Raw genomic sequence first — 55,260 nt, forward strand, 5'->3', positions numbered from 1 at the left:
TGACGAAGCGGAGCAACTCCTTGTAGACGCGCTCGCCGACCCTGCGGTCGACGAACTTCGGGGTCCAGCCGGGGGCACCGCCCGTCACCGCGCTCATGATCTCGTCGTCGTGCAGGATCAGCCAGTGCTGCGCCCGCGCGACGATCAGGTCGACGGCCCGCTTGTGGCCGCCGTCCGCGACGATCCTCTCCAGCATCTTCCCTATGCCCGGCGCGATCTCCTGGGCGTCCGCCCTACGGGTGATCGCCTCCCCCACCACCGCCTGGACGTCCGAGTCGCGCATGACCGTCAGGGCACCTCTCAGCGCCGCCGACAGCTCCGCCGTCACCCGGTCGGCGTGCTCGGGATCGGCCAGCCAGGCGCCGAGGCGGCTGCCGATGCCGACGGCACGCAGGCGCTGTCGTACGACGTCCTCGGAGAGGAAGTTCTCCCCGACGAACTCGCCCAGCGAGACCCCCAGCTGGTCCTTCTTGTTGGGGATGATCGCGGTGTGCGGGATGGGGATGCCCAGCGGGTGGCGGAACAGGGCCGTGACCGCGAACCAGTCGGCCAGCGCGCCGACCATGCCGGCCTCGGCGGCCGCGGCGACAAAGTTCGCCCAGTCGCCGGCGCCCTCGTTGGACGCCCACTTGGCGAGGACGTACACCAGCGCCACGAACAGCAGCATCCCGGTCGCGGTGATCTTCATCCGCCGTACGCCGCGCTGCTTCTCCACGTCGGCGGCGGTGAACGTCGTCATCGCACGTACGGCCGATACGGGGACGCCCCCGTTATCGGCGGCACCCGGCCGGGCATGCTGCCCTATGTCACGTGTTCCCGTTAGATCCGGATTCGTACGTTCCATCCGCTCCACCCGTCCAGTGATCCCCCGCACACATTGTCCCTTCCTGACCGACTCCTGGAACGAATCAAGAGTTCCCGGCGTCTGTCCGGTGGGGGGAGGTCGATGGCGAACTCCGGATGAACTCCGGCGGCCCAATGGGGGGTCCGTGCAACTCCCCTCTGCCTCATGACGCATCATGAGGTGATCACATCGGAGCCTCGGGCTCCCATCCGCCCGAGGAGACACGCACCGCATGACCAGGCGTAACGGTTATGCTCTGCTGGCCGCGATGATCGCTCTGATCGTCACACTTTCGGCCGCCATATACGTCGGATTCGCCTCTGACGAGGGCAGCGCCACCGGCAAGAGCGCCCCCGTCAAGGAAGGCGCCCCGCGGGGTCCCGCAGCTCCCGCCTCCACCGGCATCTGGGTCGGCGCATGGTCCGCCTCGCCGGTCGGCGCCGAGCCTGGCACCGAGGTCGCGGGCCTGGCGGGCAGCTCGGTCCGCAACGTCGTGCACACGAGTGTCGGCGGCAAGAGTGCCCGCATCACGCTGTCCAACCTCTACGGCCAGTCGGCCCTGACGATCACGCACGCGTCGATCGCCGTCGCCGCCGGCACCGGGACCGCGGCGGCCGTCGCGGACACCATGCGCAGGCTGACCTTCGGCGGCAACCCGACGGTCGTCATCCCGCCGGGGCAGCAGGTGCTCAGCGACGCCGTGCGCCTCGCGATCGCCGCGGACGCCGACGTCCTGGTCACCACCTACTCCCCCACCCCGTCGGGTCCGGTCACCTTCCACCCCCACGCACGCCAGACCAGCTACGTCGCCCAGGGCGACCTCACCGAGGACGCGACCGGCGTGGCGTACACCGGGCAGGTCGAGGCCTGGCGGTACCTGACCGCGCTGGACGTCCTCAGCAACGAGTCCGACGGCACCGTCGTGGTCTTCGGCGACTCGCTGACCGACGGCATCACGTCCACCGAGAACGCCAACCGCCGCTGGACGGACGTCCTGTCGCGCCGGCTGCGCACGGCGATCGCGGCCGGCGAGAGCGTGCCGCGCTACAGCGTCGTCAACCAGGGCATCAGCGGCAACCAGATCCTCGCCAGCGGCGCCGGGCGCCCCGCGGACAACCAGGCCGGCATCGGCCGGTTCAACCGCGACGTCCTCTCCCGTACGAACGTCAAGGTCGTCGTCATCGACCTCGGCGTCAACGACATCCTGCGCAACCCGAACCTCGCCGACCCCGACCGCATCCTCGACGGTCTGCGCGCCCTGGTCCGCCAGGCCCACGCCCGCGGTCTGAAGGTCATCGGCGCGACCCTGATGCCGTTCCAGGGCCACCGCGGCTACACGGACGCCCGCGAGAACGTACGTCAGCAGATCAACGCCGAGATCCGCGCGGGCCGCGTCTTCGACGCGGTGGCCGACTTCGACCAGGCGGTCCGGGACCCGTACAACCCCCGCAAGTTCCGCCCCGACTACGACTCCGGCGACCACCTCCACCCGAGTGACAAGGGCTACGAGCGGATGGCGGATTCCTTCGACCTGCAGGACTTGAAGGGCGCGGCACCGGCGGAGCTGTAGTGGTGCTGTAGGGGGCGGGCTTCGACGTACGCTCAGTCGTCGTCCCGCGCCCGCGCCCGCTTCCGATGCGGGTCATGTGCATGCCGCCACATGTCCCGATGGTCCTCCAGCATCTCCCGATGCGCCTCGTGCTGCTCGTCCCGAACCGAAGCCCGCAGCTCGCGGCGTTGCTCCCGCCGCTCCAGCCGCTCCCGCCGCCGCTCCTCCCGGAGCGCCTGCCGCTGCGCCCGTGTCGGCTTCCGCCGGACCTCGACGCCGCCCCAGACGGCGAGCCCGGTCACGATCACCCGAGGCGCTCCCGGATCCCCCGGCACGCTCTCCTCGCGTTCGTCGAAGCCGCCCATGATCCCGACACCGCGCACCACGACCTCGACGCCGGGCGGCACGATCACTTCCACCCCGCCCATGATCGCGATGCAGTTGATCACGATCTCCCGGTCGGCGAAGTTCGCCTCCCGCAGATCGATCTCCCCGCCCCCCATGAAGGCGACCCCGGTGAACCGCTTCGGCGCCGTCCACCGCCCCTTGCGCTGGAACCCGGACATCACGGCGACGCCCCACGTCGACGACCCCTCGCCGCCGACGATCCGGCCCGCCCAACTCCCGTCCGAGAGCTCGGCCTTCTTGACCATGTCGACCTTCGGAACGGCCACCGCGCCGACGGGCAGATCCCGGGTGATCGGCGCCAGTTCCCCGTACGTCCGCGCCTTGTAGGTGGCGTCGAGCCGTTCCTCGAACTCCTCCATGTCGAGACGTCCCTCCGCGAGGGCGTCCCGCAGGACCTCGGCGACTCGTTCACGATCGGCGTCGGAGGCGCGAAGCTCCGGGGCATCGTCGGTCATGTACAGCAGCCTACGAGCAACCCCGGCCCGGGGCTACGAGATCGCCTTCCCCGCGTTCCCCGCGTTCGCCGCCTTCTCGGCCTGCTCGGCGTACATCTTCGCGATCACGGCCTCGATGTCCGGCTCCCGCACCGACAGATCCACCAGCGGATACTCCGCCGCGATCCGCGCCACCAGCACCGCCGCCGACTCGGCCGCGGGAAACGCCAGCCACTGCCGCGGCCCCTCCACCTTCACCACCCGCGCGGGCGCCGCCTCGATCGGCGGGAGCTCGCGCTCCAGGTCGACCACCAGGGTGCGCTCGCTCTCCCCGACCTCGTGCAGGCCGACGAGCGGGCCGTCGTACATCAACCGCCCGTGGTCGATGACCATCACCCGTGAGCACAGCTGCTCGATGTCCTGGAGGTCGTGCGTGGTCAGCAGGACCGTCGTGCCGCGCTCGGTGTTCAACTCCCGCAGGAACTCCCGGACCTTCGCCTTGGAGATGACGTCGAGCCCGATCGTCGGCTCGTCCAGATACAGCACCTCGGGGTCGTGCAGCAGCGCCGCCGCGATGTCGCCGCGCATCCGCTGACCGAGGGAGAGCTGACGCACCGGGACGTCCAACAGCACGCCCAGGTCGAGGAGTTCGACGAGGCGGTCGAGGTTCTCGCGGTAACGGGCGTCCGGGATGCGGTACATGCGGTGCATCAGCTTGTACGAGTCGATCAGCGGCAGGTCCCACCACAGCGTGGTGCGCTGCCCGAACACCACCCCGATGCGGTGCGCGAGCCGGGTGCGCTCGCGGGACGGGTCGATGCCGGCCACACGGAGCCGGCCGCCGCTCGGGGTCAGGATCCCGGTCAGCATCTTGATCGTCGTCGACTTGCCGGCGCCGTTCGGCCCGATGTAGCCCACCATCTCGCCGCGCGCCACGGTGAAGGAGATCGAGTCGACGGCCCGCACCTGCCGCCGCTCCCGCTTCAGGAAACCGGTCTTCTTGCGTACGTCGAAGACCTTCTCGACACCGTCGAGTTCGATGAACGTGTCGTCCATGGCCTGCCCTCAGCTCCCCTAACTCCCCGTACTCCGATACGACCGCAGCCCCGCCCGCCACGCCAGTCCGGCCAGCGCACAGCACGCCGCCGCCACGAGCGGGGACATGAAGGCCGCCCATGAAGGAAGGCCGATCGGGTACGGCCGCCCCAACACGTAGGCGGCCGACACCCAGTTGACGAAGGCGAGCGGCAGCATGAACGTCACCCCGCGCACCAGGTCCTTGCCGAACACGGTCGGCGGATACTGCAACAGCGTGGTACCGCCGTACGTGAACGCGTTCTGCACCTCGGCGGCGTCCTGCGCGAAGATCTGGAAGGCCGCGCCCGCCACGAAAAGCGCCGAGAAGATCGCCGCGCCGCTGACCACCATCACCGGCACCAGCAGCACCTTCGGCGCGCTCCAGTCGACGTCGACCGAGACCAGCGCGTACCCGAGGACGACGGCGCCCTGCGTGATCCGGCCGAGGCGGCGCAGCGCGAAGTGGTCCGCGCCGACCTGGGCGAGCACCGGCGCGGGGCGCACGAGCAGGGTGTCGAACGAGCCGTCGCGGATCCGCCCGCCCAGGACGTCCATCGAGCCGAGCACAAGGTCGGCGATCCCGAACGCCGTCGCCGACAGCCCGTACAGGAAGGCGACTTCGGGCAGCGACCAGCCGCCCAGCGAGTCGACCTGCGAGAACATCAGCAGGATCGCCACGAAGTCCAGGGCGGTCACGACCAGGTTGCCGAACACGGTGACCACGAAGGAGGTGCGGTAGGTCATGCTGGACCGCACCCACATCCCGGCGATCAGCCCGTAGGCCCGCAGCCCCTCGGCGAGGGCGTGGCGCTCACCCACCCTGCACCACCACCCGCCGTGTCGCCGCCGACTGCAGCAGCCGCCCCGCCGCCAGCAGCACCACCGCCCACGCCGCCTGGAAGGCGAACGCCCCGAGCGGGTCCGTCTCGCCCATCAGCACATCCGCCGGCATCTGGATCTGCGCCGCCCAGGGCAGCACCAGCACGATGTCGCCGAACACGCCGGGGAAGGCGTTCAGGGGCAGCACCATGCCCGAGAAGAAGATGCCCGTGATCATCAGGGCCTGGTTGACGCCCATGCCGTCCATCAGCCAGAACACGCTCAGCGCCGCCAGATAGCGGATCGCGAAGCTGACGACCATCGCCAGCAGGAGCGCGACCAGACAGGCCGCCCAGGCGGAGGGCGCCGTCGGCAGTGCCATCGGGAAGAAGATCGCGCCGAACGCGAACGGGATCACGCCCCGCCCCAGCATCTGGAACAGCGCCCGCCCCATGTCGCCCGCCAGCCACCACAGTTGGAGATCGGCCGGCCGGTAGAGGTCGACGGCGATCTCACCGGTGCGGATGCGCTCCATCAGGTCCTTCTCGGCGCCGCCGCCCTGGATGGCCAGCGTCGCGTAGAGGCATTGCCCCAGCCACACATAGGTGACGGCCTGCGCCTGGTCGTACCCCCCTAGGTGGGGTTTCTCGTCCCACAGCGCCAGATAGGTGTAGACGAGGATCACGCCGAAGACGGTGTTGGTGAACACCCCGGCCGCGGTGGCCGCCCGATACGTCGCGTATCGTCTGAATCCGCCCGCCGCGACGGCCAAGTACAACCGCCCCGAGCCCACATCCACAGCCCTCCTCGCCCGCCCGGCACCGAAGCGCAGGAGCCTAGTGCGCGCGCGACGGGGGCTGCCAGCCAATTTCCGGGCCGGACGCACGGAACGCCCGGCGCGAGAGCCTGCTCACTTTCCGCGGACACGCGCCGGTTTCCGGGAACGGAACGCCTGGTGCGAGAGTCTTCAATGGGGGCGCAGTCAGGCGTACGAGGCGTACAGGAACGTACGACGCGAAACAGGAGTCCGTGCACGACATGAGCGACGAGCAGCAGCCGCCACAGCAACCGACCCGGAAGCCGGGGCGGCCGAAACGCACGGGCTGGCGACGGATCATCCCGACCTGGCGCACGGTGCTCGGCACCTTCGTCATCGGCGCACTGCTGCTCTTCGGCCTGTTCTTCCTCGGCTACTCCATGGTCAAGATCCCGCCGGCCAACGCGCTCGCCACGAAGCAGGCCAACGTCTATATGTACGCGGACGGTTCCGTGATCGCCCGCGACGGTCAGGTCAACCGGGAGAACGTCACCCTCGCGCAGATGTCCAAGGCCGCCCAGCACGCGATCCTGGCCGCCGAGGACCGCGACTTCTACACCGAGTCCGCCATCGACCCCAAGGCGATGCTGCGCGCCGCCTGGAACACGGCCACCGGCAAGGGCAAGCAGTCCGGTTCCACGATCACCCAGCAGTACGTGAAGAACTACTACCTGCGTCAGGACCAGACCGTCACCCGCAAGGTGAAGGAGTTCTTCATCGCCATCAAGCTGGACCGCGAGGTGACCAAGGACGAGATCCTCGAGGGCTACCTCAACACCAGCTTCTTCGGCCGCAACGCCTACGGCATCCAGGCCGCCGCCCAGGCCTACTACGGCGTGGACGCCAAGGACCTCGACCCGGCCCGCGCCGCCTATCTGGCCGCGCTGGTCAACGCGCCCAGCGAGTACGACGTCGTCGCCCACCCGGAGAACAAGGCCGCGGCGGTGTCCCGTTGGAACTACGTCCTCGACGGCATGGTCACGAAGGGCTGGCTGTCCGAGAGCAAGCGGGCGGGCATGAAGTTCCCGATGCCGAAGGAGGCCACGGGCTCCACCGGCCTGTCCGGGCAGCGCGGTTACATCGTGGGGATCGTCAAGGACTATCTGACCAAGAACAAGATCGTCAGCACGGAGGAACTCGAGGCCGGCGGCTACCGCGTCACCACCACCCTGCAGAAGGACAAGCAGAACGCCTTCGTCGACGCCGTCAACGACCAGCTGATGTCCAAGCTGGACAAGAAGAACAACAAGGTCGACACCTACGTCCGCGCGGGCGGCGCCTCCGTCGACCCGAAGACCGGCAAGGTCGTCGCGATGTACAACGGCATCGACTACGTGAAGCAGTACACCCCGAACGCCACCCGCCGGGACTTCCAGGTCGGCTCCACCTTCAAGCCGTTCGTGTTCACCTCGGCCGTGGAGAACGAGTCGACCACGCAGGACGGCCGCCAGATCACCCCGAACACGATCTACGACGGCACCAACAAGCGCCCCGTCCAGGGCTGGAGCGGCGGCAGCTACGACCCCGCGAACGAGGACGACGTCTCCTACGGCAACATCAACGTCCGTACGGCCACCGACAAGTCCGTCAACTCGGTGTACGCGCAGATGGCCGTCGATGTGGGTCCCGAAAAGGTGAAGGACACCGCGGTCGAGCTCGGCCTGCCGGCCGCGACCCCGGAGCTGTACCCGTCCCCGTCCATCGCGCTCGGCGTGGCCACCGCCAGCGTCCTCGACATGGCGGAGGCCTACGCGACGCTCGCCAACCACGGCAAGCACGGCACGTACACCATGATCGACAAGGTCACCAAGGACGGCGCCGACGTCATCGAGCTCCCGGCACGCAAGACCTCCCAGGTCGTCAGCCGCGAGGCCGCCGACACCACGACCTCCGTCCTGCAGAGCGTCGTCGACAACGGCACCGCCACCGCCGCCCAGGCCGCCGGCCGCCCGGCGGCGGGCAAGACCGGTACGGCGGAGGAGGACCAGGCCGCCTGGTTCGCCGGCTACACCCCCGAACTCGCCACCGTCGTCGCCGTCATGGGCCAGGACCCGGTCACCGCCAAGCACAAGTCGCTGTACGGCGCGATGGGCCTCGAGCGCATCAACGGCGGCGGCGCGCCCACCGACATCTGGGCCCAGTTCACCAAGGACGCCTTGAAGGGCAAGCCGGTCAGCGAATTCGACCTGGAACTCCAGCAGGGCGCCGAAGTACCCCAGTACCCGACGACCGACCCGACCCAGGGCGACCAGGACAACGGCGGCCAGGACAACGGCGGCACCACCGGGGACACCACCACCGGCGGCCAGGACACCGAGGGCCAGACCGGCGGTGAGACGCCGGGCCAGACGGACGGCGGCACGACGGGCGACACGACGACGGGCGGCACGACCGACGGGGGTACGACCACCGACGGCGGCACCACCGGCGACACCTCCACCGGCGGCACGACCGACGGAGGCACCACCACCGACGGCGGCACCACGGGCGACACCAGCACCGGGGGGACGGACACCGGCGGCAGTACGGCCGGCGACACCACGACCGGCGGTACGGACACCGGAGGCGGCGGAACGACGGGAGCCTTGGGCGGGCCGCAGAGCACGGCCCGCCGGGAGTGAGCGCCGGACCTGATCAGTGACCGCTGGTCGCCTTCAGCCCCACCACGGCGACCAGCAGCAGACAGACGAAGAAGATCCGCGCGGCGGTGACCGGCTCCCCCAGCACCACCATGCCGACCACCGCCGCGCCGGCCGCACCGATGCCCACCCACACGCCGTAGGCGGTACCGATGGGCAGGGACCTCGCGGCGTACGACAGCAGCAGCATGCTGGCGACGATTCCGGCGCCGGTGAAGAGGCTGGGGACGAGGCGGGTGAAGCCGTCGGTGTACTTCATGGCGATGGACCAGCCGATCTCGAGAAGACCGGCGACGACGAGCAGAACCCAGGCCATGACGAGCACCTTTCGCAAGACGGAAACCTGGCGGTGCGTCGTCTTTGCGTTCACCCGGTACGGCGCGTCTCGTCGGGATACCTGCAAAGGTAGCAAAAAGAACCACGAAAGGGCTGGTGACGTTGGCCACCAGCCCTTTCGAACCGTCGATTCAGAGGTACAGGCCGGTCGAGTCCTCCGACCCCTCGAACCGGTCGGCGGCCACGGCGTGCAGGTCGCGCTCGCGCATGAGCACGTACGCGACTCCGCGCACCTCGACCTCGGCGCGGTCCTCCGGGTCGTACAGGACCCGGTCGCCGGTCTCCACGGTCCGTACGTTCTGCCCCACCGCGACGACCTCGGCCCAGGCCAGCCGACGGCCGACGGCCGCGGTGGCGGGGATCAGGATGCCGCCACCGGAACGCCGCTCGCCCTCGCTGGTGTCCTGCCGCACGAGTACACGGTCGTGCAGCATCCGGATGGGCAGCTTGTCGTGGTGGGTGCTGTGCTCGTTTCTGTTGGCGCTCACGCCTTTGAACCTACCTGCCTTTGCCGCGTCCGTACGTCGCCGGGTCCGCCGTCGCTCAGCCCCTGCGGCGCCGGGTGCCGAGGGCCAGCAGCCCCACGAGACCCACGGCGACGAGCGCGACGGGCACGATCCGCTCCAGGCGGGGCGCGCCCTCCTCGTCGGTGAACCTGGCCTTGACATCGCTCACGGCCCGGTTGACCCCGACGTAGGCCCGTCCGAGCGTGTGGTCGATGTTCGAGACGACCTTGGCCTTGGCGTCGCCGACGATCGTCTTCGGGTGCACCCGCACCCCGATCTCGTCGAGCGTCTCGGCCAGCGCTGCGCGGCGGGCTTTGATGTCCGCCTCGATCTGCGCCGGTGTTCTGGTGTCCGACGTGTCCGCCACCGTACGGCCTCCGAAGTGAAGCTGATGCTGTTTGCGGACAGTCTGTCAGCTCCACGCCGGACCGCACTGTCAGGCTCCCCGGTTACGCTGGTCCGATGAGCGAGCGACTCCAGCCGGGGGACGTGGCCCCCGCCTTCACCCTGCCCGACGCCGACGGCAACGACGTGTCCCTGTCGGACCACAAGGGCCGCAAGGTCATCGTGTACTTCTACCCGGCCGCCCTGACGCCCGGCTGCACCAAGCAGGCCTGCGACTTCACGGACAACCTGGAGCTGCTGGCCGGCGCCGGGTACGACGTGATCGGCGTCTCCCCCGACAAGCCGGAGAAGCTCGCCAAGTTCCGCGACCAGGAGTCCCTGAAGGTCACGCTGGTGGCCGACCCGGAGAAGTCCGTCACCGAGGCCTACGGCGCCTACGGCGAGAAGAAGAACTACGGCAAGACGTACATGGGCGTCATCCGCTCCACGATCGTCGTGGACGAGGAGGGCAAGGTCGAGCGGGCGCTGTACAACGTGCGGGCGACCGGCCACGTGGCGAAGATCATCAAGGATCTGGGCATCTGACCACCCGGCCCGGCCAGTAGCATGGCCGGGCAAGGTCCCGCGGCCGTGGTGGAATTGGCAGTCACGCTGGGTTTAGGTCCCAGTGGGGTAACACCCGTGAGGGTTCGAGTCCCTCCGGCCGCACCATTCAGTGCTTACCGCTCGCTGCTCACTGCGCGAGCAGTTCACGTACGACCGGCACCAGCGCCCGGAACGCCTTGCCCCGGTGGCTGATGGCGTTCTTCTCCTCGGGGCTCAGCTCTGCGCAGGTCCGACTCTCGCCCTCCGGCTGGAGGATGGGGTCGTACCCGAAGCCGTTCGTACCCACCGGCGTGTGCCTCAGGCTGCCCCTCAGCTGCCCCTCGACCACCCGCTCCGTCCCGTCCGGCAGGGCGAGTGCCGCCGCGCAGGCGAAGTGGGCGCCCCGGTGGGCGTCGTCGATGTCGCCGAGCTGGGCCAGCAGCAGTTCCAGGTTGGCCTTGTCGTCGCCGTGCCGGCCGGCCCAGCGGGCGGAGAAGATGCCGGGGGCGCCGTTCAGGACGTCGACGCACAGCCCCGAGTCGTCGGCGACCGCCGGGAGGCCCGTGGCCTGCGCCAGCGCATGGGCCTTCAACAGGGCGTTCTCGGCGAAGGTGACGCCGGTTTCCTTGACGTCGGGAATGTCCGGGTAGGCATCCGCGCCGACGAGGTCGTGGTGCAGCCCTGCGTCGGCGAGGATCGCGCGAAGCTCGGTGATCTTCCCGGCGTTACGGGTGGCGAGGATGAGACGGGTCATGGGCACCAGTATCCCGTGGGCCTCTTGACGCCCTGACGGCCGCGCCCCTGAAAGGGGCGCGGGGAACTGCGCGACCAGCCACGGCGAAACCCGCAGCCGGCCACCTCAGAACCCGGCAGACGGGACGCCCCCGCCCAGCCAGCGCAGCGTTACGGCGTGCAGACCTTGGTCAGCTCACCGGCCGCAGCCGTCACCGGGCTGATGTCCGGGGTCTCGTCACCGTTCTTCACCGCGTCACGGACGTTGGTGACGGCCTGCTGGAGGTCGTCCACGGCCTTGTTGACGTCGGTGTTGTCCGTCTTGTCGCCGATCTTGTCGAGGTTCTTGTCGATGGAGTTCAAGGACTCCTCGAGCTGCGTCGGGTCGTTCGCGGCGCTCTCCACGGCCTGCTGGAGTTCGGTGACGCTGTCGGCGATGGCGTCGGCCGTCTGGACACAGTCCAGCGCCTTGTTGACGGCGTCGCAGCCGGTGGTCAGCCCGGCCGTCAGCCCGACTGCCGCAACGGCTGCGGCGGCTATGGCGATACGGCTTCGGCGGCGTCGGCTCGTGGCCATGGTTGACGTTCCCTCCCTGCTCCCAGGGCTCGCAGGGCCCCCGTTGGTCACTGGCCGGGCGTACAGCGGTGTGCCGTACGCCCGTACCCCTAGTGACGCCGGAAAAGGCTGCGCGGTTGCCCGGAGCTGCGGCTCTTCTTGGTGCGTCCTTTACTTTTCGAGGACGGTATCAAGTGCCTTGCGCTGCAGTTCCGCCAGCTCTCCACAACCGGAAACCGCAAGGTCCAGCAGGGCGTTGAGCTCCTCGCGGGCGAAGGGCTCGGCCTCGGCGGTGCCCTGGACCTCGACGAAGCGGCCGTCGCCGGTGCAGACGACGTTCATGTCGGTGTCGGCCTTCACGTCCTCCTCGTAGCAGAGGTCGAGCAGCGGTACGCCGCCGACGATGCCGACCGAGACGGCGCTGACCGTGCCGGTGAGCGGCTTGCGGCCGGGCTTGATCAGCTTCTTGCCCTGGGCCCAGGAGACGGCGTCGGCGAGGGCGACATAGGCGCCGGTGATGGCCGCGGTACGCGTGCCGCCGTCGGCCTGGAGGACGTCGCAGTCGAGGACGATCGTGTTCTCGCCGAGCGCCTTGTAGTCGATGACCGCGCGCAGGGAACGGCCGATGAGGCGGCTGATCTCGTGCGTACGTCCGCCGATCTTGCCCCTGACGGACTCGCGGTCGCCGCGGGTGTTGGTGGCGCGCGGCAGCATGGCGTACTCCGCGGTGACCCAGCCCTCGCCGCTGCCCTTGCGCCAGCGCGGGACGCCTTCGGTGAAGGAGGCGGTGCACAGGACCTTCGTGTCGCCGAAGGAGACGAGGACGGAGCCCTCTGCGTGCTTGCTCCAGGCGCGTTCGATGGTGACCGGGCGGAGCTGTCCGGGGGTGCGGCCGTCGATTCGAGGAACTGAGGAGGTAGCTGCCATGGCGTGAGCCTAGCCGCACATACGGAGGGGGCCCCTCCCGCGGTGGGAAGGGGCCCTCAGGGGCTGAAGCCCGGGACGATCCCCCGGCTTCACATCATGTCTTCGATCTCCGCCGCGATCGGGTCGGCGTCGGTGCCGATGACGACCTGGATGGCGGTGCCCATCTTCACGACGCCGTGGGCGCCGGCGGCCTTCAGGGCGGTCTCGTCGACCAGCGCGGGGTCGCTGACCTCGGTGCGGAGTCGGGTGATGCAGCCCTCGATCTCCTCGATGTTGTCGATGCCACCGAGCCCGGCGACGATCTTCTCAGCCTTGCTGGCCATTTCGGTCTCCTCACGCACTGTTGGCCCAACTTCACGAGCGGGTGCGTCGCACGTACCGAAGGATGACGTCACAGCAACCCAATCGTCGGTAACTGGTCTACACCACGTGACAGGCGGTCGCCAACCCATGAGTGCCGAGACCGAGACCTCGCCCGCACACCGGCGGTGGCAGGCGGCGTTCCAGGGCCTGCAGAAGATGGGCCGCAGCCTTCAGCTTCCCATCGCCGTCCTGCCGGCCGCGGGCATCCTCAACCGCCTCGGCCAGCCGGATGTGTTCGGGGACGAGGGGCTCGGCTGGGACAACGTCTCGAAGGTGATGGACGGCGCGGGCGGCGCGCTGCTCGACGGCTCACTCGGACTGCCGTTGCTGTTCTGCGTCGGCGTCGCCATCGGCATGGCGAAGAAGTCGGACGGCTCGACGGCGCTCGCGGCGGTGGCGGGGTTCCTCGTCTACTACAACGTGCTGCGCGAGTTCCCGGAGGACTGCCCGGACGGGACGGAGGAGGTCACCAACATCGGCTGCGCGGCGGCCGACGGGACGGTGAGCGCGTACGAGTACCAGAACCCGGGTGTTTTCGGCGGCATCGTCATCGGTCTGCTGGCGGCCTTCTTCTGGCAGCGCTACCACCGGACGAAACTGGTGGACTGGCTCGGCTTCTTCAACGGGCGGCGGCTCGTCCCGATCATCATGGCGTTCGTGGCGATCGTGTTCGCGGTGCTGTGCCTGTGGGTCTGGCCGCCGATCGGTGACGCACTGGAGAACTTCAGCGACTGGATGAGCGACCTGGGCGCCTGGGGCGCGGGCGTGTTCGGCATCGCCAACCGCGCACTGCTGGTCGTGGGCCTGCACCAGTTCCTCAACGTGCCCATCTGGTTCCAGTTCGGCAGCTACACCCAGCCCGACGGTGAGGTCGTGCACGGCGACATCAACATGTTCCTCGCGGGCGACCCGAACGCCGGCCAGTTCACCTCGGGCTTCTTCCCGATCATGATGTTCGCCCTGCCCGCGGCCGCCCTCGCCATCACGCACTGCGCCAGGCCGAGCCGCCGCAAAGAGGTGGGCGGCCTGATGCTGTCGGTGGCCCTGACGTCGTTCGTCACCGGCATCACGGAACCGATCGAGTACTCGTTCCTCTTCATCGCCCCGCTCCTGTACGCGGTGCACGCGCTGCTGACGGGTGTGTCGATGGCGGTGACATGGGGGCTGGGGGTCCACGACGGCTTCAGCTTCTCCGCCGGGCTGATCGACTACATCATCAACTGGAACCTGGCGACGAGACCCTGGGCGATCATTCCGATCGGCCTGTGCTTTGCGGCCCTCTATTACGTGATCTTCCGTTTCGCGATCACGAAGTTCGATCTCAAGACTCCAGGCAGGGAGCGGGAGGAAGAGGTCGAGGACGTCACAAAGGTCTGACCAAAGGTCCGAAGAATCAGGGCACTGCGCGTAGCACTCCGGTTGCGGAATTCACGGGTTCCTTATATCGGCCCCATCGTGCTACAACAGGTCTACACCACTGAGTGGTGTAGACCAGACGCCGCCGTCCCCTTCCTGTCCCCTGGCGGCGCCATGCCCTCCCCCAGCCTACGGCCGGGCGGACCCCCAGGAGGAACTTGTGACCACGGCCAGCGCCGCTCCCGCGGCCGACAAGAAAAAGGGCGCCGCTGCGATGGCTGTGATGCAGCGCATCGGCCGCAGTCTGATGCTGCCGGTGGCGGTGCTGCCCGCAGCCGCTCTCCTGGTCCGCTTCGGCAACACCGACATGCTGGGCGACCCGGAGTTCCCCGCCTTCATAACGAAGATCGCGAGCTTCATGGCGGCCGGCGGCAACGCGATCCTCGACAACATGGCGCTGCTGTTCGCCGTCGGCATCGCGATCGGCTTCGCGAAGAAGTCGGACGGCTCGACGGCGCTCGCGGCCGTCGTCGGCTACCTGGTCTTCAAGAACGTGCTCGCCACGTTCACCGACCCGAACCTGCCGCAGGTGGCGCAGGCCGTCGACGGCAAGGTCGTGATGGTCGACGCACCGGTGGACGCCAAGGTCCTCGGCGGCGTGGTGATGGGCATCGTCGTGGCCCTCCTCTACCAGCGCCTCTACCGCACCAAGCTCCCGGAGTGGGCGGGCTTCTTCGGCGGCCGTCGCCTGGTCCCGATCGTCTCCGCCTTCGCGGGCCTGGTCATCGGCATCGTCTTCGGTTACATCTGGCCGGTCCTCGGCACAGGCCTGCACAACTTCGGTGAGTGGCTGGTCGGTTCGGGTGCCGTCGGCGCCGGCATCTTCGGTGTCGCCAACCGTGCGCTGATCCCGATCGGCATGCACCACCTGCTGAACTCCTTCCCCTGGTTCCAGGCCGGCGAGTACCAGGGCAAGAGCGGCGACATCGCCCGGTTCCTGGCCGGCGACCCGAGCGCCGGCCAGTTCATGACCGGCTTCTTCCCGATCATGATGTTCGCGCTGCCGGCCGCGTGTCTCGCGATCGTCCACTGCGCCCGGCCCGAGCGGCGCAAGGTCGTCGGCGGCATGATGTTCTCCCTCGCGCTGACGTCGTTCTTCACCGGCGTGACCGAGCCCATCGAGTTCACCTTCATGTTCATCGCTCCGGTCCTGTACGCGATCCACGCAGTGCTGACGGGTGTGTCGATGGCCTTGACCTGGGCGCTCGGCATGAAGGACGGCTTCGGCTTCTCGGCCGGCGCGATCGACTTCGGCCTGAACCTGGGCATCGCGACCAACCCGTGGGGCCTGGCCCTGGTGGGCCTGTGCTTCGCCGCGGTCTACTACGTGGTCTTCCGGTTCGCGATCACCAAGTTCAACCTGCCGACGCCGGGCCGCGAGTCCGACGAGGAACTCGCCGAACTGCAGAAGGCGGAGGCCAAGTAGGCCGACGGCCCAGCAAGGGACGGCGAAGGCCCCGGAACCGAAATGGTTCCGGGGCCTTTACGCGCATACGGGCCTGAACCCCGTACGGGCTGCTTCTCGACCGGCTGGATCTGGACCCGGCTGGATCTGGACCGGCTAGATCTCGTACGTCTGCCGCGGAGCGGCGAGCTCCACCGGACCGTCGTAGACCGCGCGCGCGTCGGTCAGGTTGACCTGGGGGTCGGTCCACGGCGGGATGTGGGTCAGCACCAGGCGCCGCGCGCCCGCGCGGGCCGCGGTCTGGCCCGCCTCGCGGCCGTTGAGGTGCAGGTCGGGGATGTCTTCCTTGCCGTGCGTGAAAGCGGCCTCGCACAGGAACAGGTCGGCGTCGCGGGCGAGTTCGTCCAGGGCCGTGCTGATGCCCGTGTCGCCCGAGTAGGTCAGCGTCTTCCCGCCGTGCTCGATCCGGATGCCGTACGCCTCCACCGGGTGGGCCACGCGTTCCGTGTGCACCAGGAACGGGCCGATCTCGAAGGTGGACGGCTTGACCGTGTGGAAGTCGAAGACCTCGCTCATGGACGAGGCGGTGGGGGTGTCGGCGTAGGCGGTGGTCAGACGCTGTTCCGTGCCCTCGGGTCCGTAGACCGGGATCGGGTCGCAGCGGCCACCGTCGTGCCGGTAGTAGCGCGCGACGAAATACGCGCACATGTCGATGCAGTGGTCGGCGTGCAGATGGCTGAGGAAGATCGCGTCGAGGTCGTAGAGACCGCAGTGGCGCTGCAGCTCGCCAAGGGCGCCATTGCCCATGTCGAGGAGCAGCCGGAAGCCGTCGGCCTCGACGAGGTAGCTCGAGCAGGCCGATTCCGCGGACGGGAACGACCCCGAGCAGCCGACGACGGTGAGCTTCATGAAACAGAAACCTCCGCTGGCGGGAAATCCAGAAGATCGAAAGGTGGGGCGTCGGGGGTCGTGCGGTTTGTCGAGCGTAAGGCGCAAAACCTCCGGTCGCTCCTCCGCCAAGGGCTGTTGTGGGCGAACTCACCTGTGGTGTCACCGGTTCGGCTGCCGACGCTGTCCAGCTGTTCGAGGCGCATCCGGTCCGCCCTCGCCGACTCACAAACATGGACGTAACGTCGGAAATGCTGTCGCAGCTGTCGCCTACTGTGAATCGAGGGATCCGAGCATGGCCGTGCTGGTCGTCAACCACAGCGCCGAGTGGACCCAGGAGCTCTACCAGGCAACCTTCGACCGGGCGATCCCGGATCGCGCGAATCCCCCCGCCGGGTTGGTCACCCACTACGCGGCACCTCGTGCGGGCGGCGGGTGGCAGGTCATCGACGTGTGGGAGTCGGAAGACGCGTTCCGGCGCTTCCTCGAGGAGTCGGTCGTCCCGGCCGCGAAGGAGCTCGGGGCGCCCCCGTTCGAGAGTCACGTCACCGAGCTGTACAACTCTCTGATCGCGTAGGGCGCGGGGGTGGCCGTGCGCCGGTAACGTCGTCCTCATGGACACGTCCTGGTGGCTGGCGCTCGCGGCGGTGGTGTTGCTCGCACTGATCGCCACGCTCGTGGACGGGTGGGGGCGCAGGCGGCGTCCCGAGGGGCGGCGGACGCGTCCGCCGGGGCGGGCGGACCGGCGCACCGCGGCCCGTCAGGACGGGCGTGGTCCCGCTCGGCCGGAGCCCGCCGAGATCTGGTGGGCGAACGTGCCCTACGAGGACGGGCCGGGTGCGAAGGACCGGCCGTGTCTGGTGCTCGCGGTGCGCGGGCAGCGGGTCACCGTCGCGAAGATCACCAGCAAGTACCGCGACGAGCGGGGCGGGGTCATCCCACTGCCGCCGGGCTCGGTCGGGGACACCCGTGGGCGGGCGAGCTTCCTGGAGACCAGCGAGCTGCGGGACGTACCGGTGGGGGAATTCCGGCGGCGGGTGGGGGTGATGGACCCGGTCGTGTGGGACCAGGTCCGTCACCTCGCGACGTAGGCGCTCTGCTCGGAGGGCCGGGGCGGGGCGCCGCTCACGCCCAGAGTTGACCCTGCAAGGTCTCGATCGCTTCCTCCGTCGTGGCCGCCGTGTAGACGCCCGTCGAGAGGTACTTCCAGCCGCCGTCGGCCACGACGAACACGATGTCCGCGCTCTCGCCCGCCTTCAGCGCCTTGTTTCCGACACCGATCGCGGCGTGCAGCGCGGCGCCGGTGGAGACGCCCGCGAAGATGCCCTCCTGCTGGAGGAGTTCGCGGGTGCGGGTGACCGCGTCGGCCGAGCCGACCGAGAAGCGGGTGGTCAGGACGGAGGCGTCGTACAGCTCGGGTACGAAGCCCTCGTCGAGGTTGCGCAGGCCGTAGACGAGATCGTCGTAGCGCGGTTCCGCCGCGACGATCTTCACGTCCGGCTTGTGCTCGCGCAGGTAGCGGCCGACGCCCATCAGCGTGCCCGTGGTGCCGAGGCCGGCCACGAAGTGGGTGACGGAGGGGAGGTCGGCGAGGATCTCGGGGCCGGTCGTGGCGTAGTGCGCGCCCGCGTTGTCCGGGTTGCCGTACTGGTAGAGCATCACCCAGTCGGGGTGCTCGACCGCCAGCTCCTTGGCGACCCGTACGGCGGTGTTGGAGCCGCCCGCTGCGGGGCTGGAGATGATCTCCGCGCCCCACATGCCGAGCAGGTCACGGCGCTCCTGCGAGGTGTTCTCGGGCATCACGCACACCATGCGGTAGCCCTTGAGCTTGGCCGCCATCGCCAGCGAGATCCCGGTGTTGCCGCTGGTCGGCTCCAGGATGGTGCAGCCCGGGGTGAGGCGGCCGTCCTTCTCCGCCTGCTCGATCATGTGCAGGGCCGGGCGGTCCTTGACCGAGCCGGTGGGGTTGCGGTCCTCCAGCTTGGCCCAGATGCGGACCTCGGCGGACGGCGACAACCGCGGCAGGCGCACCAGAGGGGTGTTGCCCACCGCGGCGAGCGGGGAGTCGTAGCGCATACCGGTCTCAGGCCATGCCGCCGGCGACCGCCGGCAGGATCGTCACGGTGTCGCCGTCGGACAGCTTGGTGTTGATGCCGTCGACGAAACGGACGTCCTCGTCGTTCAGGTAGACGTTGACGAAGCGGCGCAGCTGGCCCTCGTCCACGATGCGAGCCTGGATGCCCGCGTGCCGGGTCTCGAGGTCGGTGAACAGCTCGGCGAGGGTGTCACCGCTGCCCTCCACCGCCTTCTGACCGTCGGTGTACTGGCGGAGGATGGTCGGGATGCGGACCTCGATGGCCATGGCTCAGGGCTCCTGTCGGGAGTAGTCAGTCGGGGGCGCGCGGCAGCGCAAGTACAGCAGGTGGTGCGTGTGGGCAGCGCCGCGGCTCACGGCCGTACGGCGGCAGGGGCAGCGTCAACAGATGGCGCTGGCGAGCCTGCACAGGTCGACGTGCAGCCGCGCCACGAGCAGCATGCCCGGCGTCTTCTCGCTCACGTCGTGGGAAACCATGGGCTCATCGTATCGATTCCCGGCCGGGGGCCCAGAGTGTGATCTCGCATGGTGGACGGATTCTGGCCAGATAGTGGGACCTGGGCTCAGTAGGCCTCTACGACCTTGACCTCCTCCTCCGTCACCTGCCCCTCCAGGATGCGAAACGAGCGGAACTGGAACTCGCCGAAGCCGTCCGTGTCCGCGGTCGAGACGATGACGTAGTGGGCCTGGGGCTCGTTGGCGTACGAGATGTCCGTGCGGGACGGGTAGGCCTCGGTCGCGGTGTGGGAGTGGTAGACGACCACCGCCTCCTCGTCGTTGTCCCACATCTCGTCGCTGAGCTTCTTGTGCTCGGCGCTGTCGAACTCGTAGAAGGTGGGAGAGCCCGCGGCGTTGAGCATCCGCACGTACCGCTCCGGACGGTCGGAGCCTTCGGGGCCCGCGATCATGCCGCATGCCTCGTCGGGGTGGTCCTCGCGCGCGTGCGCCACGATCTTGTCGTAAAGGTCCCGGGTAATGGTCAGCATGCCCGTCAGGATAAGCAGAAGGGCCGTCCCGTACCGAAGAGTGGTACGGGACGGCCCACATGCCGGACGTCCTGAGCGGCAGCCGCCGGGGGCGCCACGAGTGGCCCCTGCGGCTGGACGTCCTCGACCGTGAATACGACGGACTCAGCCGACCTTCTCGAGCTCCGGCTCCTCGCCGCCGCGCGCGGTGATCTGCGGGTTACGGCCCTTGAGGATCATCCAGCCGATGCCCAGGGCGGCGGCCCAGCCCGCCATCACGTACAGACAGACGCGGGCGTCGGAGTCGTACGCGATCAGGCCGGTCACGAAGAGCAGGAACACGATGGCGATCCAGCTGCACACCGAGCCGCCCGGTGCCGGGAAGGACGAGGCGGGCAGGCGGCCCGCGACGACCGCGCGGCGGTAGAGGACGTGGCTGATCAGGATCATCAGCCAGGTCCAGATGCCGGCCGCGGTGGCGACGGAGGTGACGTAGCCGAACGCCTTCTCCGGGACGACGTAGTTCAGGACCACGCCGACGCACATGAACAGCATCGAGACGGTGATGCCGAGGGCCGGCGTCTTGGTGGACGACAGCTTCGCGAAGACCTTGGGGGCCTCGCCGCTCTCGGACAGGTTCCGCAGCATGCGGCCCGTGGAGTACATACCGGAGTTGGCGGAGGAAAGGGCCGCCGTCAGCACGACGAAGTTGACGATGCCCGCGCCGGCCGGGATGCCGATCATTCCGAACGCCTTCACGAAGGGGCTGACCCCGTCCGCGAACTCGGTCCACTTCACCACGCACAGGATGACGGTGAGGGAACCGACGTAGAAGAGCGCGATACGCCAGGGCAGGGTGTTGATCGCCTTGGGGAGGGTCTTCTCCGGGTTCTCCGACTCACCGGCCGTGACACCGACCAGCTCGACCGCGAGGTAGGCGAACATGACGCCCTGCAGGGTCATCAGGGACGAGCCGACGCCCTTGGGGAAGAAGCCGTCGAAGGCCCAGAGGTTGGTGACGGACGCGGTGTCACCGGCGTTGCTGAAGCCGAAGGTGAGCACGCCCAGGCCGATGACGATCATGCCGATGATGGCGGTGACCTTGACCATCGAGAACCAGAACTCCAGCTCTCCGAAGAGCTTCACGGAGATCAGGTTGACCCCGAAGAGAATCACCGTGAAGACCAGGGCGGTGACCCAGCGCGGGATGTCGGAGAACCAGTAGTCGACGTAGATCGCGGCGGCCGTGAGCTCGGCCATGCAGGTCACGACCCACATCAGCCAGTACGTCCAGCCGGTGAAGTAGCCGAAGAACGGGCCGAGGAACTCACGGGAGTACTCGGCGAAGGAACCCGAGACAGGGCGGTAGAGCAGGAGCTCACCGAGCGCCCGCATGATGAAGAAGACGATGGCGCCCGCGAGGGCGTACATCAGGATGAGGCTGGGACCGGCCTTGGCGATGTTCGCGCCGGCACCCAGGAACAGGCCGACGCCGATGGCGCCGCCGATGGCGATCATCTGGACCTGACGGCTGCCGAGCCCGCGCTCGTACCCCTCCTCGGGGGCGCCCGTGGCCTCTGCGTCAGTGACCTTCGAAGAGGTCATGTGTAGTGCGCCTTTCTCCATGCCGACCCGGGCCCTTCGTCGGCCTCGGATCGGGTCTCGATCCCCCCGGATTGCTGGAGCTGTGCCCGGCCGACGATCCGCCGGCCATGTGGCGCACCCGGCCGAACATTCGGGTGGTGCTCGGCGGGCGTCGTGAAGATTTATCACGGCCGTCACAGTGATCGGCTACGAGACATGTGGCGCATCACACAAGAAGAACCGGACAAAAAACACCGCCGTCTCCATAGCGGGTGGCGGCGGTGACGCGATCGTTATCCGGATTTGAGCGTCCTCTGAGCGAACACAGAACAGTCACATATCGCTACAAAAAAGTCGTACTCTGCCGCGCCCTGTCGCGCTCTCCCGTGCTCTCTCGCGCTCTACGGCATGAGCGTGGCGACCAGCGTCTCCTGGAGCCCGCCCAGCCACAGATACGCCATCACCATCGGCTTGCGCGGATCCTCGTCCGGGAGCCGGTAGAGCAGGTCGGTGTCGTCCTCGTCGGTGATCTCCAGGCGGGAGCCGATGGCCAGGCGCAGATCGTTGAGGGCGCCGAGCCACTGCTGGGACTCCTCGGGGGAGAGCTTGAGCACGGCACCGCCCTCACCGGCGGAAGCGGCGCTGAGCGCATCCAGGGAGCGGACCACCGCGAGCGCGTTGTCCCGTTTGCCGGCGCGCAGGTCGTTCTCGGTGTAGCGACGGAACTCCGAGGAGTACGCCCGCTGCTCCTCGGCCTCCTTGGGACCGGGGGTGGCCTCCGGGTCGCTGTACGCGTCCGGGAAGAGGCGCTTGAGGACCGGGTCGGCGGGCGGTTCGCTCGGCCCCTCGGCGAACAGCTCGGCGAGCGGGTCGTCGGGGGCCTCCTCGGCGGGGCCGGGGCCGATGAGTTCCAGCAACTGGACGGCGAGCGACCGGATGATGGAGATCTCGACGTCATCAAGGGCGACGGCCGCGCCGCCGCCGGGGAGCGGTTCGAAGGTTCCTGGCATGGAGGCGATTCGCTACTTCCGGTCCTGCGGGCGAGGGCTGGCGGTCATTTGCGGTCGTGCTGGAGGGTGGCCCACAGACCGTAGCCGTGCATGGCCTGCACGTCGCGCTCCATCTCCTCGCGCGTACCGCTGGAGACGACCGCCCGGCCCTTGTGGTGGACGTCGAGCATGAGCTTGGTGGCCTTGTCCTTGGTGTAGCCGAAGTACGACTGGAAGACGTAGGTCACATAGCTCATGAGATTGACCGGGTCGTTGTGGACGATCGTGACCCAGGGGACGTCCGGCTCGGGGACGGCGAAGACCTCCTCCGCCGACTCGGTTCGTTCGATCTCTAGGGGAGCGGGTGACGTCACAGAGCCCATGCTGCCACCCGAGGGGGGCGGTCGCACAAACGGGCTGCGCAACCGGGCTGCACAGCCGGGCCTGTTGTGACCTCCGACCCACAAATCGTCAGTCTGACGAAATGGGGGTACCATCTGTCGTCATGAACACAGCGGACCTTGGGCTGCCGGTAGACGTTCCCTCGACGGCGCTCTTCACGGATCAGTACGAGTTCACGATGCTGCAGGCCGCCATGAAGGCGGGCACCGCCGAGCGGCGGAGCGTCTTCGAGGTCTTCACCCGGCGGCTGCCCGAGGGGCGGCGCTACGGCGTCGTGGCCGGCACCGGCCGTGTGCTGGACGCCGTCGAGAACTTCCGCTTCGACGCCGACGTCCTCGGGTTCCTGCGGGAGCGGCGGATCCTCGACGAGGAGACCCTGGAGTGGCTCGCCGGCTACCGCTTCTCCGGCGACATCTGGGGCTACCCCGAGGGCGAGGTCTACTTCCCGGGCTCGCCGATCATGCGGGTCGAGGGCACCTTCGCCGAGTGCGTGCTGCTGGAGACGGTGATCCTGTCCATCCTCAACCACGACTCCGCCATCGCCGCGGCCGCCTCGCGCATGTCGTCGGCCGCCGGGGAGCGCCCGATCATCGAGATGGGCGCCCGGCGCACGCACGAGCTGGCCGCGGTGGCCGCGTCCCGCGCCGCGTACGTCGGCGGCTTCACCTCCACCTCCGACCTGGCCGCCGGGTTCCGCTACGGCATCCCCACCGTCGGCACCAGCGCCCACGCCTTCACCCTCCTGCACGACCGCGAGCGGGACGCCTTCCAGGCCCAGGTGAACTCCATGGGCCGCGGCACCACGCTGCTCGTGGACACCTACGACGTCGCCGAGGCGGTCCGTACGGCCGTGGAGGTCGCCGGGCCCGAGCTGGGCGCCGTCCGGATCGACTCGGGCGACCTGTTGCTGGTCGCGCACCGGGTCCGGCAGCAACTGGACGAGCTGGGCGCGACGAGCACGAAGATCATCGTGACCTCCGACCTGGACGAGTACGCCATCGCCTCGCTGGCGGCGGCGCCGGTGGACGCGTACGGCGTGGGCACCCAGTTGGTGACCGGGTCCGGGCATCCGACCTGCTCGATGGTCTACAAGCTGGTCGCCCGCGCCGAGTCCGCGGACTCCGGGGCGCCGCTGGTGCCGGTGGCGAAGAAGTCGAGCGGCGGCAAGACCTCCATCGGCGGCCGCAAGTGGGCCGCGCGCCGCCTCGACGAGTACGGCGTGGTGGAGGCCGAGGTCGTCGGCACGGGGCCGGTGCCGGACGGGCTCGCCGACCGGCAGCTGCTGGTCGAGCTGGTCAAGGGCGGTGACGTGGTGGCCCGTGAGCCGCTGGACGTCGTACGGGACCGGCACACGGCCGCTCGCGCGAGTCTGCCGCTGTCCGCCACCCAGCTCTCGCGCGGGGAACCCGTCATCCCGACGGAATATGTCAACGGGCGCACGGGGAGCCGGACGGGGTCGTGAAGTGAGTGCGCCCGGCGCGCTCACTCCATGCCCCCTCCCGCAGGGCACCCGAAGTCTCTAGGCTCGGAAGTTCACGGCCGGGCCCGCACGCTTGCACCGTCCCGACCTCAGCGTCCATAACCGAAGGACACCGACCATGCGCCGCGCCTTGATCGTCGTAGATGTGCAGAACGACTTCTGCGAGGGGGGCAGCCTCGCGGTGCCCGGCGGCGCCGATGTGGCCGCCGCCGTCACCGAGCTGATCGGGCAGGCGGCCGGGTCCGGCTACCAGCACGTCGTAGCCACCCGCGACCACCACATCGCGCCCGGCGGCCACTTCTCCACGAACCCCGACTTCGCCCACTCCTGGCCCGCGCACTGCGTCGCCGGCACGGAGGGCGTCGGCTTCCACCCGAACTTCGCCCCGGCCGTCACCTCCGGCGCGATCGACGCCGTGTTCGACAAGGGGGCGTACGCGGCGGCGTACAGCGGGTTCGAGGGAGCCGACGAGAACGGGGTGAGGCTGGCGGACTGGCTGCGGGCCAGGGAGGTGACGGAGGTGGACGTGGTGGGCATCGCCACGGACCACTGCGTGCGCGCTACCGCGCTGGATGCGGCGCGGGAGGGCTTCCGTACGCAGGTCCTGCTGGATCTGACCGCGGGGGTGGCCACGGAGACCACCGAGCGGGCGCTGGAGGAGATGCGCGAGGCGGGGGTCGAGCTGTCCGGGAAGCCGGTCGTCGCGTAACCGCTCGGCGGGGGTGCCGCGCAGCGCTCCGCGGGGGTGCTGCGAATGGCCGTCTGGCGGCTGCGGCGCCGTCGTGGCTGGTCGCGCAGTTCCCCGCGCCCCTTTAGGGCGTTGCCGAACCGTCGCCGATTTTGTCAGGGCTACCTCAGGTCCTGAGTCCTCACGCCGGCGCCGCGGGCCGCCTCAGCAGTGCCCTGATCGGGTGCCACAGCTCCTGTGCCAGCTCCGGGCCGCCCATGGCGACACCGTTGTCGGGTGCCGTTCGCCATATCAGGCCGTCCGGGTGGTGCAGGACCGCCGTGATCTCGTCCGGGGTCGGTGGGGCCGCGTTGCCGCGCAGGTAGACCGCCCGCATGCCCAGGTTGCGGAGCCTGGTCAGGGCTCGGGCGCGGTTCTGGGCGTGGACGAGGACACGGACGCAGCCCGTGCCGTCGGCGGTGGGTCTGGGCAGGTTCAGCGCCACCACCACGCTGCCGGTCGGCAGCTTGCAGAAACCTCCTGCGGCCATGCGGTCACACCCCCGTGCGAGTCGGTGTCAGGGTCTGGATCAAGGTCGGCGTGCGTACCGGTGTCAATAACGGAGGCACAGGGTGCACCTAAACACGATCGGCGGCAACCCGCCAGGGGGCTGCCGCCGATAGCACTCTGACCTGCGGAAACTCCGACCTCTCCACTGACGGGCCATCTTCGTCCAAGATCAAAAAGCGGGCGCTCCCCCGGCCGGCGACGCCGATCCTGGCGGCGGTGTCAATGACCTGGGAGGCCGACGGGCGAGGCGGACGTGCGAGACCTGGCGGCCGAAAAGGAGAGGGCCCGAATACCCCGCACGACAAATTCCTGACTTGCCGGAATTCCTCAAATGGATTGCCGTCTTCTCACTTCATGATCCATAGCCGACGCTATTAGAAAGCTCAAGACTTGTAAAAGAGAGCGCTCCCCGCCGACAATCTTCCGGACCGATCAGATCAATAGATCCATATCGAGGGGGGAAGGCATGCGCAGAAAACTGGGCGCGGTTGCCACCGTGCTGGCCACCGCTGCGACGGCCGTCATCGTGGGAACCGGCACCGCTCATGCGGGCGCTTACGGCTGCCCGGGAAATCAGATCGAGGCCGTGAACGTCAACTCCGGAGGAAAGACGTACGGCACTCTCCGGCTCTACTGGGACAGCTCGAGCGGTAAGAACTGTGCCGTCATGGTCAAGAACAACAGCCTCATTCCTGGCACCAGATACATCTATGTCCAGGTCCAGAACATCAGTACCGGGGAGCAGCACCGGGACGGCCAGGACTACTCCTGGTACGCGGGTCCCGTCGACGTCCCAGGGCGCGGAGACTGCGTCTGGGCGAGCGGCAGCATCGAAGGCTACGGGGGTGTCGCAACCCATGACCACTGCGGATAGTCGTCCGCCGTCATGAATGAAGGGGCCCGTCGTTGCGAATGCACGACGGGCCCCTTTTCTTTCGCCTGTATCAGGACTTCGAGACCTCGACGGTCATCGTGTTCCCGGACAGGCTCTCCTGGAGAATGCGAATTCGGGTCCTGGTGTCCGGCACATCGACCCCAGCGGTCTTGGTGGCCTCATACCAGTAGGTTCCCTTGTGGTCGTCGAAGGTCGAGACCCCCTTCTGCGACTTGATTTTCACCGCGACATCGGCGTTGTGCAGCGTGAGCCCGTCGGTCCGATACAGGCTGAACGGCGAGTCGAAGCTCTGAATCCTGTTGCGCATGAGCGTGCCGTCGGCCCACTTCATGGGGGTCGGGTGCGAGTCGACCGGGAGGACGAGGCCGGCGCCCGGGTGCTTGCTGGTGTTGTTGTCCGCCTGGGAGGTGTCCCACAGCCAGATCAGCAGGCCGTTCTGGTACGCGTAGTGCTCCACCCAGTCCGGACGGGTCGACGAGAAGCCGAAGTTGTACGGGCCCGTCTTCAGGGTCTTGTCGTACGACACGTACTGACGGTTCTCGGCGATGTAGTACTGCGCGTAGTCGTCCGTGATGGACCCGCCGATGCGCTTGAAGCCCTTGGTCGCCCAAGCGGTGTCCGCGGACTCGGCGTTGTCGGAGAACAGCGCCGCGCCGTCGGCGGTCACGGTGATCTCGTCGGCCGCGAAGCCCTTCTGGGCCACCCCGCCGTCGGTCTGGTAGCGGAAGCGCAGGTCGATCTTCTTGCCCGCGTAGGCGTCGAGCGGGAAGACCAGCTTCTTGTACGCGTCCACCGTGCCGGTGAGCGCGGGCTTGCCGCTGGCGTCCTTCGGGAGGGCCGCACCGTCGACCGTGCCGTCGAGCGCCGTCCAGTTGGCGCCGCCGTCGGTCGAGACCTCGGTGTAGAGGTAGTCGAACTCGGCCTCGATGTCGTACCAGCCGTCGAGGGTCAGCGAGGCGGCCGACTTGCCCGTGAGGTCCACGGAACGGGTCAGCGTGTTGGCGAGGTTGTCGCCGCTGCCGCTCCACCACTGGTTCGCGCCCTGCGCCGGCTTGACGATCTCGGTGGTGACCGTCTTCTTGGGCAGCTCGACCACGAGGGCCTGCTTGTGCCGGGTGTTGTACTCGGCCACGCCCAGCTTGTGCTCGGACTCCGTGGCGGCCTTGGCCCGGTCGTAGTTCAGCCAGCCCAGCTGGAGCTTGTCCCAGGCGGTCATGTCGCCGGGCAGGTCACCGATCTCACCCTTGCCGGTGCCGAGCCAGGAACCGGAGGACATCAGGGTCCAGAAGCCGGTGGAGTTCTCGCCGCCGGAGGTGTCGTAGTGGTCCGGCAGACCGAGGTCGTGGCCGTACTCGTGGGCGTAGACGCCGAGTCCGCCGTTCTCCGGCTGGACCGTGTAGTCGCCGACCCAGATGCCGGTGGAGCCGATCTGCGCGCCGCCCAGCTTGTTGTCGGCGGGGCCGGTGGCACCGGCGTCGGTGCCGAACGCGTACCAGCGGTGGGCCCAGATCGCGTCGGTGCCCTGCGCGCCGCCGCCCGCGGACTCGTCCTCACCGGCGTGCACGACCTGGAAGTGGTCGATGTAGCCGTCGGCCTCGTTGAAGTTGCCGTCGCCGTCGAAGTCGTAGCGGTCCCACTGGTCGAACTGCGCCACGTCCGCCTTGATCTCGGCGTCGGTCTTCCCAGCTGCCTTCTGCTGGGCGACCCACGCGTTCAGACCGTCGCTGACGACGTTCCAGACGCTGGAGCAGTTGGTCTGGCCGCAGGCGTTGTTGCCGTAACGGGCCTCGTTGTAGGGGACCTTGACCCAGTCGGTGACCTCGCCCTCGACCGAGTAGCGGCCCGAGGACTGCTTCTCGTAGTACTTCTTCAGCGACTCGGTCTTCTTGCCGGTGCCGAAGTAGAGGTCCTGGTAGTGCTTCTGGTTGTAGTCCGCCTGCCAGGCCGTCGAGTTGTCCTTCTCGCGGTCGGGCTCGGCTATCTGGTTGTGGGCGGGGCCGGCCGTGCCACCGAACTCGCTGATCTTGTCGCCGAACTCGACCAGGATCGTGAATATCCTGTCGGTCTTCTCACGGCCCAGCTCGACGTACTTGCTGTCGCCCTTCTTACTCTTGAGCTCGACGACCTGCGAGCCCGCGCGCTCCTTCACCTTGGCCTTGCCGGATATGACCTGGTTCAGGGCTTCTTCGCGCTGGGCCTCCTGGGTCTTGCTCAGGGGGCCTTCCAGGTCGTGGTCGGCGTGAGTGTGCTCCGCCGGGTCGTGCCGCTCCACGGACGCCGTCGGCGCGCCTTCGTCGGCCTGAGCCACCGCGAAGGTCGAGAACGTCGCCGCGGTCGTCGCGAGCGCGACGGCGGTAGCCGCCGCTCTGAACGTCCAGGGTCTGCTGGTCACTTGCTTCCTCCCCCGCGTCCGGGCACGCGGAAGGAAGGGTCCTGGTCATGGAGGTTTCCGCGCGCGCCTGATCAACGCGTGTAGTCAAGTGACGACATTTGACTAGAGGTTAAGGAGAAAAGACAGACCTTGACTTGCACAGGTCAATTGCACTATGCGAAGTCGATGTTCGTTTAGCGGACAACGACCTTTCGGGCAATGGGCGCGTGGCGCCGTCCACCTACTGGACGGCATGACTCCGTGCGCCCCCTGTGCACCGGCACTGTTGGTTAGGTCACGCTTACGGTTTGTTCCCCTCGGGCATGCACGCGGTTAGAGTCGGATGGCGGAACGCCCGGACGTCGGCGGAAAGCCAGGCCGAGACCCCCGTGCACCCCTGATTCCGAGGACACGATGATCATGCCTCGTCCGACTACCGCACAGCTCTCCTACGGCTCGTGCACCGTGATCTTCTCGACGCTCGCCATGTTGCTGCTGTCCCAGACGAGTTCGGGCGTGGGGATCGCGGTCATCGCCGTCTCGGCGCTCATGCTCGGGCTGCTGGTCGCCATGACGGTGCCCATGCCGAAGAGGCCCCGCGTGGTGGCGGTGCGCAAGCCCGCCGGCGCGGAACGGGAACAGGCGGAGGAGCCCGTGCTGACGCGGCCCTGACCCACCTCAGGTGTTGGTCCACCTCAGGTGTTGGTCCACCTCAGGTGTTGGCCCACCTCAGGTGTTGGTGCTGACCACCACCGTCTTCGCCGCCTTGTCGTGCAGGCCCTGTTTGTAGGGCCGGTCGAAGAAACTCCAGCCGCCGCAGATCACGGTCCAGATGCAGGCGCAGCAGAACGCGAACGGGATCCACAGCACCGCCGCCCGGATCAGCGCGGTCTGCACGGAGGGCGTGGCGCCGTTGTCGAGGTTGGCCACCCGCATGTTGAGCAGCTTCTTGCCGAGCGTCTGCCCCGCCCTGACGGTCATGTAGGTGTCGTAGCCGATGAAGAGCAGAGCGGCGATCAGCGACTGCACGAAGGACTTGCTGTACTCCACGTCGTCGGCGTCCACGTCGTACTCGGTGACGCCGAAGCCCCAGGTGAGCAGCCAGACCACGACTCCCACCAGGATCATGTCGATGATCCGCGCGAGCGTGCGCTTGCCGCTGTCGGCGAGTGGCGGCATCCCGGCGAGCGGGTCGGTGGGGTAACCGCCGCCGCCGTACGGGTCCCCGCCGTAGGGGCCGCCGCCGGAGGGGGGCGGCGGCTGGCCGCCGTACGGGGGCTGTTCGCCGTACGGCGGGCCCGCGCCCTCGGACGGCGGGGGCTGCTTCCTGAACGGGTCGTCTTCCGGAGGCTGCTGACCGGAGCCGGGAGGCGGTTCGCTGCTCATGGCCCGAGTCGACCGCGAACCCCCCGGCTTCGCATCCGGCGCGGGGCCGTCCGGAGTACGGAATCGTCCGGGCCGGTTGCCGTATGCGGTCAGCCCGCGACGAACGTACGCGCCGCCTTGTCGTGCCAGCACTGGTGCCACGGCCGGTCGAAGACGCACCACAGCACGCCGACGACCCCGATGACGAGCAGGCCGGGGATGCTGTAGACGAGCCAGCGGCGCAGGGCGGCGCCGAACTGCGGCGGCTCGTGGGCCTCGATGTCCCGCACCTCCATGCCGAGCAGCTTCTTGCCCAGCGTGCGGCCCCACTTGGCGGTGGGCACGACTTCGTAGACGACGCCGAACAGGAGCAGGACGGCCAGGATGATGCCGAAATACATCGACGTCGTGCCGTCCAGCAGCCAGACGGTGACCGTCTCGCCGGAGAGCTTGGCGGCGTCGATCTTGTCGTTGAGGTGGTCGATCGCCTTGGTGCCGAGCGGTACGGCGGCGACCGCCGTGACGGCGGCCAGTACGACGGTGTCCAGCAGCCGCGCGGCCAGCCGCTTGCCGAGGCCCGCGGGGCGGGCGGCGGCCTGACGCATGGCGGCCGCCTGGAAGATGTCCTCGACCGGGGGCTTCCACGGGGCGACCGGCTGGTCGTCGCCGGACGGGCCCGCGAGCCGGTGGACCTGCTGCGCCCAGGAGGACTGGCCGCCACCGGCACCGGCGGCCATGGGAGTGGCGGGCGCGGACTGGGGGCCGGACTGCTGGGGGACGCTCGGGGCGGCCTGCTGCGGGCCGGAGAGGGCCGTGGGAGCGGCGCCGGCCGCCGGGGCGGCAGCCCCGGCCTGAGCGCCCGCCTGAGGCTGTCCCTGGGCCTGTCCCTGGGCCACCGCGGCGCGGTCCGCGGCGGCCTTCCCGGCACCGAAGCCGGGGCCCTGCGGGGCGCCGGCCGCCGAGGGGTGGTGGGCATCCGGATGTGCGGCGCCCGAACCGGCGGACGCGCCCGTGCTTCCGGCCTGCGCCCCGGCCGCCCCGCCCTGCTGCCCCGTGCGCGGGGACAGCGCGCGGATGGCCATGGTGCCGTCGACGGGCGCGGGGCCGGCGGGGTTCGGGACACGGCCGGTGGCCTGCCCCGCGGCGCCGGAGGCCGACGCTCCACCGGACTCCGCGACCGGTCGGCGGATCATGAACGTGTCACCGGAGGCGACGCCCCCGGCGCCCGCGTCCGGCTCGGCGGGCGGGACGGAGGCACTGCCGTCCGTACGGGCGGCGTGGCCCTCCGGGTGGACGGGCCCGGCCGCCGCGCCGGGGTCCCTCGGGTCGGCGCCCTGCGGGGCACCCCAGGAGACGCGGCGGTCCTGGTCGCCGCCGAAGCCGGACTGGTGGGCGGAGTCGGCGCCCCAGGCCGACGCCGGCTCGGGGCGGCTGCCGTGCTGGGAATCGGCCTGCGGCTCCCGCACCGGGTCCTCGTCGAAGAAGTGCGGGCCCGTCTCCTCGACCGAGCCGGCCGGGGCGGCCGCGGCCGACGTGGGCCGGCCCGGGTTCGCGCCCGGCGGCGGCGCGAGCGATTCGCCGTCCGTCGGTGCCGGACGGCTGGTGCCCGGTACCCAGGAGGCACCGTTCCAGTACCGGACATATCCAGGAATGGACGGGTCCGGGTAATACCCTTCGCGGGGCCTGTCGTCACCTGGGGCCGGGGTTGGGGCGCTCATGTCCGTCGTCCGGTATCTGCTCGAGGGTCGATTGGGGGCCTCCACATCTATCAGACCGACGCAACAAGCACCGCCCGTCCCGTAGGACCCACTCCTTTCCGGGCAACCTCGTACACGTACTTCACAAGTACGGAATCGCCCCCGGAACAGGCCGGAAAAAAGTTCTGCGAACCCGCGTAATGATCCACCCCTCTCCGCGCTCTCCACTCGTACGGGACCGCCCACAGGACCCGCACGCGGCGCGAGAGAGGACACCCACGCCATGCATTACACGGTCGTAGAGCGCGAACTGGAGCTCAGGCTCATCCTGTCGCCCGAGCGCGGGGTTCCCGTGCCGGCCCGGCTGAGCTACCACAGCGACGATCCGTACGCCGTGCACATCACCTTCCACATCAACTCCGAGCACCCCGTGTACTGGACCTTCTCCCGCGATCTGCTGGTCGAGGGGGTGTTCCGGCCGTGCGGGCACGGGGACGTGCGGGTGTGGCCGACGAAGGTCGAGGGCCGCAGCGTCGTGCTGATGGCGCTGAGCTCGCCCGACGGGGACGCCCTGCTGGAGGCGCCGGCGGCGCAGGTGTCGGCCTGGCTGGAGCGGACGCTCAGGGTGGTGCCGCCGGGGACCGAGGGCGAGCAGCTGGGGATCGACGACGCGCTCGACCAGTTGCTCGCCCAGTGAGCCGTACCGACCGAAGGGACGGGTCAGAACAGCTTGCCCGGGTTCAGGATGCCCAGTGGGTCGAAGGCCTGCTTGATCGCGCGCTGCATCTCGATCCCCACCGGGCCGATCTCGCGCGCCAGCCACTCCTTCTTCAGGACGCCCACGCCGTGCTCGCCGGTGATCGTGCCGCCGAGTTCCAGGCCGAGGGCCATGATCTCGTCGAAGGACTCGCGGGCGCGCCGGGACTCGTCGGCGTCGGCCGCGTCGAAGCACACGGTCGGGTGGGTGTTGCCGTCGCCGGCGTGCGCGACGACGCCGATGGTGAGCTGGTGCTTCTCGGCGATCCGCTCGACGCCCTCGATGAGGTCGCCGAGCCGCGAGCGGGGCACGCACACGTCGTCGATCATCGTCACGCCCCGCACCGCTTCCAGCGCGGTGAGGGACAACCGCCGCGCCTGGAGCAGGAGTTCGGACTCGGCCGCGTCGTCCGCCGGGACCACCTGGGTGGCGCCGGCCGCCTCGCACAGTGCGCCCACGGCGGCGAGGTCGGGGGCGGGGTCCGGGGTGTCGAAGGCGGCCAGCAGCAGGGCCTCGGTCGTCTCCGGCAGTCCCATGTGCGCCAGGTCGTTGACGGCCTTGACCGTCGTACGGTCCATGAGTTCGAGCAGTGACGGGACGTGCCCGCCGGCCATGATCCGGCACACGGCGTCGCAGGCGGCGGCCGCGGACGCGAACTCGGCGGCGAGGACCAGCTGCTGCGGTGGCTGCGGCTTGAGCGCCAGGACGGCCCGTACGACGATGCCGAGCGAGCCCTCCGAGCCGACGAAGAGGCGGGTCAGGTCGTATCCCGCGACGCCCTTGGCCGTACGGCGGCCCGTGGACATCAGGCGTCCGTCGGCGAGGACCACGTCCAGGCCGAGGACGTACTCGGCCGTCACCCCGTACTTCACACAGCACAGGCCGCCCGAGGCGGTGCCGATGTTGCCGCCGATCGTGCACATCTCCCAGCTGGAGGGGTCCGGCGGGTAGTACAGGCCCTGTTCGCCCACCGCGCGGGAGAGGGCGGCGTTGATGACGCCGGGCTCGACGACGGCGATGCGGTCGACGGGGCTGATCTCCAGGATGCGGTCCATCTTGGTCAGGGACAGCACGATGCAGCCGTCGGAGGCGTTGGCGCCGCCCGACAGGCCCGTGCGGGCGCCCTGCGGGACGACGGGGACGCGCAGCTCGGTGGCGGTGCGCATGACGTGCTGGACCTCTTCGACCGTGCGCGGCAGGACGACCACGGCGGGGGCGCCGGCCGGGCAGAAGCTGGCCATGTCGTTGGCGTAGGAGGCCGTGACGTCGGGGTCGGTCAGGACGGCCTCGGCAGGCAGACCCGCGAGCAGCCGCTCGGTGAGGTCACCCCGGGCCTGGTCGGGTGCGGCTTCGGTACGGCTCATGATCACAGCGTGACACCCGGGGCCATCGGTGTGAACCCCGCGTACGGCAGCCGGGGTCGGGCGGGTGTGGTCGTCGTATTGACGCACGGTTTCACGCACAGTGATCGCCATGGAGAACAGCGCCACCGAGAACAGCGCCACGGAGCACGACACCTCGAAGAACGATGCCGCGAAGAACGCCGCCTCGAAGGACGACGCCTCGAAGGACGAGAACGACGCCTCTGAGAACGGGCAGCCCACGCCGGACCGCTCGCGCATCCGCCGGCGGGTGCTGATCGCGGCGGTGGCGGGGTGTGCGGTGCTCGGTGGGATGTTGGCGCTGCTGCCGTGGGGGACGACCGGGACGCGGGAGGCCGCGCCACCGGCGCCGGGTGCGCAGGCGCTCACCGCGGTCACCTCGGGGGTGCCGGCCGCGCTGCCCGATCTGGCGGTGCTGATCGACGAGAGGGAGGCCCACCTGCGGACGCATCCCAAGGACGCTCACTCGTGGGCGGTGCTGGGCGCGGCGTATGTGGAGCAGGGGCGGCGGACCGCGGAGCCGGTGAACTACCCGAAGGCGGAGAAGGCGCTGCGTACGTCGCTGAAGGTGCGGGCGAGGAACGCCGAGGCGCTGGACGGCATGGCGGCGCTGGCGAACGCGCGGCGGGACTTCCGGGCGGCGCTGACGTGGGGCGAGGCGGCTCTTCAGGTGAACCGGAAGCGGTGGACGACGTATCCGCAGCTGATCGACGCGTACACGGGGCTCGGCGAGTACAAGGCGGCCAAGCGGACCCTTGACCGGCTGCTGAAGCTGCGCTCGGGGCCGGCGGTGCAGGCGCGGGCGGCGGCCGTCTACCGGGACCGGGGCCGGCGTGAGGACGCGGCGGCGGCTCTGTCCGACGCGGCGGCGGCCGCCGAGGCGCCGGCCGAGCGGGCGGCGTATCTCGAACGGGCCGGTCAACTCGCTTGGGAACGCGGCGACTTGGAGGTGGCGCTGCGGCACTTCCAAGAGGCGGTACGTCTCGACCCCGACCAGCGGGCCGCGCTCGCCGGGCAAGGGCGGACGCTGGCCGCGCTGGGCCGCACGACGGAGGCGCTGAACGCCTACCGGGTGGCGCTCGCCAAGCAGCCGCGTCCCGAGTACGCGCTGGAACTGGGCGAGTTGTACGAGTCGCTGGGGCTGGGGCAGGCGGCCCGGGTCCAGTACGACCTGCTGCGGGAGCGGGCGGCGCAGGCCGCGGCGGGCGGGGTGGACGAGGAGCTGGTGCTGGGCCTCTTCGAGGCGGACCACGGCGACGCGCAGTCCGCCGTACGACGGCTGCGGACCGAATGGCGACGCCAGCCCGCGATCGCGGTGGCCGACGCGCTGGGGTGGGCGCTGCACCGGGCCGGGGAGGACAAGGCGGCGCTGAAGTACGCCAGGATCGCGACCGACAAGGCGCGTGGGGGCGGGGTGCGCAGCGCGCTGTACGTGTATCACCGGGGGATGATCGAGCGGGAACTGGAGCTGGCGGGGCCCGCCCGGCGGCATCTGCAGGAGGCGCTGCGGATCAACCCGCAGTTCTCACCGACGCGGGTGCCCCTGGCCGAGGCGGCGCTGGCGGCACTGGGCGAGCCGTCGATGGAGGACGTACCGGAGATGGACGCGAAGCCGCAGCAGGGGTGAGAGCCGCGGCGCCGGGTCCTCGGGCTGGGCGCGGCGTCGGGACCTCCGGCTGCGTGCGGCTTTGGTTCTCCGGCTGGGCGCGACGGCGGGTCGTCAGCCCGGCCGCGGCTGCGGGACCTCGGGCTGGGCGCGGCTACGAGTCCTCAGACCGGGCGCGGCTACGGGACCTCCGGCCGCCCCGGCTACGAATCCCCAGACGGGCGCGACTGCAGGCCCTCCGGCCACCGCGGCTGCGAGCCCTCAGACCGGACGCGACTGCGGGACCTCGGGCTGGGCGCGACTGCGGGACCTCAGACCGGACGCGACTGCGAGTCTTCCGGCCGCCCCGGCTACGAATCCCCAGACGGGCGCGACTGCAGGCCCTCCGGCCACCGCGACTGCAGGCCCTCCGGCCACCGCGGCTACGGGCCCTCAGACCGGGCGCGGCTACGGGACTCCCTGCCACCGCGGCTACGAGTCCCCAGACCAGGCGCGACTGCAGGCCCTCAGACCGGACGCGACTGCGGGACCTCGGGCCGGGCGCGACTGCGAGTCCTCAGACCGGACGCGGCTACGGGACCTCCGGCCGCCCCGGCTACGAATCCCCAGACGGGCGCGACTGCAGGCCCTCCGGCCACCCCGGCTGCGAGCCCTCAGACCGTGCGCGACTGCGGGACCTCGGACCGGGCGCGACTGCGAGTCCTCAGACCGGGCGCGGCTACGGGACCTCCCTGCCACCGCGGCTACAAGTCCCCAGACCGGACGCGGCTGCAGGCCCTCAGACCGCCCCCGGCTGCAGGTCCTCCGGTCGCGCGCGGCTGCAGGCCCTCCGGCCACCGCGGCTGCGGGCCCTCAGACCGCCCGCGGCTTGTAGTAGATCGAGAACCTGCGCTTCCCCTCCGGCCCGGACGCGAGCCCCAGGCACAGTCGTGCCGCGGAGCCGTGGCGGACGGCGAGGCCCTCCGGTTCGCGGTGGTCGAGGGAGTGGCCGGCCTCGGTGCGCTGCCGGTCGAGCAGTTCGCCGGTGCGGATGTCGAGGCAGGAGATGTGGGCGTTGCCGCGCATGGCGGGCGGGTTGGTCTTGGCGTCGTAGGCGGTGCCGGCCAGTTGGTAGAGGTGGTCGCCGTCCAGGGCGTACCCCTGGAAGGGGATCTCGGCGTTGGGGTGCGCGCCGGTCTGGGGGAAGTCGGCGACCGGGGCGGAGTAGTCGCGGGCGACGAAGGCGTCCAGGTCCCAGACGCGGTAGCGGGGCTCGCCGTCGACGCGGTGGCGTACGGCGATGCGCCGCGAGGTCATGCAGACCGAGGGCTGGTTGTGGGTGGAGCCCGGGATCGGGTGGCGGACCTTGACGTCCTCCCGCGTGCGGACGGCTCCGTCGGAGAAGCGGAACCGGGTGACGCCCCGGCCGTAGCCGCCCTTGGCGTCGGCCTCGGTCCAGATCCACACCGTGCCGTCGGGATCGTTCTGCACGCCCACACTGACGCCGTGCCCGAAGCCCTGGAGGTACATGTGGCCCAAGCGCTTGCCCTCGAGGTCGAGCTTGTTCAGGCACAGGTGACCGGCGACGCCGCCGCCCCGCCGCAGCTGAAGGGCGTACAGGTGCCGGTTCACCTCGTCGAAGGCGAACGACTGCAGGATCGTGGGCTCCCGCAGCGTCGCCTTCTTCCACAGCCAGCGCTCGGACGGTGCGGACAGGTCGAAACGGTCGGCCACTGCTCTCTCCCCGGTCGTGCGGGCACCCCCGTGGCGCCCGCACGTCTGGAGAGGCCCAACCGGGCCCATGTGGTTGCGCTTTCTACGAATTCACAGCTTTCGCAGGACTCGCAGGTTGCACAGGTTGCGCAGGCCTCGCAGGAGCCTCAGAGGTTGCCGCGCTTGGCCTGCTCCCGCTCGATCGCCTCGAACAGCGCCTTGAAGTTGCCCTTGCCGAAGCCCATCGAGCCGTGTCGCTCGATGATCTCGAAGAAGACGGTCGGACGGTCCTGGACCGGCTTGGTGAAGATCTGCAGCAGATAGCCGTCCTCGTCGCGGTCGGCGAGGATCTTCAGCTCGCGCAGGGTCTCGACGGGGACGCGGGTGTCGCCGACCCACTCGCCGAGGGTGTCGTAGTACGAGTCGGGAGTGTCGAGGAACTGCACGCCGGCCGCGCGCATCGTGCGTACCGTCGCCACGATGTCGTTGGTGTTGAGCGCGATGTGCTGGACGCCCGCGCCGCCGTAGAACTCCAGGTACTCGTCGATCTGGGACTTCTTCTTGGCGATGGCGGGCTCGTTGATCGGGAACTTGACCTTGAGCGTGCCGTCGGCCACGACCTTCGACATCAGCGCGCTGTACTCGGTCGCGATGTCGTCGCCCACGAACTCCTTCATGTTCGTGAAGCCCATGACCTTGTTGTAGAAGCCGACCCATTCGTTCATGCGGCCGAGCTCCACGTTGCCGACGCAGTGGTCGATGGCCTGGAACGTGCGCTGGGCGGGCGGTTCGACCATCGGTGCGGCGGAGACGAAGCCGGGGAGGTACGGGCCCTCGTAGCCGGTGCGCTCGACGAGGGTGTGGCGGGTCTCGCCGTACGTGGCGATGGCGGCCAGGACGACGGTGCCGTGCTCGTCCTTCAGCTCGTACGGCTCGGCCACCGAGCGGGCGCCGTGCTCGAGCGCGTAGGCGTACGCGCGGCGCGCGTCCGGCACCTCGATCGCGAGGTCGACGACGCCGTCGCCGTGCTCGGCCACGTGCTGGGCGAGGAAGTGGCCCCAGGTGGTGGCGGGCTTGATGACGGAGGTGAGGACGAAGCGCGCCGAGCCGTTCTCCAGCACGTAGCTCGCGGTCTCACGGCTGCCGTTCTCCGGTCCGGAGTAGGCGACCAGCCGCATGCCGAAGGCGGTCGAGTAGAAGTGCGCCGCCTGCTTGGCGTTGCCCACGGCGAAGACGACCGCGTCCATTCCCTTGACCGGGAAGGGGTCGGCCTGCCGGGTGGTGTCGGGAGTGTGGTGTGTGGTCTGCGTCATAGGCGCAGCCTCACTCCGGTGGGGCAAGGTGCGCAATAGTTCGCCTGTTCACTGGGCATTATGACCAGTGCAGTGGCCGTTTCTGCGGGCTCTCTGTACAGGATGACCACCCCGAGTAGGGAGACGAGGCGGGCTGCTGTGGCGATCGATCATCTGGACGGGCGGATCATCGTGCTGCTGGCGCGGGAACCGCGGATCGGGGTGCTGGAGATGTCCCGGCGGCTGGGGGTGGCCCGCGGGACCGTGCAGGCGCGGCTGGACCGGCTTCAGTCGAACGGAGTCATCCGCGGGTTCGGGCCCGAGGTGGATCCGGCCGCGCTCGGCTATCCGGTCACCGCGTTCGCCACACTGCAGATCCGGCAGGGGCAAGGGGCCGACGTACGGGCGCACTTGGCGACCGTGCCGGAGGTGCTGGAGCTGCACACGACCACCGGGACCGGGGACATGATGTGCCGCCTCGTGGCGCGTTCCAACGCCGATCTCCAGCGTGTGATCGACCGGGTTGTCGGTTTCGATGGGATCGTCCGGGCCTCCACCGCGATCGTGATGGAGAACCCCGTTCCGCTGCGGATCATCCCGCTGGTGGAGCAGGCGGCCGAGGACCGGGAGAGCAGCTAGCCACGACCTGGTGGGGTGAGTCCGAGTGAGCTTCTGGGAGTACCTGGGCAACCGTCACCAGCAGCTGCTCACCGACGCCTACCAGCACGCCAGTGCCGTCTTCCAGTGCATGGTCGTGGCGACCCTGCTCGGCGTGCTGATCGGTGTGGCCACCTACCGCAGCGACCTGGCCGGCAACCTCGCCACCATCAGTACCTCGACCATCCTGACCATTCCGTCGCTCGCCATGATCGGTCTGCTGATCCCGATCGTGGGGCTGGGCGTGGCGCCCACGGTGATCGCGCTGACGCTGTACGGGCTGCTGCCGATTGTGCGCAACGCGATCGTCGGGCTGCGCGGTGTCGATCCGTCGCTGGTGGACGCGGCCCGGGGCATCGGGATGTCCCGGCCGGCCCAGCTGCTGAGGGTGGAGCTGCCGCTGGCCTGGCCGCCGATCCTGACCGGGATCCGGGTCTCGACGCAGATGCTGATGGGCATCGCGGCGATCGCGGCGTACGCCTCCGGCCCCGGCCTCGGCAATGTGATCTTCCGCGGCCTGGCCTCGCTGGGCAGCGCGAACGCGCTCAACCAGGTACTCGCGGGCACGCTCGGGATCATCGTCCTGGCGCTGCTGTTCGACGCCGCGTATGTCCTGCTCGGGCGGCTGACCATTCCCAGGGGGATCCGTGCCTGAGACGTCCGGGGCGGGTACGACGGGTGCCACGGCCGGTGCCGGAACAGGTGCCACGACCGGTGCCACGATCGAGCTGGAGAACCTGAGCAAGCGGTACCCGGGCAATCCCAACCCCGCCGTCGACAACGTCAACATGGAGATCAAGGCGGGCGAGACGGTCATCTTCGTCGGCCCGTCCGGGTGCGGGAAGTCGACGACGCTCAAAATGATCAACCGGCTGATCGAACCGACCGGTGGCCGCATCCGCATCAACGGCGAGGACGTCACCGACATCGACCCGGTGAAGCTGCGCCGCAAGGTCGGCTACGCGATCCAGTCCGCCGGCCTGTTCCCGCACATGACGGTCGCGCAGAACATCGCGCTCGTGCCGAGGATGATCGGCTGGTCGAAGGCGCGGATCGCGTCGCGGGTCGAGGAGTTGCTCGACCTGGTCGGCCTGGACCCCGGGGAGTTCCACGGCCGCTATCCGCGTCAGCTCTCCGGCGGTCAGCAGCAACGCGTGGGCGTGGCGCGGGCGTTGGCGGCCGATCCGCCCGTCCTGCTGATGGACGAGCCGTTCGGCGCGGTCGACCCGATCACCCGTGATCATCTCCAGGACGAGTTGATCAGGCTGCAGCACGAGCTGCACAAGACGATCGTCTTCGTCACGCACGACTTCGACGAGGCGATCAAGCTCGGTGACCGTATCGCCGTGCTGCGCGAACGGTCGCACATCGCTCAGTTCGACACCCCCGAGGCGATCCTCACCAACCCGGCGGACGACTTCGTGTCCGGGTTCGTGGGCGCCGGGGCGGCGCTGAAGCGACTGAACCTCACCCGCGTACGGGATGTGGAGGTCACCGACTATCCGACGGTGACCGTCGACGACCCGCTCCAGGAGATCTTCAACCGGCTCCGGTCCAGCGGCACCAACGAGATCCTGCTCCTCGACAAGCGGGGCCGGCCGTACAAGTGGCTCCGGCGCGGCGACCTGATGCGGGCCAGGGGTTCGCTGGCGCGGGCGGGGACGCTGGTGCACGACACGGTGACCCGGGACGCCACGCTGCGGGACGCCCTGGAGGCGGTGCTCATCGACAACGCGGGGCGGGTCGCGGTGACCGGGCGGCGCGGTGAGTACACCGGTGTCGTCGACATGGAGACGCTGATGAACTCCGTGCACGAGCTGCTGGAGGCCGACCGGCTGGAGGCGCTGGAGGCCCAGCACGAGCTGGAAGGGGCCCGGGCCGACCGGACCCATGCCGAGCAGGAGGGCAACGGAGGGGAGGCGAAGGCGTGACCGCTCCCGAAGCGCCCAAGGCGTCCGACGTTCAGGCCCGGGAGAGCCAGGAGACCCCGGAGACCCAGGAGCCCCAGGAGGGCGAGAAGGGCGTGGCGGGCGTGGCGGCCGAGGAGGCCGCCCCCTCCCCCACCCCCACGAAGCCCCCGGCCCGCAAGGTGAGTTGGCAGAAGCTGACCGTCCTGCCCGCCCTGCTGGTGGCGATGCTGCTCGCGACCTGGCTGTGGTTCCAGCAGGCCGACCTGGACCCGGTCTCCGAGAACGCGCTGTCGAACGGCCAGGTATCCAAGGCCCTGTGGCAGCACATCCAACTCACGGTGATCTCCACCTTCTTCGTGCTGATCATCGCGATCCCGTTGGGGATCCTGCTCACCCGGCGGGCGTTCCGAAAAGCCACCCCCGTGGCCATGGCGTTCGCCAACATGGGCCAGGCGACCCCCGCGATCGGCCTGCTCGCCCTGCTGGTGATCTGGCTGGGCATCGGCCGCAGGGCGGCCCTGATCGGCATGATCGCCTACGCCGTCCTGCCCGTGCTGTCCAACACGATCGCCGGCCTGAAGGCGAACGACCCGACGCTGCTGGAGGCGGCGCGCGGCATCGGCATGTCCCCGACGGGGGTCCTGACACGGGTGGAACTACCGCTCGCGGTCCCCCTCATCCTCGCGGGCGTGCGTACGGCCCTGGTCCTGAACGTCGGTACGGCGACCCTGGCGGTCTTCGGCGGAGGCGGCGGCCTGGGCGTGCTGATCACGGCCGGCATCACCAACCAGCGCATGCCGGTACTGGTGCTGGGCTCGATCCTCACGGTCGCGCTGGCCCTGCTGGTGGACTGGCTGGCATCGCTGGCCGAACTGCTGCTGCGGCCACGGGGGTTGGAGACATGAGGCGCCGCGCCGGCCTGCTACTGGCAGCGGGGCTGCTGACGGTGCCCTCGGGCTGCGGCCTGACGAGCGGCTCCCCCATGGCCGACGACGTGCAGGCCGGCACGATCGGGCGGGGCGAGCCGCTGAAGGGCGCCGACCTGACGGTGACGTCGAAGTCGTTCACCGAGCAGCTCATCCTCGGCGCGATCATGGGCATCGCCTTCGAGGCGGCCGGCGCGGAGGTACTCGACCGCACCGGAATCCAGGGCTCCATCGGCAGCCGCGAGGCGGTCAGGAAGGGGGACGCGGACGCCGGGTACGAGTACACGGGCACGGCCTGGATCACGTACCTGGGCCGCAGCGATCCCATTGACGACCCGCACGAGCAGTGGGAGGCGGTGCGCGAGGCCGACGCGAAGAACGGGGTGAGCTGGCTGGCGCCCTCCGCGCTGAACAACACCTACGCCCTGGCGATGAACCAGGACAACCACAAGAAGTACGGCACGGACACGCTCTCCGACGTGGCCGCACTGTCGAAGTCCGACCCCGACGCCGTGACGCTCTGCGTGGAGGTCGAGTTCGCCAACCGGGCGGACGGGCTGCCGGGCATGCAGCAGGAGTACGGGATGAGCGTACCGACGAAGAACATCACCCAGATGGACACCGGGATCATCTACACCCAGGCCGCGAAGGGGAGTTGCACCTACGGCGAGGTCTTCACGACGGACGGCCGCATCAAGTCGATGAACCTCGTGGTCATGCAGGACGACAGGAAGTTCTTCCCCAACTACAACGCCGCCCCCATGATCAACTCCGAGACCCTGAAGAAATGGCCGGCGATCGCGGACGTCCTCGACCCGATCACCAAGAAGCTGAACAACGCGGTGGCGCAGGACCTCAACGCGAAGGTGGATGTGGATGGGGAGGATCCGCATCAGGTGGCGTTGGACTGGATGAAGGCGGAGGGGTTCGTGCAGTAGCAGCCGGCGCGGCGCACTAGCAGCTCGGAACCGACCCCTCCCCCGACTCCAGCGCCTCCAGCGCGCCCACCGCCCCCTTCAGCGTGGTCACCGGGATCAGGCGCAGGCCCTTCGGGAGTTCTGCCTTTGCGTCGGAGCACTCGTCCTTCGGTACCAGGAATACCGTCGCCCCGTCCCGCTTGGCCGCCTGGGTTTTCAGGGATACGCCGCCGACCGCGCCGACCTTGCCGGCGGCGTCGATCGTGCCCGTGCCGGCGATGGTGCGGCCGCCGGTGAGGTCGGCGCCGGCGCTGTCCAGCTTGTCGACGATGCCCAGGGAGAAGAGGAGGCCGGCGCTGGGGCCGCCCACGTCGGCGAGCTTCAGGGTGACCTTGATGTTCTTGTCGTTGAGGTCCAGGTAGTTCAGCGCGGCCTCGGTGGCGGCGTCCTGGGACTCCTTCATCTGCTCGGTGTTGTACTTCTCGATCTCCTGGGTGCTGCGGCCGCTCGGATAGACCGAGTCGCGCGGCATGACCGCCTTGTCCGTGCTGAACCAGGCGTCGATCACGTCGCCGAGTGTCACCTCCGTGTCGGGCGAGGTCGCCTCGATCGTCGTCATGCGCAGCTCGCCGGTCGTGTCCCGGGTCGGCGCACCGGAGATCGTGATCACCGGTTCGCCCTTGTTCTCGCCCAGCACGTCCGCCGTCAGGCCGGGCTGCGTCAGCGAGAACGGCAGCGGCGCGAAGACGGCCGTGGCGAGCAGGGCCGCGACCGGCAGGGCGCAGACGGCGAGGGCCTGGGGGCGCGTGAGACGAGAGAACACGGGATCAATCTAACGTGGCGGCGGGTTCCGGCCAGGCGCAGGTCGGAGCTGCCCACCAGTGCCCAGGTCAGCCGCCCCAAGCCGACTGCCTCAGGTCAGCCGCCTCACGTCGCGTACAGGTCTCGCCGTTCCCTCGTGAAGCGCCGCAGCGCGCCCGGCAGCGGCTCCACCCCGATGCCCGGCGACCTCGGGACGGGCAGATGGCCGTCGACCAGCACGAACGGCTCCGTGATGTCCTCGGCGAAGTAGCGGCTGGAGGCGGAGGTGTCCCCGGGGAGCGTGCAGCCGGGCAGGGCCGCGAGTGCCAGGTTCGGGGCGCGGCCGATGCCCGTCTCCAGCATTCCGCCGCACCACACCGGCACCCCGTGGGCGTGCGCCACGTCATGGACGCGCCGCGCCTCCAGGTATCCCCCGACCCTCGCGGGCTTCACGTTCACGGCTCGGCAAGCGTCCATCGCGATCGCGGACGCGGTGTCGCGGGCGTTGTGCAGGGATTCGTCGAGGCAGACGGGGGTCTCGAGGCGCTGCTGGAGGCGGGCGTGGGCGTACAGGTTGTTCTCGTCCAGCGGCTCCTCGATCAGCAGCAGCCCGAACTCGTCGAGGCGCCGCAGATGCTCGGCGTCCGCGAGGGTGTACGCCGTGTTGGCGTCGACCTGGAGCGGCAGGTCCGACCCGAAGCGCTCGCGCACAGCCCGTACCGGTTCCAGGTCCCAGCCGGGTTCGATCTTCAGCTTGATCCGGACGTAGCCCTCGGCGAGATACCGCTCGACGTCGTCCAGCAATGCGGCGACGGTCTCCTTGATGCCGACGGACACACCCGCCGGCACCCGCTCCCGCACCGCCCCGAGATACGTCGCCAGCGACATCCCGTACGACCGCAGCTCCGCGTCGAGGACCGCCGTCTCCAGCGCCGCCTTCGCCAGCTCGTGCCCCTTGATCTTCGCCATCGCCGGAGCGAGATGGGCCGTACCGAGCACGGGGAGGGCGGCGACGCGCGGCAGCAGGAAGTCGCGCAGCACGATCTCCGCGCCGGCCACGAACTCCGAGCAGTACAGCGGCTCGGGGTCGGCCGCGAACTCCGACCAGCCCTCGGCCGTGTCCGTGACGACGTGCAGCAGGAAGGTGTCCTTCGTGGTCATCGTGCCGAAGGACGTACGGAAGGGGGCGACCAGCGGGACCGCCACGTGGACGACCTCGACGCGTTCGAGTTTCATACGTCGGCGCCCTCGCGGTCGCGGTCGCGGTCATGGTTGCCGTCGCGGGTGAGCGTGTACCAGCCGTCCCGGGACATCCCCGTCGCCCTGAACCCGTCGGCGAAGGCCTTCGTGAACACCTCGCGCACGGCCCGCCGCCAGCGCAGCGCCAGCTCGGGTTCGGCCGCCCGCAGCGCCACGATGTCGTCCGGGACCCGGCACCAGACGTGGCGCTCGTCGAGGTCACGGCGGGCGAGCGGGGCGCCGTCGGGGGCGGTGTGCGTGGTGGGCGCGGCCGCGCGATCACCGGTGCCGCCGATGTCGCCGCTGCCGCCGGTGTCGTACGACTGTCCCGGCCCGGTCAGGTCCCAGGCCACCGCCAGCCGGTCGGTCTCGTCGCCGTCGTTCACGCCGTCCGCCATGGGGCCGTAGAAGTCGACGAGGTACTCGGTGCCCACGGCGCCCAGCTTCACGAAGTTGAACCGGGCGTTCCGGCCGACCAGCGGATCGAAGGTCCAGCGCATGGTGCGTGCCCCGAGTTCCAGCGCCCAGGCCCGCTGAGCCTGCTTGACCTGCGCCCCGAGCCCCCGGTCGGCGGCGGTGAGGAGGGAGTACGTCTCTCTGGACGCGGGCGGCCCGAACACCGCGACGGACGCCCCGGCCAGCCGCGTCCCGTCGTACGCGGCATGCACCGCGCCACCCGCGTGCGCGAGGCTGTTCAGCGTCTCGGGCAGTAACGGCGGGGCACTTCGGGGCGTGTCCCATACGTCGCTGAAGTAGTCGGCGACGGCCGCGAACCCGGCGACGTCGTGGACGGTGCGGATGCTGAGTGAGGTCATGTGTCGAGTGTCGGAGGCCGCGCAGGCCCTGCCTAGAGCGCGAGCGCACCGGGCCTCGCCCCGCCTGGAGCACGCGGGCACGCGGCACGCGGCCTCCGAAACAGACACACCTCAGCGCAGCGCCTCCGCCACCTCCCGTGCCGCGTCCATGACCCGCGGTCCCACCCGCTCCGGCACCGCGTCGGCCAGCATCACCACACCCACGCTGCCCTCGACGCCCGTGACCCCGAGCAACGGCGCGGCCGCCCCGCTCGCTCCCGCCTCCAACTCGCCGTGGGTCAGGGTGTATCCGGGATCGTCCAGCGGCTGCTGCCGGGCGGCGAGTATCGCCCGGCCCGCGGCCCCACGGTCCAGGGGGTGCCGGAAACCGGCCCGGTAGGCCACGTGATAGTCCGTCCACGTCGGCTCGACCACGGCGACGGCCAGTGCCTCCGTGCCGTCCACCAGCGTCAGATGGGCCGTCGCCCCGATGTCCTCGGCCAGCGATCGCAGCGCGGGCAGCGCCGCCTCCCGTACCAGCGGATGCACCTGTCGGCCCAGTCGCAGCACGCCGAGCCCGACCCGGGCGCGGCCGCCCAGGTCACGGCGTACGAGTGCGTGCTGTTCAAGCGTGGCGAGCAGCCGGTACACGACGGTCCGGTTCACGCCCAGTTTGTTGGAAAGCTCGGTGACGGTCAGCCCATGGTCCGTATCGGCCAGCAGCTTGAGGACGCGCAGTCCTCGGTCGAGCGTCTGAGAGGTCTCCGCGGTCACGACGCCCACTCCTTAAGTGGTGAGGTCGGCGACCCCCTCGCGGCGGATGCGTGCACCGAGTCCCGTCGGTGACGCGCTTCAGAGGCCGCCGATCGGCCGGCGGCCCGGGCTGTCCCGAACCGCGTCGCTTCACGGCTGCGCTCCGCGGCGGCGCTGCCACGGGGCGTGTGCGTAGCGGGACATTAGCGAAGCCGGTTCGCTGAGCGGAAGGCTACGTCCAGAATCCGGGCAGTGGCCGGTGCGGACCACGCCGGTTCGTCCTGATATACGGGGCGTGAAACGCCCCTCGGGGGCGCGGGGCTGTGCCGATATGCGGCTCCGCCGCGCGGGCGCGACCAGCCCCCACCGGCCTGCAGCAAAAACACGACGGACACCCCCTGACAGGAACCCGCCAAGGCCCAGCGGCCCGCGGCCCGCGGCCCGCGTCACTTCATCCGCGTGGCCCACTCCTGCACCTTGGCGATCCGCTGCCGCAGCTGCCCCGCCGTGGCCTCGGCGCTCGGCGGCCCGCCGCACACCCGCCGCAGCTCGGTGTGGATCACGCCGTGCGGCTTGCCGCTCTGATGGACGTACGCGCTGACCATGGTGTTGAGCTGCTTACGGAGCTCCATCATCTCCTTGTGCGAGACGACGGGCCGCCGCTCGGCGGGCAGCTCCAACAGGTCGGCCTCGGCGTCCGGCTTCTTGCGGCTGTGCGCGATCTGCCGAGCCTGCCGCTTCTGAAGCAGGAGCTGGACCTGATCGGGCTCCAGCAGCCCCGGAATCCCGAGGTAGTCCTGCTCCTCCTCACTCCCCGGGTGGGCCTGCATGCCGAACTCGGCGCCGTCGTACAGCACCCGGTCGAAGACGGCCTCGGACTCCAGCGCCTCGAAGGAGAACTGCTCCTGCTCGCCGGTGTCCTCGTCCTGTTCCTTGTTCGCCTCCTCCATCTCCTTCTCGGATTCGGCGTACGGGTCCTCCTCGCCCTCCTTCTTCGGCTTGTCGAGGGCGTGGTCGCGCTCGACCTCCATCTCGTTGGCGAAGGTGAGGAGGTCGGGGACGGTCGGGAGGAAGACGGAGGCGGTCTCACCGCGCCGGCGTGACCGTACGAAGCGGCCGACGGCCTGGGCGAAGAAGAGCGGGGTGGAGATGGTGGTGGCGTAGACCCCGACGGCCAGCCGGGGCACGTCGACCCCCTCGGACACCATCCGCACCGCGACCATCCACCGGTCGTTGTTGCCGCTGAAGTCGTCGATCCGCTTGGACGCCCCGGCGTCGTCGGACAGGACGAGGGTCGCCTTGGTGCCGGTGATCTCGCGGATGAGCTTGGCGTAGGCGCGGGCGGAGTCCTGGTCGGAGGCGATGACGAGCGCGCCGGCGTCGGGGATGGCCTTCCTGACCTCGGTCAGCCGCTGGTCGGCGGCGCGCAGCACGCTGGGCATCCACTCACCGCGCGGGTCGAGGGCGGTACGCCAGGCCTGCGATACGGCGTCCTTGGTCATGGGCTCGCCGAGCCGCGCGGCGATTTCGTCGCCGGCCTTGGTCCGCCAGCGCATGTTGCCGCTGTAGGAGAGGAAGATGACGGGCCGCACGACATGGTCGGCCAGCGCGTTCCCGTACCCGTAGGTGTAGTCGGCCGCGGACCGCCGGATCCCGTCGTTGCCTTCTTCGTACGTGACGAAGGGGATGGGGTTGGTGTCGGACCGGAAGGGCGTACCGGTGAGCGCGAGCCGTCGCGTGGCGGGCTCGAAGGCCTCGAGGCAGGCCTCGCCCCAGGACTTGGAGTCACCTGCGTGATGGATCTCGTCGAGAATCACCAGGGTCTTGCGCTGCTCGACCCGATTCCGGTGGAGCATGGGCCGCACGCCGACACCGGCGTAGGTGACGGCGACGCCCTGGTAGTCCTTGCCGAGCGGGCCCGCGCTGTACTCGGGGTCGAGCTTGATCCCTATCCGCGCGGCGGCCTCGGCCCACTGCTTCTTCAGATGCTCGGTCGGCGCGACCACGGTGACCTGCTGCACGACATGGTGGTGCAGCAGCCAGGAGGCGAGCGTCAGGGCGAAGGTCGTCTTCCCGGCGCCGGGCGTGGCGACCGCGAGGAAGTCACGCGGCTGCTCCTGGATGTACTTCTCCATCGCCCCCTGCTGCCAGGCACGCAGCTTGCTGGCGGTGCCCCAGGGGGCGCGGCCGGGGAAGGCGGGTGACAGGTGGTGCGAGTGTGAGGCAGAGCTGGAGCTGGCGGCGGTGGTAGTCACGGTCTCCGGGGTGGGTTGGGCGGCTCGGCTACGTATGACAACCGGGCCACCCTACCGGCGGCCCGGTTGGGTCAACGCACGGACCGGGCCGGGTCGCTCGCGGGTGGGATCGAGGTCACACTCAGCGCGCGAAGCGCGGCAGCTGGGCTGCGATCTTGGGCACGTCCAGCGCGCCCTGGCAGACGTCCAGCACGAACCGCTCGGCCTCGTCCACGTCGAAGTCCGAGTCCAGGGGGTGCCCATTCATGTGCAGAAAGACCCAGGTCGCGTACCAGGCGATGCGCTTGTTCCCGTCGACGAGGGCATGGTTGCGGGCAAGGGACTCCATCAGCGCAGCGGCCTTCTGCCATACGTCCGGATAGGCGTCCTGCCCGAACACGCTCGACTGGGGACGCGCCAGCGCGGAATCCAGCAGCCCGTAGTCGCGCACCTCGTCCGCTCCGAGTCGCTGCGCCAGGTTCAACAGCTCGGGCAGAGTGAGGTAGTGCATCAGGCGAGCCTCCGGTTCAGCTCCGCGCTGGCCTTCAGCACGTGCTCGGCAGCCTCGTTGAACAGCCGTGAGTGCTCGTTTATGGCCGCGATCACCGCGTCGTGCGCGAAGGCCTGCATGCTGCGCCCTTCCGCCGCCGCGCGCTCACGCAGGGCGTCGAGCTCTTCGTCCGAGAATCGCAGGTTCAGTCCAGCCATACCTCGACGGTACTACGCGGTACCAATCAGTGTCACGGGGATTCCGTGCGCAACCGCGTAGTCACCCAAGCCCCCACCAACGCCACCCCCGCCATCGGCAGGAACACCGCCGCGAAGGCCGCCGGATGCGAACCGGACGCCGACCCGGCCGCCGCCGTCGCCGTATGGCTCACCGCGCCGCCCCCCAGCGCCGCGAAGGCCGCACCGCCCGCGGCGAGCAGGATCACGTTGGAGAGGGCGTCGGAGATCTGAAGCGCGGCGGAGTTGGTGCCGGCCTCCTCGGGGGCCGAGAGGTGGAGCAGGAGCACACTGGCGGAGGAGATCACCAGCCCCATCCCGAAGCAGCCGAACGCCCACGCGACGGCGAGGCTCCACGCCGGCACGGACTCGATCAGCACACTCGGCGCGGCGGCGATGGCGGCCGCCACCAGCACCATCCCCAGCGTCATCAGGCGTTCCCGATACGGCTCCACCCGCGGCCGCGACTGCATCCACGACCCCAGCGCCCACGTCACGCCGCCCGCCGCGAGCGAGAACCCGGCGAGCGTCGGCGACAGCCCCCGTTGGGTGACCAGCATCAGCGGCACGAAGGACTCGGCCGCGATGAACGACCCCGCGGCGACCCCGCGCAACAACACCACGGACGGCAGCCCGCGCGCCGCCCGGTACGTGCCGCGCGGGAGCAGCCCGAACACGGCCGGCACGAGCAGCGCGGCGCCGGCGACGCCGGGGACGAGGGAGAGCCACCGCAAGTCCTGGGCGGCGTACTGCAACAGCCCCGCGCCGAGGGAGATACCGAGCGCGAGCCGGATACGGCGCCGGTCGAAGGAGGCGCCGCGGGCGGAATCGGCCGAGCCGTCGATCGGCCCTCCCGCCCGCCGCCGTATCTGCGGCAGCGCGAGGGCGAGCGGAAACACGACGAGCACCGGAATCCCGACGAACACCCAACGCCAGCCCAGATGCTCGGTCACCGCCCCGGAAGCCAGCGGCCCCACGATCGACGGCACGACCCAGCTCGCCGAGAACGCCGCCATGATCGCCGGCCGCAACCGTTCGGGGTAGGCCCGCCCGACGACGACGTACAACGCGACGATCACCAACCCGCCCCCGAGCCCCTGCACGGCCCGCCCGAGAATGAACAGCCACATGGCGCCGGCGGTCCCGGCCAGCAGAAGCCCGGCACCGAAGGAAGCGATGCCCGTGGTCAGCGCCCCCAACGGCCCCCGCCGGTCCGACCACTGCCCCGCCAGCACCATCCCGAACAGACTGGTGGTGAAGTACCCCGAGAACGCGAAGGCGTACAACGACACCCCGTCCAGCTCCCGCGCGGCCACCGGCATGGCCGTCCCAACTGCGGTTGCCTCGAAGGCGATGAGCAGCACGACGGAGACGATCCCGATACTGAGAGCCCGATACGACCGACTCAGCACGGTCTCCTCGGAGTCGGAACCCGAGGGAACATCGGAGGTCTTCGCGACACCGGCATCGCGCGGATCAAGGGCAGTCATGCCCGCCAGCGTAAGGGCCACAACCAACTTTGACCCCTGTCGAGAGACGGCCCCCTCCTGAGACCTTGGTCGTACGACCGGCGGGATCGCGGGATTCATGAACGGGGTGTGGCAGTCCCATTGCAGGGTCGGCGATTTCCTTGAGCCACTCCAGGGCCGACCCGTACGGTCGAACCACCGATCAAGGCCGTGTGCCCGAGTGGTTCAGGGGCTCGCCTGCAAAGCGAGTTACGTGGGTTCGAATCCCGCCACGGCCTCTACTGCCTTGACCAGGCAGGACTAAGGGCGGCACCCGCTTGAGGGTGCCGCCCTTTCGCTGATGCGGCAGCAGTTGTACTCCCGGCAGACGACACGAGTGGCCGGTGGGGCGGGGCTCGGCGAGGCTCTCCATAGACTCGCCGCCTCAGGAGCGTGGCGGCAGGGCGAAAGGACCACAGTGACCTACTCCGCCAACGGCGCACCGAGCCGCCGAATCCTGAACTGCATTCCGTCCCGCGACACCGAGCGGGACTGGCTGCCCCGCGCTGCTTTCGAGGCCGACCTGCTGAGAGAGACGCCCGCGGCGGCGGCTCCGAACAAAGTGGATCTCCGGGAGCCGTGGTGGCCGATCGGAAATCAGCTGGACACGGGCTCCTGTGTCGGATGGGCGACCGCCGACTCCGTACTCCGCCGGTGCTTCGTGGCGGCCGGCAAACTGGCCCAGGACGATCGCCTGTCCGTCCGCTACATCTGGATGGCGTCCAAGGAAACCGACCAGTACGTCAGCCAGCCCACCACCTTCATCGAGGAAGCGGGCACCAGCCTGAAGGCGGCCCTGGACATCGCCCGCAAGTTCGGGGCGGTTCGCGAGAGCGAGCTTCCGTTCAACGGGCAGCTGTACCCGGGCACCACTGCGGGCTTCTACGCCCGTGCGGCCCAACTGCGGATCGCGTACTTCAACCTGGGCCGGAATCCGGAGGAGTGGCGCCGCTGGCTGGCTTCCGACGGCGGGCCGATCCTGGTCCGGCTCGACGTGGACCGGACGTGGGACGAAGCGGGCGACACCGACGGCAAACTGGACGTGTACAAGACGGAGACCAGGCGCGGCGGCCACGCGGTCGCCATCGTCGGCTACACCACCGATCGCCGCTTCATCATCCGCAACAGCTGGGGCACCGACTGGGGACGCGAAGGCTACGGCTACGCATCGGAGGAGTACGCGACACAGGCATTCACCGAAGCGTACGGCGTGAGGGTCTGACGGGGACGGTGCCGCCCAGGCGGTTCGATTCCCGCCACGGCCTCCATCTCCATCTCCATCTCTCCGCTCTCCACCTTCCTCCCCCGCCCCTCCCCTCCATCTCCTCAAATGGCAGCACAACCCTGGGCCCCCTCCAGATGTCCAGGACATGACTGGACGGCAAAGCTCCGGTCGCCGTGCTTCCTGTCCCGACGAGGAGACCCATCCGTGCGCCAGCGCATCCGCCCCTCGCACATCCGCCCCTCGGCGGCCTTCGTGGCCGCTGCCGCGATCGCCGCGGCCGTTCCCACGGTCGTCGCTCCCGCGGCGTATGCCGAGGAGGGTGAGCCCTCCCTGGTGATCTCGAATCTGCCGCGTACGTCTCCCAAGCCCGGTGAGGTGTACGACGAGTCCGTCGTCATCACCAACAAGGGCACCGCGGCCGCGGACGGCGTCACCTTCCGGATCCGGCTGACCCGGGGGCTCGACTTCCCCGAGTCCGTGGCGGGCTGCACCTACTCGACCATCGAGAGCCAGGTCCGGCAGGCGCTCTGCGAGCTCGACACGGTCATCGAGCCCGGCGCCTCCGTCGAGACCCCCGTGCGGTTCAAGGCGCTGCCCAAGGCGCTGATGGAGGCCGTCGAGTACGGCACCTCGCCCACCGGTGAGGCTCCGGGCGAGGGATTCACCGACAGCTACCAGCGTGTGACCCTCAGGGCGGACAGCTCGGCCGACCTCGTCGCGATCGGCGACGAGACCGAGGCGCTCCCCGGCGACAAGCAGTCGTTCACCGTGAAGCTCCGCAACGACGGCCCCGGTTGGATCCAGAACCAGGAGAGCGACGACCTCACCGCACTCATGGTGCAGATCCCGCCGGGCACCGTCGCCGTCGAAGTGCCCAAGGAGTGCAAGCCGTTCGGGATCGACGGCCCGACCGGCCCCTCGGCTCCGGGCAAGCCCCGCTACGTCTGCCGGCCCGAAGGCGCCATCATCGAGGTCGGCGAGACGTACGCCTACACCTTCCTGGTGAAGATCAACGAGACCGCGCAGGACACCAAGGGTGAGGTGAAGGCGACCTCCATCTACGACATCCACCCGTGGTTCGACAAGAACCCCGCCAACGACAAGGCCTACATCAGCATCGACCTCCCCAGCGACTACGAACCCGGCCCCTCCACCACCGGCGGCTCGACGGGCGGCGGCTCCACCACGGGCGGCAACGGCAACGACCCCGACGGCCAGTCCACCGGCGGCACGGGCAGCACCGGCAGCACGGGCTCCACGTCCGCCGGCACCTCCACGGGCACCTCGACCGGCGGCTCCAGCACCGGCTCCGTCGACGGCAACCTGGCGAGCACCGGCTCCGACGGCACCCCGCTCATAGCCGGTGCCGCAGCCGCCGCGGCAGCCCTGGGCGGCGCCCTGGTCCTGGCCGTACGCCGCCGCCGCGCCGCCACCCAGTCCTCCTGACGGCAGCGGCCTCCTGACGGCACCCCCTGAGGCCGGCGGCAAATCCTGCCCCCGTCCTCAGGGACACGGCGTCATCCGCGCGCGACGTGAGCCTGGAGCAGGCGCGGCGAGTTCTCGAACCCCTGACGGCCATACGCAGGGATCGCCCTAGGTGAGGAGTGGACGGTGACCCGCTCCAGCCCGAGGTCCCTCGCCTTGGCCAGGGTCTCGGTGATCAGTCGGCCGCCGAGCCCCGCGTCGCGCGCCTCCGGGACCACGTACACGCACTGCAGATCACCGGATGCCCGGTGCAGCGCGTGCGGCGTCGGTACGCGGTGGACCACCGCCAGCCACGCCATGCCGATGATCCCGCGGTCACCGCTGAGGTCCCCGTCGACGAGGACCATGCAACGGTGCGAGGAGGCGTTCTGCTCGGCCCAGGTGACGAAGTGACGTACGAAGGTGTCGTGGTCGACGGCTGCCGGCGCCGCGCCGTCGTTCTCGAGGATCCACTGCCACCGCAGTCTTGCGACGGCCGCTAACTCACCCGGTCCGACCGGGCGGACGATGACGTTCTCCATTCGGGCATTGTCGATCTCCCGCACCACAGGCTGCCCGTCACCTCACCGCACCCCGCCCACCGACTCCAGCACCCCACTCGCCTCGTCCTGGAACACCTCCGTCCAGTAATGCCGGCCATCCCTGTCGGCGGCCCTGGTGCCGGTCGGGTCGACCGTGGACAGGACCTGGAGCATCGTCATGGCCAGTTGGTCGTAGGTGTCGGTCGTCAGCTCGTGGCCCGACGCCTCGTCGATCGCCTGCTCGCGGTGCAGCAGCCAGAGCGTGAAGGCGAGGGTCGAGACGTCCGTGTTCAGGGGGAACAGCCTCGCCTCGGGCTCGTTCCAGTTCAGGACCGCGCCCGTCTCGGCGTCGACGACCAGGCTGTTGTCCTCGACAAGATGGCCGAGGCGTATCAAGTGGTCGGCCCGTGCCGGCAGTTCGGCGGCTCGCTCCTCGTCGGCGTAGTACTCGGCCAGCGTCTGCAGCGGCATGTCCGTCTCCAGCGAGAACAGGAAGCCGTCCTCCGGCAGGCCCACCTCGCGCAGGAAGCGGCGGGTCGGCTCGTGCGCAAGCGTGGCGGGGAAGTCGACCTCCTCGAAGCGCACCACCTTGCCCTGGCCGAATTCCTGGTCCAGGAGGCGCGGCGGCAGGTCCAGGGCCAGCCCCGACTCTCCGGCCCGGCCTGCGACGAGCGCCAGGGGGCGGATCAGGGCCGCCATCTTCCAGTACGGCGCCGGCTCGCCGTCCGTGCCGTCCTCGAACACCGCCAGCAGGTGCTGCGAGGCCTGCGCCACCGCCTTCGGGCCGTAACGGCCCACGTAGGAGGCGAACTGGCCGCGCAGGCCCGCCAGTTCGTCTGTCGCCTCGGCGAAGCGGACCAGCGTCCGCAGGGACGGTGCCAGCGGGCGGCGGTCCATCAGGTCGGGGCGGTCGTGCAGGAAGTACGTCGTCGAGATCTCGCCCGTCGCCCCGTCCAGCAGGACCGACTCCGTCTCCAGGCCGCCGGGGCCCAGCAGTCCGCCTATCACCAGCTGGTCCCGCAGCTCCGCCGCCAGCCGGTCGTCCGGATCGCCCGTCGAGTCCGCCACCGTCCGCAGTCCCTCCCGACCCTCCCGGCACAGCTCGGCGAA

General features: G+C 69.7%; 57 protein-coding genes, 2 tRNA genes and 1 riboswitch (2 of these 60 running past the window's edge). Of the genes, 22 read left to right on the forward strand and 37 right to left on the reverse strand.

Going from position 1 to position 55,260, the window contains the following annotated elements:
* A protein-coding gene (locus EHO50_RS06375; RefSeq protein ID WP_128428769.1) for a DUF445 domain-containing protein crosses the window boundary here: on the reverse strand, positions 1–844 show its 5' portion. The gene continues 524 nt to the left of window position 1, outside the view; 844 of the gene's 1,368 nt are visible here — the first part of the coding sequence; it begins with the start codon at positions 842–844; its stop codon lies beyond the left edge, outside the window.
* A 232-nt stretch (positions 845–1,076) separates the two neighbouring features.
* Between EHO50_RS06375 and EHO50_RS06380 the strand changes: the two genes are divergently transcribed.
* Positions 1,077–2,414 carry an SGNH/GDSL hydrolase family protein gene (locus tag EHO50_RS06380; protein ID WP_128428770.1) on the forward strand — a complete coding sequence of 446 codons (1,338 nt, stop codon included), beginning with the start codon at positions 1,077–1,079 and terminating at the stop codon, positions 2,412–2,414.
* A gap of 32 nt (positions 2,415–2,446) precedes the next feature.
* On the opposite strand, the gene EHO50_RS06385 is transcribed toward EHO50_RS06380, so the two are convergent.
* Genes EHO50_RS06385 through EHO50_RS06400 form a run of 4 tightly spaced genes read right to left on the reverse strand, consistent with a single transcriptional unit; the run spans position 2,447 to position 5,924 of the window.
* Positions 2,447–3,256, reverse strand: coding sequence for a DUF1707 SHOCT-like domain-containing protein (locus EHO50_RS06385; RefSeq protein ID WP_128428771.1), 810 nt, complete (start codon positions 3,254–3,256; stop codon positions 2,447–2,449).
* A 33-nt stretch (positions 3,257–3,289) separates the two neighbouring features.
* On the reverse strand, positions 3,290–4,291 hold the full coding sequence (locus tag EHO50_RS06390) for an ABC transporter ATP-binding protein (RefSeq protein ID WP_128428772.1): 1,002 nt from the start codon (positions 4,289–4,291) through the stop codon (positions 3,290–3,292).
* Positions 4,292–4,309: 18 nt separating this feature from the next.
* Entirely contained in the window at positions 4,310–5,131 is an 822-nt protein-coding gene (locus tag EHO50_RS06395; RefSeq protein WP_128428773.1) for an ABC transporter permease, read from the reverse strand.
* Positions 5,124–5,924, reverse strand: coding sequence for an ABC transporter permease (locus tag EHO50_RS06400; protein WP_164904778.1), 801 nt, complete (start codon positions 5,922–5,924; stop codon positions 5,124–5,126). The genes EHO50_RS06395 and EHO50_RS06400 overlap by 8 nt, the downstream gene beginning before the upstream one ends.
* Before the next feature lie 245 nt (positions 5,925–6,169).
* On the opposite strand from EHO50_RS06400, the gene EHO50_RS06405 reads away from it, so the two are divergent.
* Positions 6,170–8,569, forward strand: a complete 2,400-nt coding sequence (locus EHO50_RS06405) for a transglycosylase domain-containing protein (protein ID WP_128428775.1) — start codon at positions 6,170–6,172, stop codon at positions 8,567–8,569.
* A 13-nt stretch (positions 8,570–8,582) separates the two neighbouring features.
* Here the strand turns inward: EHO50_RS06405 and EHO50_RS06410 are convergent, their stop codons facing one another.
* The 3 genes from EHO50_RS06410 to EHO50_RS06420 all read right to left on the reverse strand — a co-directional run bounded on the left by EHO50_RS06410 (position 8,583) and on the right by EHO50_RS06420 (position 9,796).
* The gene (locus EHO50_RS06410) at positions 8,583–8,903 is read right to left on the reverse strand and encodes a DMT family transporter (protein WP_128428776.1); all 321 of its coding nucleotides are present in this window, start codon (positions 8,901–8,903) and stop codon (positions 8,583–8,585) included.
* 32 nt (positions 8,904–8,935) lie between these two features.
* A riboswitch (guanidine-III (ykkC-III) riboswitch) is annotated at positions 8,936–9,000 on the reverse strand.
* A 54-nt stretch (positions 9,001–9,054) separates the two neighbouring features.
* Positions 9,055–9,411, reverse strand: a complete 357-nt coding sequence (locus EHO50_RS06415) for a GroES family chaperonin (protein ID WP_128428777.1) — start codon at positions 9,409–9,411, stop codon at positions 9,055–9,057.
* Positions 9,412–9,466: 55 nt separating this feature from the next.
* Positions 9,467–9,796, reverse strand: coding sequence for a DUF3618 domain-containing protein (locus EHO50_RS06420; RefSeq protein WP_128428778.1), 330 nt, complete (start codon positions 9,794–9,796; stop codon positions 9,467–9,469).
* Between the two features lie 95 nt (positions 9,797–9,891).
* Here EHO50_RS06420 and bcp point away from each other — a divergent pair, with 95 nt between their 5' ends.
* On the forward strand, positions 9,892–10,359 hold the full coding sequence (gene bcp, locus EHO50_RS06425) for a thioredoxin-dependent thiol peroxidase (protein WP_128428779.1): 468 nt from the start codon (positions 9,892–9,894) through the stop codon (positions 10,357–10,359).
* A gap of 39 nt (positions 10,360–10,398) precedes the next feature.
* Positions 10,399–10,485 (forward strand) — tRNA-Leu (locus EHO50_RS06430).
* 22 nt (positions 10,486–10,507) lie between these two features.
* On the opposite strand, the gene rdgB is transcribed toward EHO50_RS06430, so the two are convergent.
* The 4 genes from rdgB to EHO50_RS06450 form a co-directional block, all read right to left on the reverse strand.
* Positions 10,508–11,113: an RdgB/HAM1 family non-canonical purine NTP pyrophosphatase gene (rdgB, locus tag EHO50_RS06435; RefSeq protein ID WP_128428780.1), complete on the reverse strand. Its 606-nt coding sequence runs from the start codon at positions 11,111–11,113 to the stop codon at positions 10,508–10,510.
* A gap of 149 nt (positions 11,114–11,262) precedes the next feature.
* The gene (locus EHO50_RS06440; protein WP_128428781.1) at positions 11,263–11,667 is read right to left on the reverse strand and encodes a hypothetical protein; all 405 of its coding nucleotides are present in this window, start codon (positions 11,665–11,667) and stop codon (positions 11,263–11,265) included.
* A 150-nt stretch (positions 11,668–11,817) separates the two neighbouring features.
* Positions 11,818–12,573 (reverse strand): ribonuclease PH, encoded by a 756-nt coding sequence (rph, locus tag EHO50_RS06445; protein ID WP_128428782.1) that lies wholly within the window; start codon positions 12,571–12,573, stop codon positions 11,818–11,820.
* An 89-nt stretch (positions 12,574–12,662) separates the two neighbouring features.
* Positions 12,663–12,896: a PTS sugar transporter subunit IIB gene (locus tag EHO50_RS06450; protein ID WP_128428783.1), complete on the reverse strand. Its 234-nt coding sequence runs from the start codon at positions 12,894–12,896 to the stop codon at positions 12,663–12,665.
* Positions 12,897–13,023: 127 nt separating this feature from the next.
* On the opposite strand from EHO50_RS06450, the gene EHO50_RS06455 reads away from it, so the two are divergent.
* Entirely contained in the window at positions 13,024–14,313 is a 1,290-nt protein-coding gene (locus EHO50_RS06455; RefSeq protein ID WP_128428784.1) for a PTS transporter subunit EIIC, read from the forward strand.
* A gap of 199 nt (positions 14,314–14,512) precedes the next feature.
* Entirely contained in the window at positions 14,513–15,778 is a 1,266-nt protein-coding gene (locus EHO50_RS06460; RefSeq protein WP_128428785.1) for a PTS transporter subunit EIIC, read from the forward strand.
* A 135-nt stretch (positions 15,779–15,913) separates the two neighbouring features.
* Here EHO50_RS06460 and EHO50_RS06465 read toward each other — a convergent pair whose 3' ends face one another.
* Positions 15,914–16,666 carry an MBL fold metallo-hydrolase gene (locus EHO50_RS06465; RefSeq protein WP_128428786.1) on the reverse strand — a complete coding sequence of 251 codons (753 nt, stop codon included), beginning with the start codon at positions 16,664–16,666 and terminating at the stop codon, positions 15,914–15,916.
* Between the two features lie 274 nt (positions 16,667–16,940).
* On the opposite strand from EHO50_RS06465, the gene EHO50_RS06470 reads away from it, so the two are divergent.
* Together EHO50_RS06470 and EHO50_RS06475 are read left to right on the forward strand one after the other, a co-directional pair.
* Positions 16,941–17,222, forward strand: coding sequence for a hypothetical protein (locus tag EHO50_RS06470; RefSeq protein WP_128428787.1), 282 nt, complete (start codon positions 16,941–16,943; stop codon positions 17,220–17,222).
* Positions 17,223–17,259: 37 nt separating this feature from the next.
* A complete protein-coding gene (locus EHO50_RS06475) occupies positions 17,260–17,736 on the forward strand; it encodes a type II toxin-antitoxin system PemK/MazF family toxin (protein ID WP_128428788.1) in 477 nt (158 codons plus the stop codon).
* A 34-nt stretch (positions 17,737–17,770) separates the two neighbouring features.
* Here EHO50_RS06475 and EHO50_RS06480 read toward each other — a convergent pair whose 3' ends face one another.
* From EHO50_RS06480 to clpS, 7 genes are all read right to left on the reverse strand, one after another.
* Complete coding sequence (locus EHO50_RS06480; RefSeq protein WP_128428789.1) at positions 17,771–18,721, reverse strand: PLP-dependent cysteine synthase family protein; 951 nt, start codon at positions 18,719–18,721, stop codon at positions 17,771–17,773.
* 7 nt (positions 18,722–18,728) lie between these two features.
* Positions 18,729–19,007: a MoaD/ThiS family protein gene (locus EHO50_RS06485; protein ID WP_128428790.1), complete on the reverse strand. Its 279-nt coding sequence runs from the start codon at positions 19,005–19,007 to the stop codon at positions 18,729–18,731.
* Positions 19,008–19,121: 114 nt separating this feature from the next.
* The gene (locus tag EHO50_RS45780; protein WP_019759525.1) at positions 19,122–19,217 is read right to left on the reverse strand and encodes a putative leader peptide; all 96 of its coding nucleotides are present in this window, start codon (positions 19,215–19,217) and stop codon (positions 19,122–19,124) included.
* An 86-nt stretch (positions 19,218–19,303) separates the two neighbouring features.
* Complete coding sequence (locus EHO50_RS06490; RefSeq protein WP_128428791.1) at positions 19,304–19,726, reverse strand: M67 family metallopeptidase; 423 nt, start codon at positions 19,724–19,726, stop codon at positions 19,304–19,306.
* Between the two features lie 144 nt (positions 19,727–19,870).
* On the reverse strand, positions 19,871–21,310 hold the full coding sequence (locus EHO50_RS06495; RefSeq protein WP_128428792.1) for an amino acid permease: 1,440 nt from the start codon (positions 21,308–21,310) through the stop codon (positions 19,871–19,873).
* A 380-nt stretch (positions 21,311–21,690) separates the two neighbouring features.
* The gene (locus EHO50_RS06500) at positions 21,691–22,299 is read right to left on the reverse strand and encodes a DUF2017 domain-containing protein (protein ID WP_128428793.1); all 609 of its coding nucleotides are present in this window, start codon (positions 22,297–22,299) and stop codon (positions 21,691–21,693) included.
* 44 nt (positions 22,300–22,343) lie between these two features.
* Positions 22,344–22,661: an ATP-dependent Clp protease adapter ClpS gene (gene clpS / locus EHO50_RS06505; protein WP_030053518.1), complete on the reverse strand. Its 318-nt coding sequence runs from the start codon at positions 22,659–22,661 to the stop codon at positions 22,344–22,346.
* Between the two features lie 122 nt (positions 22,662–22,783).
* Here clpS and EHO50_RS06510 point away from each other — a divergent pair, with 122 nt between their 5' ends.
* Entirely contained in the window at positions 22,784–24,142 is a 1,359-nt protein-coding gene (locus EHO50_RS06510; RefSeq protein ID WP_128428794.1) for a nicotinate phosphoribosyltransferase, read from the forward strand.
* Between the two features lie 136 nt (positions 24,143–24,278).
* Positions 24,279–24,869: a nicotinamidase gene (locus EHO50_RS06515; protein ID WP_128428795.1), complete on the forward strand. Its 591-nt coding sequence runs from the start codon at positions 24,279–24,281 to the stop codon at positions 24,867–24,869.
* A 160-nt stretch (positions 24,870–25,029) separates the two neighbouring features.
* On the opposite strand, the gene EHO50_RS06520 is transcribed toward EHO50_RS06515, so the two are convergent.
* On the reverse strand, positions 25,030–25,377 hold the full coding sequence (locus tag EHO50_RS06520; protein WP_128428796.1) for a hypothetical protein: 348 nt from the start codon (positions 25,375–25,377) through the stop codon (positions 25,030–25,032).
* Positions 25,378–25,863: 486 nt separating this feature from the next.
* On the opposite strand from EHO50_RS06520, the gene EHO50_RS06525 reads away from it, so the two are divergent.
* Positions 25,864–26,271: a hypothetical protein gene (locus EHO50_RS06525; protein WP_128428797.1), complete on the forward strand. Its 408-nt coding sequence runs from the start codon at positions 25,864–25,866 to the stop codon at positions 26,269–26,271.
* 70 nt (positions 26,272–26,341) lie between these two features.
* Here the strand turns inward: EHO50_RS06525 and EHO50_RS06530 are convergent, their stop codons facing one another.
* Positions 26,342–28,684 (reverse strand): immune inhibitor A domain-containing protein, encoded by a 2,343-nt coding sequence (locus tag EHO50_RS06530; RefSeq protein ID WP_128428798.1) that lies wholly within the window; start codon positions 28,682–28,684, stop codon positions 26,342–26,344.
* A 393-nt stretch (positions 28,685–29,077) separates the two neighbouring features.
* On the opposite strand from EHO50_RS06530, the gene EHO50_RS06535 reads away from it, so the two are divergent.
* Positions 29,078–29,335: a hypothetical protein gene (locus EHO50_RS06535; RefSeq protein WP_128428799.1), complete on the forward strand. Its 258-nt coding sequence runs from the start codon at positions 29,078–29,080 to the stop codon at positions 29,333–29,335.
* A gap of 57 nt (positions 29,336–29,392) precedes the next feature.
* On the opposite strand, the gene EHO50_RS06540 is transcribed toward EHO50_RS06535, so the two are convergent.
* Together EHO50_RS06540 and EHO50_RS06545 are read right to left on the reverse strand one after the other, a co-directional pair.
* Entirely contained in the window at positions 29,393–30,049 is a 657-nt protein-coding gene (locus EHO50_RS06540) for an RDD family protein (protein ID WP_128428800.1), read from the reverse strand.
* Positions 30,050–30,138: 89 nt separating this feature from the next.
* Entirely contained in the window at positions 30,139–31,746 is a 1,608-nt protein-coding gene (locus EHO50_RS06545; RefSeq protein ID WP_128428801.1) for an RDD family protein, read from the reverse strand.
* 262 nt (positions 31,747–32,008) lie between these two features.
* Here EHO50_RS06545 and EHO50_RS06550 point away from each other — a divergent pair, with 262 nt between their 5' ends.
* Positions 32,009–32,422: an SsgA family sporulation/cell division regulator gene (locus EHO50_RS06550; protein WP_128428802.1), complete on the forward strand. Its 414-nt coding sequence runs from the start codon at positions 32,009–32,011 to the stop codon at positions 32,420–32,422.
* 23 nt (positions 32,423–32,445) lie between these two features.
* Here EHO50_RS06550 and EHO50_RS06555 read toward each other — a convergent pair whose 3' ends face one another.
* Complete coding sequence (locus EHO50_RS06555; protein ID WP_128429012.1) at positions 32,446–33,852, reverse strand: FAD-binding oxidoreductase; 1,407 nt, start codon at positions 33,850–33,852, stop codon at positions 32,446–32,448.
* Between the two features lie 103 nt (positions 33,853–33,955).
* On the opposite strand from EHO50_RS06555, the gene EHO50_RS06560 reads away from it, so the two are divergent.
* Positions 33,956–35,491: a tetratricopeptide repeat protein gene (locus EHO50_RS06560; protein ID WP_128428803.1), complete on the forward strand. Its 1,536-nt coding sequence runs from the start codon at positions 33,956–33,958 to the stop codon at positions 35,489–35,491.
* Between the two features lie 831 nt (positions 35,492–36,322).
* Here EHO50_RS06560 and EHO50_RS06565 read toward each other — a convergent pair.
* On the reverse strand, positions 36,323–37,183 hold the full coding sequence (locus tag EHO50_RS06565) for a phage baseplate protein (RefSeq protein WP_128428804.1): 861 nt from the start codon (positions 37,181–37,183) through the stop codon (positions 36,323–36,325).
* Positions 37,184–37,329: 146 nt separating this feature from the next.
* The gene (gene hppD / locus EHO50_RS06570; RefSeq protein ID WP_128428805.1) at positions 37,330–38,475 is read right to left on the reverse strand and encodes a 4-hydroxyphenylpyruvate dioxygenase; all 1,146 of its coding nucleotides are present in this window, start codon (positions 38,473–38,475) and stop codon (positions 37,330–37,332) included.
* A 138-nt stretch (positions 38,476–38,613) separates the two neighbouring features.
* On the opposite strand from hppD, the gene EHO50_RS06575 reads away from it, so the two are divergent.
* From EHO50_RS06575 to EHO50_RS06595, 5 genes are all read left to right on the forward strand, one after another.
* Positions 38,614–39,093: an Lrp/AsnC family transcriptional regulator gene (locus tag EHO50_RS06575; protein WP_128428806.1), complete on the forward strand. Its 480-nt coding sequence runs from the start codon at positions 38,614–38,616 to the stop codon at positions 39,091–39,093.
* 25 nt (positions 39,094–39,118) lie between these two features.
* Positions 39,119–39,766 (forward strand): ABC transporter permease, encoded by a 648-nt coding sequence (locus tag EHO50_RS06580; protein ID WP_128428807.1) that lies wholly within the window; start codon positions 39,119–39,121, stop codon positions 39,764–39,766.
* Positions 39,759–41,042 (forward strand): betaine/proline/choline family ABC transporter ATP-binding protein, encoded by a 1,284-nt coding sequence (locus EHO50_RS06585; RefSeq protein ID WP_128428808.1) that lies wholly within the window; start codon positions 39,759–39,761, stop codon positions 41,040–41,042. Before EHO50_RS06580 ends, EHO50_RS06585 begins: the two co-directional genes overlap by 8 nt.
* Before the next feature lie 92 nt (positions 41,043–41,134).
* Positions 41,135–41,926 carry an ABC transporter permease gene (locus EHO50_RS06590; protein WP_128429013.1) on the forward strand — a complete coding sequence of 264 codons (792 nt, stop codon included), beginning with the start codon at positions 41,135–41,137 and terminating at the stop codon, positions 41,924–41,926.
* Complete coding sequence (locus tag EHO50_RS06595; protein WP_128428809.1) at positions 41,923–42,885, forward strand: glycine betaine ABC transporter substrate-binding protein; 963 nt, start codon at positions 41,923–41,925, stop codon at positions 42,883–42,885. The genes EHO50_RS06590 and EHO50_RS06595 overlap by 4 nt, the downstream gene beginning before the upstream one ends.
* 16 nt (positions 42,886–42,901) lie before the next feature.
* Here EHO50_RS06595 and EHO50_RS06600 read toward each other — a convergent pair whose 3' ends face one another.
* The 8 genes from EHO50_RS06600 to EHO50_RS06635 all read right to left on the reverse strand — a co-directional run bounded on the left by EHO50_RS06600 (position 42,902) and on the right by EHO50_RS06635 (position 50,901).
* Positions 42,902–43,687 carry a YlbL family protein gene (locus tag EHO50_RS06600; RefSeq protein WP_128428810.1) on the reverse strand — a complete coding sequence of 262 codons (786 nt, stop codon included), beginning with the start codon at positions 43,685–43,687 and terminating at the stop codon, positions 42,902–42,904.
* 104 nt (positions 43,688–43,791) lie between these two features.
* A complete protein-coding gene (menC, locus tag EHO50_RS06605; RefSeq protein WP_128428811.1) occupies positions 43,792–44,901 on the reverse strand; it encodes an o-succinylbenzoate synthase in 1,110 nt (369 codons plus the stop codon).
* Complete coding sequence (locus EHO50_RS06610; protein WP_128428812.1) at positions 44,898–45,719, reverse strand: chorismate synthase; 822 nt, start codon at positions 45,717–45,719, stop codon at positions 44,898–44,900. The genes menC and EHO50_RS06610 overlap by 4 nt, the downstream gene beginning before the upstream one ends.
* Positions 45,720–45,830: 111 nt before the next feature.
* Complete coding sequence (locus tag EHO50_RS06615) at positions 45,831–46,472, reverse strand: IclR family transcriptional regulator (protein WP_128428813.1); 642 nt, start codon at positions 46,470–46,472, stop codon at positions 45,831–45,833.
* A gap of 425 nt (positions 46,473–46,897) precedes the next feature.
* Positions 46,898–48,706: a DEAD/DEAH box helicase gene (locus tag EHO50_RS06620; RefSeq protein WP_128428814.1), complete on the reverse strand. Its 1,809-nt coding sequence runs from the start codon at positions 48,704–48,706 to the stop codon at positions 46,898–46,900.
* Between the two features lie 121 nt (positions 48,707–48,827).
* On the reverse strand, positions 48,828–49,196 hold the full coding sequence (locus tag EHO50_RS06625) for a type II toxin-antitoxin system death-on-curing family toxin (protein WP_048583274.1): 369 nt from the start codon (positions 49,194–49,196) through the stop codon (positions 48,828–48,830).
* A complete protein-coding gene (locus EHO50_RS06630; RefSeq protein ID WP_048583275.1) occupies positions 49,196–49,393 on the reverse strand; it encodes a hypothetical protein in 198 nt (65 codons plus the stop codon). The genes EHO50_RS06625 and EHO50_RS06630 overlap by 1 nt, the downstream gene beginning before the upstream one ends.
* 32 nt (positions 49,394–49,425) lie before the next feature.
* The gene (locus EHO50_RS06635; protein WP_128428815.1) at positions 49,426–50,901 is read right to left on the reverse strand and encodes an MFS transporter; all 1,476 of its coding nucleotides are present in this window, start codon (positions 50,899–50,901) and stop codon (positions 49,426–49,428) included.
* Positions 50,902–51,086: 185 nt separating this feature from the next.
* Here EHO50_RS06635 and EHO50_RS06640 point away from each other — a divergent pair.
* From EHO50_RS06640 to EHO50_RS06650, 3 genes are all read left to right on the forward strand, one after another.
* A tRNA-Cys gene (locus EHO50_RS06640) sits at positions 51,087–51,158 on the forward strand.
* Positions 51,159–51,337: 179 nt separating this feature from the next.
* Complete coding sequence (locus EHO50_RS06645) at positions 51,338–52,141, forward strand: C1 family peptidase (RefSeq protein WP_220096416.1); 804 nt, start codon at positions 51,338–51,340, stop codon at positions 52,139–52,141.
* A 207-nt stretch (positions 52,142–52,348) separates the two neighbouring features.
* Positions 52,349–53,590 (forward strand): LPXTG cell wall anchor domain-containing protein, encoded by a 1,242-nt coding sequence (locus EHO50_RS06650; RefSeq protein WP_128428817.1) that lies wholly within the window; start codon positions 52,349–52,351, stop codon positions 53,588–53,590.
* Positions 53,591–53,661: 71 nt separating this feature from the next.
* On the opposite strand, the gene EHO50_RS06655 is transcribed toward EHO50_RS06650, so the two are convergent.
* Positions 53,662–54,150, reverse strand: a complete 489-nt coding sequence (locus tag EHO50_RS06655; protein WP_128428818.1) for a GNAT family N-acetyltransferase — start codon at positions 54,148–54,150, stop codon at positions 53,662–53,664.
* A 42-nt stretch (positions 54,151–54,192) separates the two neighbouring features.
* On the reverse strand, positions 54,193–55,260 hold the 3' portion of the coding sequence (locus EHO50_RS06660) for an SUKH-4 family immunity protein (RefSeq protein WP_128428819.1). 156 nt of this gene lie beyond the right edge of the window; 1,068 of the gene's 1,224 nt are visible here — the last part of the coding sequence; its start codon lies off the right edge, out of view; it ends in the stop codon at positions 54,193–54,195.

The sequence above is a fragment of the Streptomyces cyaneus genome (genome assembly GCF_004028635.1).
GTDB lineage: Bacteria > Actinomycetota > Actinomycetes > Streptomycetales > Streptomycetaceae > Streptomyces > Streptomyces cyaneus.

Excerpts from the sequence above, each read along its gene's own strand:
- EHO50_RS06380 (WP_128428770.1), top strand. The coding sequence starts at position 1,077 with ATGACCAGGCGTAACGGTTATGCTCTGCTGGCCGCGATGATCGCTCTG.
- EHO50_RS06385 (WP_128428771.1), bottom strand. The coding sequence starts at position 3,256 with ATGACCGACGATGCCCCGGAGCTTCGCGCCTCCGACGCCGATCGTGAA.
- EHO50_RS06390 (WP_128428772.1), bottom strand. The coding sequence starts at position 4,291 with ATGGACGACACGTTCATCGAACTCGACGGTGTCGAGAAGGTCTTCGAC.
- EHO50_RS06405 (WP_128428775.1), top strand. The coding sequence starts at position 6,170 with ATGAGCGACGAGCAGCAGCCGCCACAGCAACCGACCCGGAAGCCGGGG.
- EHO50_RS06410 (WP_128428776.1), bottom strand. The coding sequence starts at position 8,903 with ATGGCCTGGGTTCTGCTCGTCGTCGCCGGTCTTCTCGAGATCGGCTGG.
- bcp (WP_128428779.1), top strand. The coding sequence starts at position 9,892 with ATGAGCGAGCGACTCCAGCCGGGGGACGTGGCCCCCGCCTTCACCCTG.
- rdgB (WP_128428780.1), bottom strand. The coding sequence starts at position 11,113 with ATGACCCGTCTCATCCTCGCCACCCGTAACGCCGGGAAGATCACCGAG.
- EHO50_RS06440 (WP_128428781.1), bottom strand. The coding sequence starts at position 11,667 with ATGGCCACGAGCCGACGCCGCCGAAGCCGTATCGCCATAGCCGCCGCA.
- rph (WP_128428782.1), bottom strand. The coding sequence starts at position 12,573 with ATGGCAGCTACCTCCTCAGTTCCTCGAATCGACGGCCGCACCCCCGGA.
- EHO50_RS06450 (WP_128428783.1), bottom strand. The coding sequence starts at position 12,896 with ATGGCCAGCAAGGCTGAGAAGATCGTCGCCGGGCTCGGTGGCATCGAC.
- EHO50_RS06455 (WP_128428784.1), top strand. The coding sequence starts at position 13,024 with ATGAGTGCCGAGACCGAGACCTCGCCCGCACACCGGCGGTGGCAGGCG.
- EHO50_RS06465 (WP_128428786.1), bottom strand. The coding sequence starts at position 16,666 with ATGAAGCTCACCGTCGTCGGCTGCTCGGGGTCGTTCCCGTCCGCGGAA.
- EHO50_RS06470 (WP_128428787.1), top strand. The coding sequence starts at position 16,941 with ATGGCCGTGCTGGTCGTCAACCACAGCGCCGAGTGGACCCAGGAGCTC.
- EHO50_RS06475 (WP_128428788.1), top strand. The coding sequence starts at position 17,260 with ATGGACACGTCCTGGTGGCTGGCGCTCGCGGCGGTGGTGTTGCTCGCA.
- EHO50_RS06480 (WP_128428789.1), bottom strand. The coding sequence starts at position 18,721 with ATGCGCTACGACTCCCCGCTCGCCGCGGTGGGCAACACCCCTCTGGTG.
- EHO50_RS06485 (WP_128428790.1), bottom strand. The coding sequence starts at position 19,007 with ATGGCCATCGAGGTCCGCATCCCGACCATCCTCCGCCAGTACACCGAC.
- EHO50_RS45780 (WP_019759525.1), bottom strand. The coding sequence starts at position 19,217 with ATGGTTTCCCACGACGTGAGCGAGAAGACGCCGGGCATGCTGCTCGTG.
- EHO50_RS06490 (WP_128428791.1), bottom strand. The coding sequence starts at position 19,726 with ATGCTGACCATTACCCGGGACCTTTACGACAAGATCGTGGCGCACGCG.
- EHO50_RS06495 (WP_128428792.1), bottom strand. The coding sequence starts at position 21,310 with ATGACCTCTTCGAAGGTCACTGACGCAGAGGCCACGGGCGCCCCCGAG.
- EHO50_RS06500 (WP_128428793.1), bottom strand. The coding sequence starts at position 22,299 with ATGCCAGGAACCTTCGAACCGCTCCCCGGCGGCGGCGCGGCCGTCGCC.
- clpS (WP_030053518.1), bottom strand. The coding sequence starts at position 22,661 with ATGGGCTCTGTGACGTCACCCGCTCCCCTAGAGATCGAACGAACCGAG.
- EHO50_RS06510 (WP_128428794.1), top strand. The coding sequence starts at position 22,784 with ATGAACACAGCGGACCTTGGGCTGCCGGTAGACGTTCCCTCGACGGCG.
- EHO50_RS06515 (WP_128428795.1), top strand. The coding sequence starts at position 24,279 with ATGCGCCGCGCCTTGATCGTCGTAGATGTGCAGAACGACTTCTGCGAG.
- EHO50_RS06520 (WP_128428796.1), bottom strand. The coding sequence starts at position 25,377 with ATGGCCGCAGGAGGTTTCTGCAAGCTGCCGACCGGCAGCGTGGTGGTG.
- EHO50_RS06525 (WP_128428797.1), top strand. The coding sequence starts at position 25,864 with ATGCGCAGAAAACTGGGCGCGGTTGCCACCGTGCTGGCCACCGCTGCG.
- EHO50_RS06535 (WP_128428799.1), top strand. The coding sequence starts at position 29,078 with ATGATCATGCCTCGTCCGACTACCGCACAGCTCTCCTACGGCTCGTGC.
- EHO50_RS06540 (WP_128428800.1), bottom strand. The coding sequence starts at position 30,049 with ATGAGCAGCGAACCGCCTCCCGGCTCCGGTCAGCAGCCTCCGGAAGAC.
- EHO50_RS06545 (WP_128428801.1), bottom strand. The coding sequence starts at position 31,746 with ATGAGCGCCCCAACCCCGGCCCCAGGTGACGACAGGCCCCGCGAAGGG.
- EHO50_RS06550 (WP_128428802.1), top strand. The coding sequence starts at position 32,009 with ATGCATTACACGGTCGTAGAGCGCGAACTGGAGCTCAGGCTCATCCTG.
- EHO50_RS06560 (WP_128428803.1), top strand. The coding sequence starts at position 33,956 with ATGGAGAACAGCGCCACCGAGAACAGCGCCACGGAGCACGACACCTCG.
- hppD (WP_128428805.1), bottom strand. The coding sequence starts at position 38,475 with ATGACGCAGACCACACACCACACTCCCGACACCACCCGGCAGGCCGAC.
- EHO50_RS06595 (WP_128428809.1), top strand. The coding sequence starts at position 41,923 with ATGAGGCGCCGCGCCGGCCTGCTACTGGCAGCGGGGCTGCTGACGGTG.
- menC (WP_128428811.1), bottom strand. The coding sequence starts at position 44,901 with ATGAAACTCGAACGCGTCGAGGTCGTCCACGTGGCGGTCCCGCTGGTC.
- EHO50_RS06610 (WP_128428812.1), bottom strand. The coding sequence starts at position 45,719 with ATGACCTCACTCAGCATCCGCACCGTCCACGACGTCGCCGGGTTCGCG.
- EHO50_RS06625 (WP_048583274.1), bottom strand. The coding sequence starts at position 49,196 with ATGCACTACCTCACTCTGCCCGAGCTGTTGAACCTGGCGCAGCGACTC.
- EHO50_RS06630 (WP_048583275.1), bottom strand. The coding sequence starts at position 49,393 with ATGGCTGGACTGAACCTGCGATTCTCGGACGAAGAGCTCGACGCCCTG.
- EHO50_RS06635 (WP_128428815.1), bottom strand. The coding sequence starts at position 50,901 with ATGACTGCCCTTGATCCGCGCGATGCCGGTGTCGCGAAGACCTCCGAT.
- EHO50_RS06655 (WP_128428818.1), bottom strand. The coding sequence starts at position 54,150 with ATGGAGAACGTCATCGTCCGCCCGGTCGGACCGGGTGAGTTAGCGGCC.